This window comes from Lysinibacillus sphaericus, from assembly GCF_015844675.1.
In the GTDB taxonomy this organism is placed as follows: Bacteria; Bacillota; Bacilli; order Bacillales_A; family Planococcaceae; genus Lysinibacillus; species Lysinibacillus sphaericus_E.
The window spans coordinates 57672-102564 of sequence record NZ_LDGC01000065.1 but is presented as its reverse complement, the minus strand read 5'-3'; the positions used below and the strand labels follow the sequence as shown (position 1 = coordinate 102564).

At 35.5% G+C, this 44893-nt stretch carries 37 protein-coding genes, 2 pseudogenes and 1 riboswitch; of the genes and pseudogenes, 4 read left to right on the top strand and 35 right to left on the bottom strand.

The genetic code is table 11. From position 1 onward, the window contains the following. The 5 genes and pseudogenes from ABE34_RS16205 to ABE34_RS16185 form a co-directional block, all read right to left on the bottom strand. On the bottom strand, nt 1-359 hold a 359-nt coding region (locus ABE34_RS16205), incomplete at its 3' end, for a helix-turn-helix domain-containing protein (protein WP_197143525.1). A 10-nt stretch (nt 360-369) separates the two neighbouring features. Further along, nucleotides 370-594: pseudogene (gene tnpA, locus ABE34_RS16200) on the bottom strand (IS200/IS605 family transposase); the annotation flags it as partial. A gap of 251 nt (nt 595-845) precedes the next feature. Next, nucleotides 846-2189: an APC family permease gene (locus ABE34_RS16195; RefSeq protein WP_197143516.1), complete on the bottom strand. Its 1344-nt coding sequence runs from the start codon at nt 2187-2189 to the stop codon at nt 846-848. Nucleotides 2190-2202: 13 nt separating this feature from the next. After that, entirely contained in the window at nt 2203-2919 is a 717-nt protein-coding gene (locus ABE34_RS16190; protein ID WP_197143515.1) for a cysteine hydrolase family protein, read from the bottom strand. A 153-nt stretch (nt 2920-3072) separates the two neighbouring features. Further along, nucleotides 3073-3258, bottom strand: a riboswitch (Lysine riboswitch). Between the two features lie 642 nt (nt 3259-3900). After that, complete coding sequence (locus ABE34_RS16185; RefSeq protein ID WP_197143514.1) at nt 3901-4197, bottom strand: hypothetical protein; 297 nt, start codon at nt 4195-4197, stop codon at nt 3901-3903. 617 nt (nt 4198-4814) lie between these two features. Between ABE34_RS16185 and ABE34_RS16180 the strand changes: the two genes are divergently transcribed. Beyond that, entirely contained in the window at nt 4815-4964 is a 150-nt protein-coding gene (locus ABE34_RS16180) for a hypothetical protein (RefSeq protein ID WP_197143513.1), read from the top strand. 375 nt (nt 4965-5339) lie between these two features. Here ABE34_RS16180 and ABE34_RS16175 read toward each other — a convergent pair whose 3' ends face one another. Next, nucleotides 5340-5606 carry a hypothetical protein gene (locus ABE34_RS16175; protein WP_197143512.1) on the bottom strand — a complete coding sequence of 89 codons (267 nt, stop codon included), beginning with the start codon at nt 5604-5606 and terminating at the stop codon, nt 5340-5342. Nucleotides 5607-5875: 269 nt separating this feature from the next. After that, nucleotides 5876-6106 carry a VanW family protein gene (locus ABE34_RS16170; RefSeq protein ID WP_206700776.1) on the bottom strand — a complete coding sequence of 77 codons (231 nt, stop codon included), beginning with the start codon at nt 6104-6106 and terminating at the stop codon, nt 5876-5878. Between the two features lie 186 nt (nt 6107-6292). Here ABE34_RS16170 and ABE34_RS16165 point away from each other — a divergent pair, with 186 nt between their 5' ends. Next, nucleotides 6293-7189, top strand: coding sequence for a PhzF family phenazine biosynthesis isomerase (locus ABE34_RS16165; protein ID WP_197143511.1), 897 nt, complete (start codon nt 6293-6295; stop codon nt 7187-7189). Nucleotides 7190-7690: 501 nt separating this feature from the next. On the opposite strand, the gene ABE34_RS16160 is transcribed toward ABE34_RS16165, so the two are convergent. From ABE34_RS16160 to ABE34_RS16110, 11 genes and pseudogenes are all read right to left on the bottom strand, one after another. Next, nucleotides 7691-7897: a hypothetical protein gene (locus ABE34_RS16160; protein WP_241747232.1), complete on the bottom strand. Its 207-nt coding sequence runs from the start codon at nt 7895-7897 to the stop codon at nt 7691-7693. A gap of 263 nt (nt 7898-8160) precedes the next feature. Next, nucleotides 8161-8826, bottom strand: coding sequence for a response regulator transcription factor (locus ABE34_RS16155; RefSeq protein WP_197143510.1), 666 nt, complete (start codon nt 8824-8826; stop codon nt 8161-8163). Nucleotides 8827-8912: 86 nt separating this feature from the next. Continuing rightward, complete coding sequence (locus ABE34_RS16150) at nt 8913-9686, bottom strand: IclR family transcriptional regulator (RefSeq protein WP_197143509.1); 774 nt, start codon at nt 9684-9686, stop codon at nt 8913-8915. A gap of 202 nt (nt 9687-9888) precedes the next feature. Next, a complete protein-coding gene (locus tag ABE34_RS16145; protein ID WP_197143508.1) occupies nt 9889-10830 on the bottom strand; it encodes a phosphotriesterase family protein in 942 nt (313 codons plus the stop codon). Between the two features lie 33 nt (nt 10831-10863). Further along, complete coding sequence (locus ABE34_RS16140; RefSeq protein WP_197143507.1) at nt 10864-11865, bottom strand: zinc-dependent alcohol dehydrogenase; 1002 nt, start codon at nt 11863-11865, stop codon at nt 10864-10866. 34 nt (nt 11866-11899) lie between these two features. Beyond that, nucleotides 11900-12700 (bottom strand): SDR family NAD(P)-dependent oxidoreductase, encoded by an 801-nt coding sequence (locus ABE34_RS16135; protein WP_197143506.1) that lies wholly within the window; start codon nt 12698-12700, stop codon nt 11900-11902. A gap of 18 nt (nt 12701-12718) precedes the next feature. Beyond that, nucleotides 12719-14452, bottom strand: coding sequence for an acetolactate synthase catalytic subunit (locus tag ABE34_RS16130; RefSeq protein ID WP_197143505.1), 1734 nt, complete (start codon nt 14450-14452; stop codon nt 12719-12721). A 10-nt stretch (nt 14453-14462) separates the two neighbouring features. After that, nucleotides 14463-15827, bottom strand: a pseudogene (locus tag ABE34_RS16125) (aldehyde dehydrogenase family protein). A gap of 818 nt (nt 15828-16645) precedes the next feature. Beyond that, the gene (locus tag ABE34_RS16120; RefSeq protein WP_197143504.1) at nt 16646-18439 is read right to left on the bottom strand and encodes a DUF262 domain-containing protein; all 1794 of its coding nucleotides are present in this window, start codon (nt 18437-18439) and stop codon (nt 16646-16648) included. Between the two features lie 3 nt (nt 18440-18442). Further along, the gene (locus ABE34_RS16115; protein ID WP_197143503.1) at nt 18443-19741 is read right to left on the bottom strand and encodes a DUF262 domain-containing protein; all 1299 of its coding nucleotides are present in this window, start codon (nt 19739-19741) and stop codon (nt 18443-18445) included. Nucleotides 19742-20832: 1091 nt separating this feature from the next. Beyond that, entirely contained in the window at nt 20833-22053 is a 1221-nt protein-coding gene (locus ABE34_RS16110) for a helix-turn-helix domain-containing protein (protein WP_241747233.1), read from the bottom strand. A gap of 135 nt (nt 22054-22188) precedes the next feature. On the opposite strand from ABE34_RS16110, the gene ABE34_RS16105 reads away from it, so the two are divergent. Then, the gene (locus ABE34_RS16105; RefSeq protein WP_197143501.1) at nt 22189-23484 is read left to right on the top strand and encodes a S8 family peptidase; all 1296 of its coding nucleotides are present in this window, start codon (nt 22189-22191) and stop codon (nt 23482-23484) included. Between the two features lie 520 nt (nt 23485-24004). Here ABE34_RS16105 and ABE34_RS16100 read toward each other — a convergent pair. The 7 genes from ABE34_RS16100 to ABE34_RS16070 all read right to left on the bottom strand — a co-directional run bounded on the left by ABE34_RS16100 (nt 24005) and on the right by ABE34_RS16070 (nt 31656). After that, nucleotides 24005-24403 carry a VOC family protein gene (locus tag ABE34_RS16100; RefSeq protein WP_197143500.1) on the bottom strand — a complete coding sequence of 133 codons (399 nt, stop codon included), beginning with the start codon at nt 24401-24403 and terminating at the stop codon, nt 24005-24007. A 214-nt stretch (nt 24404-24617) separates the two neighbouring features. Then, nucleotides 24618-28340 carry a S8 family serine peptidase gene (locus ABE34_RS16095; protein ID WP_197143499.1) on the bottom strand — a complete coding sequence of 1241 codons (3723 nt, stop codon included), beginning with the start codon at nt 28338-28340 and terminating at the stop codon, nt 24618-24620. A 531-nt stretch (nt 28341-28871) separates the two neighbouring features. Continuing rightward, entirely contained in the window at nt 28872-29324 is a 453-nt protein-coding gene (locus tag ABE34_RS16090) for a VOC family protein (RefSeq protein ID WP_197143498.1), read from the bottom strand. Nucleotides 29325-29489: 165 nt separating this feature from the next. Continuing rightward, nucleotides 29490-29840, bottom strand: a complete 351-nt coding sequence (locus ABE34_RS16085; RefSeq protein ID WP_197143523.1) for an aconitate hydratase — start codon at nt 29838-29840, stop codon at nt 29490-29492. Next, nucleotides 29833-30165 (bottom strand): YolD-like family protein, encoded by a 333-nt coding sequence (locus ABE34_RS16080; protein ID WP_197143497.1) that lies wholly within the window; start codon nt 30163-30165, stop codon nt 29833-29835. Before ABE34_RS16080 ends, ABE34_RS16085 begins: the two co-directional genes overlap by 8 nt. 13 nt (nt 30166-30178) lie before the next feature. Then, nucleotides 30179-31438: a DNA polymerase thumb domain-containing protein gene (locus ABE34_RS16075; protein WP_197143496.1), complete on the bottom strand. Its 1260-nt coding sequence runs from the start codon at nt 31436-31438 to the stop codon at nt 30179-30181. Continuing rightward, nucleotides 31435-31656 (bottom strand): transcriptional regulator, encoded by a 222-nt coding sequence (locus ABE34_RS16070; RefSeq protein ID WP_197143495.1) that lies wholly within the window; start codon nt 31654-31656, stop codon nt 31435-31437. The genes ABE34_RS16075 and ABE34_RS16070 overlap by 4 nt, the downstream gene beginning before the upstream one ends. Before the next feature lie 501 nt (nt 31657-32157). Here ABE34_RS16070 and ABE34_RS16065 point away from each other — a divergent pair. Continuing rightward, nucleotides 32158-32742, top strand: a complete 585-nt coding sequence (locus tag ABE34_RS16065) for a TetR/AcrR family transcriptional regulator (RefSeq protein WP_197143494.1) — start codon at nt 32158-32160, stop codon at nt 32740-32742. 314 nt (nt 32743-33056) lie between these two features. Here the strand turns inward: ABE34_RS16065 and ABE34_RS16060 are convergent, their stop codons facing one another. The 10 genes from ABE34_RS16060 to ABE34_RS16015 form a co-directional block, all read right to left on the bottom strand. After that, on the bottom strand, nt 33057-34439 hold the full coding sequence (locus ABE34_RS16060) for an alpha/beta hydrolase family protein (protein ID WP_197143493.1): 1383 nt from the start codon (nt 34437-34439) through the stop codon (nt 33057-33059). A 51-nt stretch (nt 34440-34490) separates the two neighbouring features. Next, entirely contained in the window at nt 34491-35522 is a 1032-nt protein-coding gene (locus tag ABE34_RS16055; protein WP_197143492.1) for a DUF418 domain-containing protein, read from the bottom strand. 192 nt (nt 35523-35714) lie between these two features. Further along, on the bottom strand, nt 35715-36944 hold the full coding sequence (locus ABE34_RS16050) for an aminopeptidase (protein WP_197143491.1): 1230 nt from the start codon (nt 36942-36944) through the stop codon (nt 35715-35717). Between the two features lie 378 nt (nt 36945-37322). Continuing rightward, nucleotides 37323-37946 carry a GNAT family N-acetyltransferase gene (locus tag ABE34_RS16045; RefSeq protein ID WP_197143490.1) on the bottom strand — a complete coding sequence of 208 codons (624 nt, stop codon included), beginning with the start codon at nt 37944-37946 and terminating at the stop codon, nt 37323-37325. A 37-nt stretch (nt 37947-37983) separates the two neighbouring features. Beyond that, nucleotides 37984-38559 (bottom strand): TetR/AcrR family transcriptional regulator, encoded by a 576-nt coding sequence (locus tag ABE34_RS16040; protein ID WP_197143489.1) that lies wholly within the window; start codon nt 38557-38559, stop codon nt 37984-37986. A gap of 539 nt (nt 38560-39098) precedes the next feature. Further along, a complete protein-coding gene (locus ABE34_RS16035; protein ID WP_197143522.1) occupies nt 39099-40334 on the bottom strand; it encodes a HAMP domain-containing sensor histidine kinase in 1236 nt (411 codons plus the stop codon). A gap of 3 nt (nt 40335-40337) precedes the next feature. Further along, nucleotides 40338-41036: a response regulator transcription factor gene (locus ABE34_RS16030; protein WP_241747234.1), complete on the bottom strand. Its 699-nt coding sequence runs from the start codon at nt 41034-41036 to the stop codon at nt 40338-40340. Nucleotides 41037-41121: 85 nt separating this feature from the next. Next, nucleotides 41122-43098 (bottom strand): ABC transporter permease, encoded by a 1977-nt coding sequence (locus tag ABE34_RS16025; protein ID WP_197143487.1) that lies wholly within the window; start codon nt 43096-43098, stop codon nt 41122-41124. Beyond that, a complete protein-coding gene (locus ABE34_RS16020; RefSeq protein WP_197143486.1) occupies nt 43088-43807 on the bottom strand; it encodes an ABC transporter ATP-binding protein in 720 nt (239 codons plus the stop codon). Before ABE34_RS16020 ends, ABE34_RS16025 begins: the two co-directional genes overlap by 11 nt. A 26-nt stretch (nt 43808-43833) precedes the next feature. After that, nucleotides 43834-44505, bottom strand: a complete 672-nt coding sequence (locus ABE34_RS16015; RefSeq protein ID WP_197143485.1) for a lipoprotein BA_5634 family protein — start codon at nt 44503-44505, stop codon at nt 43834-43836. Nucleotides 44506-44893: the final 388 nt, after the last annotated feature.

Here is a 44893-nt window from a genome sequence, read left to right as displayed (position 1 = left end):
ATATTGCCGTTTGTATACTTAGTCGTATAAGATTGAACGTTGTTTTTCTTAGATTTAAAGCGTGGTTTGTCATTCTGCTTTTTGAAAAAGCGATTATATGCATCTGCGAGGTTTTTAAGTGCTGATTGAATAGCAATGCTGTCAACTTCTTTCAACCACTCTAGCTCCATTTTGAGCTGCGGTAGTCGAGCAGAACAAGAGTTGTAAGTCAGACCTTTACCAGTTTCTTTGTATACGTCATTCCACATACCTAAGAAGTGATTAAAAACAAAACGAGAACAGCCGATTGTTTTCGCAATCAGTATTTCCTGCTCTTTATTTGGGTAGATTCTGAACTTGTAAGCTTTTTTGACTAACAATGCTTTCACCTCACTTCATTCCTTGGTTTTCGATGTATTTTCTAACCACATGAATGGGAGAACCATCAGTAGTTAACAAACAAAAACTACTTGACCAGAACATTTCTTTCCAAAGTTTTTTACGAACTAATGGGAAGTCACGTTTTATCAGTCGGGAACTAGCACTCTTATACGCATTGCTGAACTTGGATAATTCTGTATTAGGTTGTGCTTTAAACAAAATGTGAACATGGTCTTTGGGTATAATCACGCCTTCCTCTGATACGCCTGATTATACAATAAGGCATGATGTGTTTAAATACTTTTGGCTAACGTCAACCACAATTCATCTCCCACCTATCACTGGGTTACGCCCTGCACGTGATTGAGGAAGGAGTCTTCTTGTGGAAAACCGATAAAAATAAATCAGCTACCTAACATCGGTGAAAATTACCAATACTAGATAACTGACTTACTTAGAAATTTCCTCTAAGCTCTTTCGGTAATTTATAAATCCGTAAATGTTGGTGGTTTCTTTTTGAAGCCTTTCGTCGTAATGAAAGCATAGATAAAACCGATTGCAAGCCAGATAAAGCCTACCTTCAATGTCATCGGTGATAAATTAATAAATAAGTAGAAACAAATACCAAATCCTAGCCCTGGAATTAATAAGTATCGAATTATTCTCATTTCTTTTTTACGGAAGAAGTAATACACGATCACTGACAAATTGACAAACATAAACCCTGTCAGGCCTCCAAAGTTCATTAATTCTGCTACAAAATTTGCTGATAAAAACAGCGCTCCTAAAACACTAATCACACACATCAATAAAATATTGTATACCGGTGTTTGATATTTTGGATGTAAATGTGTGAAAAACTTTTTCGAAAGTACCTCATCACGCCCCATACTAAACATTAAACGAGATGCACTTGCTTGTCCTGTTAAACCAGCTGTCACTGTTGATACAATAATCGCAACCGTATAAAGAGTTGCGAGAACTGCACCACCTGCTTTTTCCGCTACATCAAATAAAGCCGTATCAGCTGAACTAAAGTTTGTAACATCAGGCCATACGAGCTGAGCTACATACGCTTGCACAATAAAAATAAGTCCTCCGATTAAACAAGCTAAAATAGCTGCCTTCCAAATATCCTCTTTTGGATTGACTGCCTCTTCTGAAAGTGTTGTAATCGAATCGAACCCTAAAAATGAGAAGCAGGCCATTGCTGCACCAGAAATAATCGCAGACATAACAAATTTTTCATCATTGAAAAACGGTACAACAGTAAAGAGCGACGTATCACTTTCCGCACCGACAATTGTCTTTACACAAAAAATCACAAAAATAACGACTACAATTCCCATAAACATAACGAGGATTTGATTTGTTTTTGCTGCGATGCCAATACCTAGAATATTAACAGTAGTTATAATACCTGCAATTAATAACACCCATACCCAATACGGAACAGATGGTATTAATGCATTCGCATATGAAGCACCTACCATGAATACAATGAGTGGCACTAAGACATAATCCATAAACATTGCCCAACCTGCAAAAAAACCTAAATGCGGATTGATAGCACGCTGGGTATATGTATAAGTTGACCCTCCATTTGGAAAAACAGCAGCCATTCGACCGTAACTATATGCAGAAAACATCATTGCAACCATCGCAATCAAATAGGCTAATGGCAACATCCCACCTGTAGACTCTGCTGCAAAGCCATAAATATAAGCTGGCGCAATCGGTGTCATAAAAGCAATACCATAAATGACTAAATCTTTTAATGTTAAAACACGCTTTAACTGTGGTGTATGGTCATTTGGTGTTTGACTCATAGTCCATTTCCTCTCACAGATTCATTGGTTCTCGTTTTGATAGTTCTTCCATTACTAAATCAATTACTTCATCTGTACTCATCACTTGGCAATAAATTTGATTCATAATCATAATTTCAGCATCATGAAGCTGTTGCGTTGCAGCTGCACATGCATCTTCAACTAAAATAACTTCAAAGCCTGCGTCAGCTAAGCTTCGAACTGTTGAAGCAACACATTGATCTGTTACAACCCCTGTACAAACTACTGTTTCAATGCCCATATTACGCAGTAAAGATTCATAATTCGTACCACTTAATACGCTATCTGTCGTTTTATTTACAACAATTTCGTCATCAAGAGGCTTTAATTCATCCACCATCTCCGCTCCTGGGTCACCGATTGGCAATAAAATATTGTTCCATCCTGTCCGACGTTGTACAGGAGAACGATCTCGTCCATCTTTATGATGGCAAGCAATGCGACCAAATGTTACTTCTAATTTATTAGTACGGAAAAAATCTAAAAGCTTTTTATTATTCGGGATCGTTAAATTGTCGATACGATTAAAAAAGTATTCCCACTGATTAAACATGCCCTTTTCTCTTGCAACCTGCGCGTCTAATCCGTCTCGGCTAATAAACTGATGTTGCATGTCTACTATTAGTAATGCTGTTTTATCTGGGTTCACGTTTATTTTTTGACCGTCAGTCGGTAAAAATTCATAATATAATGTTGATGTATTATCCATAAAATCCCCTCCAAAATACCTATAATTCCAAAATGTATAGACAAATAAAATATAGACTCTTTGAGCAAAAAAATCTGTCTAACACAAAAATGACCTACTCATTTCTAGAAACTTAAAATGAATCGACCATTTAAAATTCACACTGTTTGTCTAAACAGAGATAGCACAACTTCATAAACACGTATGTTTACGAAGACAGTCCTGCAAACTATTCGCTACAGCCCCATTATATGATGGAGAGAACTCATCACATACTTCGGCGACACTTCCTTCTATCTAATTTCCTCATCTTTTCGGACTCCATTAGGTACTGTTAACTGCCGCGCCTCTACCTAATTATCAGAAAAATGAGAATTTTTTAATTATTTGAAATAATTATATTATTACGTTTTTTATATGTCAACTTTAAATTCTACTAGATTTTATAAGATTTATCGCGCACAACCACAAAAAAATGACAATCAAAACACTTTAAACAATAACTATTTCCCAATATACATCAACAATTGTATAAGCATTTAAATTATTCACCTAACGGCATCCACCCCTTTAGGAATATTTTGGGCTACCGTATTTAGCATTACCCAAATCATAGTGGATTCATGATCCCGTGGGCGACTAACGCCGTAAACAATTGTTCGTAGAGGGAGGTATACCCCCCACGCAATTTTTTAAAAAAATTTCATCTAACTCATAGTAAAAAACTTCTCAGAAAACAAGCTTCTAATTAAGTAGTCTATTAATATACAAAAAATGCCCTACTTATATTACCAGCTATAAGTAAGGCACCTCTAAAATTATATTCAGTTTTATTGAGCATATACATTTACATCTCCGCTACTAAAAACATCATGATATTAAACAGTAATAAAAGGTCGCAGCAGCAGCACAACCACCACCTTCTCTAATAGCAATCCCTTTTTGATAAGCGACTCTATAAACTTGAAATTATTTTCCATTATGTATCTAAGCTTGATTACCTCAAGTCTTTCTTTTTTTTTCTTTTCTTCTTTTTGACTCTTTTACATAATTAATATAGTTACCTGTTCCTTCTATTGCTGAAACTGCAATGATGGCCCATTCTAGTGGATTAACATCTCTTAGTGATTCCTTTCCATAGAATAGTGTAACGCTAGCAATAAACCCATAGAGAAGTGCTTTAAAAAAATACTCCCAAATGGGAGAATAATTTTCTAAATTGATTTTTCCGTATATTTTGTCTATTGATATTACCAATCCTAAAATTATAATTACGGTTATAATCATTTCCGTCTTCATAGTCCGCCTCCATAGAAAATTTTAATAAATTTTCCGTTGTATAATTTCTTCGAAAATATCTTCATTCCTTTATGTAACGAAAAAGGACGATTCCACTACTGGAAATCCGTTTTTTTATTGTTTTAACAGGTACGAGGAAACATATCTACTACAATTTTTTCAAAGCCGGAATCTTAGTACCTTTAACATTTACACCTTACCGCTTTCAGTCAGTGAATCCCTCCCTTTCGCACTCTTTATTTCACTCCTAATTAATTATTTTCATACGACCAACTTTACATCATAATTACTATATATGTAAATATTTTCTATAAAAACCAAACACTTTTATTAGGATTTGATCTTCAATTCGCAATGTACAGAGTGTATGAACTCAATGAGATGTTTATGGGCATATCTACTTCTACAACCATCCTTCTATTTGACAAGTTCTCGTTGTAGCTCATTTGCGGTTTACATTTATCCGCTCAATTTAAACTCGTGGTTAGTGTTGTGGAGGTGAAAATGTTACTTTTTTCATACCTTTTGCTTCATCAAATATATTTCATTAATTAATTGTAAGTTATGCGGATAAAAAACCATCTTTCTCTCACACTAATGGTGGAGGTGAGATGATCATGGGTAGTAACAAACATAAAAATAATAAAACACAAGACAACAAAAAACAGCAGAATCAAAATGCTAACAGAGAACGTAAAAATGAAAACAGAGAAGAGTTCGCTGAGGAAGTAGATTTCAGTAGTATTCAAAATGAAAATAAACGTTAGTAGTACTATCAAAATTAATTTTGAACTAACTCCCAATATTCACCTTAGAAAAAGTTGAGTATTGGGATTTTTCTTAGTCTGTAACCATAACCTTGATCCATCTCTTTCAATTTCTAAAAGTATAAAAAACTCGGAAATAATTCCAGGCTGATTACCACTTACTTTTTTCCTTCATGACACACTGTCTCGCTTTCGCATGCGATTATAAGAATAACTCTAAGACAAACGTGCTTTAGCTTTCAGTTGATGGTTATTCAGAGTAAACGATCCATCGTACTCATCGGGTTAACCCTTATCCATTACATTTTCTTTCACAACAAACATTTTCACTACTATTTTTTCTTAAACTTTTCTGCTTGATTAGAAAATCTTCACTTATGATAAGAATTTATCTACTACCAAAGCCGTGGCACAATAAATATCTACTGGTATCCATAAGAGCCATGCTATCATCCAATTTAATTTTATATATACATTAGGTGATATTATTTTCAATGCTATTTTTGTATTTCCTACGCGTTCATTATCATTATTTTTCCTTACACCTTCAGAAATATTCTCAACCTTCAGTTCTGCTTGAGTTAAATTAGGATTATGAAAATCAATCTCTAAAAATGCGTATTGCGGATTTGAAATCGACATTTTTACACTCCTTCGTTTCATCCTAATTCCTTAATAAATCAATTAAAAGCTTAAATTTCTCCTAGCATTTGGTCTATTATATTCACAACATAATAACAACATGCACTATTAAATTACAAAGTTGTGCAATGAGTACATCAATATGTCGATTATTGACTAAAATTTTAAAGAGTGTTTTTTCTTCTTTTATAATTCAATATTCAACCTTTTAATCAAAAGCATGAAATGCGGTGTTAAATCTCACAGTAAAAATTCTCTTTTTTCCGTCTTCACGGCAATTCAGGAGCGAGTGGTATAGGATAATTCACCTCTGGAAAGTTTTTGATTTGCAATTCTCTTTTAGCATTTGTCCCGTTAGCGCCTTTTAAATGTTTATCTGTTACCCAAACCTTTATTTGAAAAGATTTGGATGTCGGATTATAAAATCGTAAATCTATATAATTATAAAAAACACTTGCACCACTCAAATACCGTTCAGGATTAAGCTCCTTATAAAACAAATCCTCCCCTGTATTAGTAGTTTGTTCGATAAAATTAAGCTATAACGTTGATTCAGATTAGAATTCTACACAAATTTAACCCTTTAATAAATTGCATTATATAGTATTCTTACTATATAATAAATTAGAAAATTCAGAAATTTATAGCATGCAGGTAATATTAAAAGTTAGAGAGGAGCTAATAAGGTGAGAGATATTAGAGTTTATCATGTAGATGCGTTTACAACAGAAAGATTTGGCGGTAATACTGCTGGCGTCGTGCTGGATGGTGATAAATTATCCGAAGTTGAGATGCAAAGTATCGCAAAAGAATTAAATTTACCGGAAACCGTATTTTTACTACCTTCTAATAATGAAGATATAGATTATAAAGTAAAATATTTCACTCCCACTGAAGAAGTCAACTTTTGCGGACATGCAACTATTGGATTAACGTGGCTTTTGGCTACTGAACTTAGTCTTTCTGAAAAAAAGGAAGGTATAGTACTAGAAACGAATATCGGTAGAGTACCGGTTGTATGGCATAAGGAAAACGGGAAAGTTATTGATGTGGAAATGACGCAAGTAACGCCAAAAACACAAGATATCAAAATTGATGTGGAAGAGCTTAGTCGACTGATTGGCGTCCATTCCGAAAGCATTGATTTAACTTATCCAATCAAACTAGCGAATACTGGTGTCTGGCATTTACTCGTCCCAATAAAAGATCAAATCGATATCGACAATGCAGTACCTGACTTAACGGCGTTAGGGAAGCATAATAAAGAGCATAATATTAGCACTACACATCTTTTTACTTTTACTAACTTGCAAGAATATGAACTATATACAAGAGATTTTGCACCAGGGATTGGTATACCAGAGGATCCTGTAACTGGTGCAGCAAATGGTGCATTAGCAGGCTTCCTCTATTTAGAGGGCGTTATTCCTCAAGATGAAATTACATTTCTGACAATCGCTCAAGGAAATGCTATAGGAAGACCTGGAACTCTTTATGTGACTGTTATTCCAAAAGAATCAGAACCAGTCATCAAAGTTGCAGGAGCCGCTATTATCACAATCCGAGGTATCTTAACTATCTAAACATATCAGTTTGAATTTGAGATTTATTTTAGATATGATTGTCAAAAATCACTCGTCATGTTTTGGGTGATTTTTTCTGTGCGCCCCATTCTGATAGCATCAGGATATAAGGAATTTGAGCCTGACATAGGATTGTCATCGAGAATAGATGGTTTTGATAATCGGCTATTTAAAGAAGATATTTTCATTGAAATGTGTATGGATTACTTACTCTTTGGGATGTTTTAATTGGATTCTTTAAGTTCCTTCAATTAGTTTACATAATATATTTATCCAATCAACCCTCTATTTAGCAAATTCTCGTGGTAACTCTCTTGCTTCCGCTCCGTAAGAAGTTTAAACTGATCGGGAACATGACTGTTCCCCTCCGTCATCAGCAGCTATACCTCTCAACAAGGTTTTAAACATGAGAATACTCAAGAAATTCTTTTGGTATTGTTTCAAAAACTAAAATTTCAGGTTTCTTATAAGGTTTTCGTTTTAAATATTCCTCTACCGTCATCATACTTTAGCACCAAATGCAATGCTAAAGTCAATCCATTGTTCGGCATTTATAGGTCTGGTGAGGTCTGTCAATTCAGGAAACAATCGGCCACCATTGGAACTAAATCTTGCTACTGTATTTTTACTAAGCCCATTATTTAAAGCAATTTGTGGATCTACATATCTATCATCATCTTGTTCAAACACTATATGGTATAAATACAAAAGCTATTCCTCCCTTTTATAGAACTATATTCAAATTATTGCTAAACTAATATAAGTTTAATATTAAAACCACCAACCTAATATTCACCAGTAAATATTTTTAAACCATTGCATATTTCTCATAGGTTAGATTAATCCTGAGATCCCCCGTTATATCTTAATTTGTCATTTTGTCTGTTGGGAATTTTGGATCAATTCATTATTTGTTGGATACATAAAAGAGTCTGAACATAAGTATTTTTAAAAAGCAAAATTAAAAAATATCACAAAAGAAAAGCGCTAGAAATCAACATTTCTAGCGGGTTCTTTGAATTTTCTTCAATTTTCTCACGTAAATGCCGAATATGTACATTTAGTGTCCCATCCCCTACAAAAGAATCTCCCCATACATTTTGAAACAATTCATCTTTAGTAATGATACGGTTTTTATTATTCGCCAAATAATACAGCAGCTTATATTCCATCGTTTTTAGCTGAATATCAATACCCTTTACTCGAACACGATGTAGTTTTGTATCCATTTGGATATGGCCAAACTCTAAAACCTCTTGTTGGTTTGAACCACTGCCATATCTTTTAAGTACTGCTTTGACTTTTGCTAATAATATGCTTAGTGTATATGGTTTTTGAATGTAATCGTCTCCACCTATGTTAAGTGCGATTAGAACGTCATCATCACTGGAACGAGCACTTATAAATAAAATCGGAATCTGCGTAGTTTTACGAAATTTTTTACATAAATCAAACCCCGATTCACTACCAAGATTGATGTCTAGAAGAATCAATGATGGTTCATGTTCTTCCAAAAACAACTCGCACTCCTCTACACTTGCCACAAAAGCCGTTTTGACTTCGAACATATTAAAATATTCACAAGTTGTTTCAGCTAAAGCGATCTCATCATCAACAATTAAACAATCTAATTTCATCGTAATTCTCCTAGTAAAAGACTTCCGGTATGTATAGCATAAGAACTAAAGGTGTGATTAGAGTACCCGTATAATTCTTTGAGGTCTTATAATATTGAATTACCAATATTTTGCGCATTACTTTTTAATTTTTGTAAATAATAATCTAATTGATTCTCTTTAAAATTCGTTTCTGCCATAAATACACTTAATACCGCTACTGTCGCATCATTGGACGCATTAAAAATCGGAACCGCTATACCAATAGCTCCTTGCACATGCTCACTATTCGTAAAGCAGTAGCCCTTTTCACAAATTCCTTCTAACGACTTTTCAAGTGCTTCTATTGTTGTAATGCTATTTTTTGTATGTGCATCCAGCTCTAGTTCTGCTAAAACTTTTGCTCGCTCTTGTAGATTAAGCTGTTTTATAAAATACGCTAGATGGGTTTTACCAGCTGTTCCTGTCGGTAGTTTATATACATAGCCTAACTTTTCAGCCCATTTCAAAGTAATCGAGCTTTCTTCCTTCTCAACAAATGAATAAGTCATTTGGTCACTATACATCACACTTAAATACACTGATTCTTGAAATTCCTTTGCTAATTTTTGCATATAGGGCTTTGCAATTTTACGAAGATCTTGCTCTACCATATTATACAATTTAAGAATATTCGGTGGATTCAATATATATTTTTTCGATTCTTCTCGTTTAATAAAACCTGTATTATTTAGCGCTTCAACTAATCTATAAGCCGAAGTCAAGCTAATGTTTAACCCATTTGCAACATCCGACACTGTTAAAGAACGTTCACTCGCAAATAGCATCAGAGCACTCAACGCACGTTCAGCTACCAACGAGCTTTTACTTGTATTATTCATCCAAACACCTTCTTTTAATATTCCATTGACCTATATGTAAATTACTTATACAGTATACTTGAAGATTATATGTAGGAACATCCACATTTTTCTAATCCTTATATGTTACCATAAAAATAAAGAATCAAGACCGTTAAAATTGGCGAACTTGATCCTTTATTATTGACACTCCCATTTATTCAATTATAACCAAACTGATTGATTAAATTCCAATAATCCAATTTCGAATATTTTCATGCATCATCGTATGAATTTGTTGATCTGTTACCCCTTCTTTTTGCAATTGTGGAAGGATCTCATCTATTAGGAAACGAATAGACCAACCTGGAATTATTTCATCGATTGATTCTTGCGTATACCAATCAATATTACAGCAATAATCTTGAGATAGAAATATACGCTTCTCTAAACCTTCTTTTAATAATTGCAATAGCACTTCATTTCTTTTTGTAGCTGGAAGAGGCCCTTGTCCATAACGATCCATTCCAATATAAGCACCTTTATCTAAAATCTTATGAATATAATTCAAGTCTGTGCTATCACCTGTGTGACCAATCATAACAGATTTTAAATTCACACCCTCCTCTTCAAATATAGCTAGTTGATTTAAGCCATTTTCCGTTTCAGGGTGAGAATGTGTCATAATAGGCACACCGGTGCTTTTATGAGCTCGTGCAACTGCACGAAATACTTTTTCGAGATCTTGTGTAAGACCAGGTGCATCTGCAGAACATTTAAGAAATCCAGCTTTAATATTTGTATTTTGAATGCCCTTTTCAATATCATGAATGAATGCTTCTGCCATATGATCTATTTCTCTATTTTGGAAATAGTAAGGAATATCTGTAAATGAATAAATACCTGTGGCTGTTACTATTTGCATATCTGTTTCATTTGCGACACGCTCTAAAAATCGCACATCTCTTCCCATTCCTACAACAGTTGGATCACAAATTGTTTTTACACCTTGTGATTTTACTGCATTAGCACCTTCCACAGCTTTTTTATAAATTACATCTTCATCATATAAATGCGGGAATTGAAACGTCACTACTTCAGATCGTAATAATAAATGTTCATGTACAAGTGTACAACCCAAATCATTAATGTTTAGCTTTCCTGTAACTGTATTTATAGATACCATATTCCATTCCCCTTTTCATGATACATAATTTTTTCACATCTCTATCATAGATTTAAGCACTCTTTGTTTTCTAGCATCATCAAATGCTAGAGCACCATTCAATAAAGGATACACAGCGACGATTTCTGCAAATTTCTCTTTATAAGAAGCTAATAAATTAAATGCTTTTTCAAAGTCTTTACTATAATAGCCATAGCTTGGCAATAGGTTGATTTCACCTCTCACCATCACATTTAACGGTAATGTAACATCCTGTTCATATAAAGCAACTACAACAAATGAGCCACCTTTTTTTAGTCGTGAAATTCCTTGTTGCGTAGCCAAGGACGAACCCGAACATTCGAAAACAATATCCGCATCATTTCTTTTTTCTAAATAGTCCTCTACGATTTCAACTGCAATATCAAACTTTTCAATGGCACTTAAACGAACAGAACGATCTCTTCTTAAGCCTAAAACAGTAACAAAAGCTCCTGCATTTTTAGCAGCTATCGCTACAAAGAAACCTATGATGCCACAACCTTGGACTAACACTTTTTTACCAGTAATAGCATTTGATACTTTCTCAACAGCGTGTAACGCAACCGAAAGAGGCTCTGCAAGTGCAGCAATTTTAAAGGGCAAATTTTCAGGTATAAGATGGACTGAAGCAGCGTTTACCTTCACATATTCAGCCATTCCGCCATCAAAATGTAAACCAAGGCATTGAATATTTGAACATATATTTTTCCTCCCTTGTCTGCACTGTTCACATTGAGAGCAAGCCACACCTGGTTCGACAACAACGTGTGCATTTAGCAAATATTCATTACTTGATGCAGGGTGAACCTCTACTACAGTTCCAGATAATTCATGGCCTAATATAATTTCCTTCGGTACAAATTCATAACCTTTAGCATGGTGAGTTGCATGCAAGTCACTTCCACACACACCGTAATAACCGACTTTTATGAGTATTTCATTTTCTTCAAGTATAGGTCTTTGTCTATCTTGGACGTTTAATTGCCCTTTGCCAACTTTCACTAATGCTTTCAAAATGATTTCCCCTTTTGTCAGCTATTCTCAGCTGCTATTTTGTTATACCGCCTGTAACATCAATAACACTTCCTGTTACATAGTCGGATAAATCCGTTGTTAAAAATTCAATGACATTGGCGCAATCTTCCGGTGTCCCGAAACGTTTTAAGGCGGTTTGATTTGTATACGTTTCAGCGCCTTTTTTTTCAAATTGCTCAATTAAGCGACCAGTAGCGATATAACCTGGTGCAATTGCATTAACCATAATATTGTATGGTCCTAAATCTTGTGCCAGATATTTTGTATAAGAAACAATTGCGGCCTTTGTAGAACCGTAGTGTGAGTATGTGCCTCCTTCTGTTGCTTGTAATCCAGTAACAGAGCTTACTGTGACGATTTTGCCGTAATTCTTTTTCTTCATACCTCCTACAACTGCTTTGACACAATTCACTGTTCCAAAAAAGTTACGCTCGTACACTATTTTCAACTGCTCCAAGTCAATTTCAGATGCTTTATTTTCAAGTATAGCCCCTGTCCCCCCACCAGCATTGGCAACTAAAATATCAACTTCACCTAGATGAGCAACAATTTTATTAAAAGCCCCTTGAACAGCAGCTTCATTTGATACATCTGCCTCTACACCAATTACTTTTACATCATGCTCTAACAATTCATCGACAACTGTTTCATACTGCTCACCGATATGCTCTTTTTCAAATTGCTGATACGACTTCAAATCCACGTCAATTATTCCTACATGTGCTCCTAATTGTGCTAGCCTTAATGCATAGGAACGTCCTATTCCTCGTGCTGCACCTGTGACAACCGCTACTTTGCCTTCTAATTTTTTCATTTCCGATTCTCCTTTTCTTTATTCATTTGTTTGTAATGAATCCATTACTCCAATAGGAGGAATGTTATGATCATCTGACATCAAATCAATGACAACGCTTTCATTTGAACTAAAAGCTTTTTCAATGGCCGGGGCAATTTCTTCAATCTTCTCTACTCGAATACCAGAAATACCGCAAGCTTCCGCTATTTTAGTATGATCAACAAATGAAAAATCACATATATTTGTGTATCTACCAAACATCACGCTTTCCGCATATTTTTGATAACCTAAAATACCGTTATTAATTACAGCTACTACTACTTGAATTCCAAGACGTTTACATGTTTCAAGCTCACTCCAAACGTGTCCAAAGCCTCCATCACCAACAAGACAAAATACTTTCTTATGTTGATTTGCTAGTTTTGCCCCCATTGCCATTGGCAAGCCCCAACCTAAACCAGCTAAGCCACGCGGGAAAATAAACTTACGCATTTTTGTTGCCGTTAAGTAGTTGGCATTCCAAACAGATGAAATACTTGCATCCGCTACAACAATATGGTCATCTGTTAAACTCTTTTCTACTTCATATAAAAATCTTTCTACCTTAATTTTGCCTGTCGTTTGTGTAACAATTGATTGCATATCTTGCTGATGCATTTTGCGAGACTCTTGTATCTGTTGTTCAATCTTAGCTCGTTTACTTGCTCTTTTCTCTACAGATCTGTTTTGTAATTGTATTTTCAAGCTTTGTAAAGTTAATTTAGCATCCCCAGCTAGTCTTAATGATTCATAGTTTCTACCTATTTCTACCGGATCAATATCAATATGAATGTATTTAGCGTTTTCAGGAAGCAATGACCAACTATCTGTACCATTTTGATTTGTGCGGTTGCCAACTAGTAAAATGACATCTGCTTGCTGTACCATTGGCTTTAAATATGTGCTAACTCCCCGTTTACCCATATAATAACCAATAGGTCCAATCGTCAATGGATGCCTTTCATCAACTGCACCTTTTCCCATTGTTGTAGTTGCAACAGGAATCGAAAACTCTTCTTGAATAGCACGTAATTCATCCATGGCGTTGGAAGAAATGACGCCACCACCCGCATAAATAAATGGATTTTCTGCTCTGCTTAACCATTCAGCAGCTAGCTCAACTTTAGATGTATCTGCAATTGTACGATCTAATGGGAACGTACCATAGCTTTGCGTTCTTTTTTCATTAATTGGATACTCATTCGGATCTGTAATAATATCCTTTGGTAATAATAATACCGTTGGCCCAGGACGCCCAGATCCTGCTGTTTTAAATGCCATGTCAATATAATCTTCTATTCTAGCTTCAGTTGGAATACGCTTAATCCATTTTGATACTCCTTTAAATAGCTCTAAATGATCTATTTCTTGGAAAGCATTTTTCTCTTCATCGTTTCTTGAAACTTCCTCTACTAAAGCAACGACTGGATAAGATGCTTTTAGTGCCTCTGCTAAGCCTGCTACTAATAATGTTGCAGCTGGTCCGTGCTGTGCTGTAACGACTGGGATCGAATTTGTACACATCGCATATGCTTGCGCCATATATGTCCCTGCATTTTCTTGACGGTAGCCGATTTGCTCAATACCAATATCTTCGCATGCCAATGTTACAGTAGGCGGGTTGCTTTGGCCGAAAAGGTATTTGACCCCGTGTCTTTCTAATGACAATGCAATACGCATAGCATTTGTTGTGTTACCATTATTGTTTCTCTCATATTTAAGTACCATCATATATCCTCCATTAATTTTGATTCCATACGATAAATTTTGATTCTGTCATTTCTTGCATTGCATATTTAATACCTTCTTTAGTGTTTCCGCTTTCTTTTACACCACCATACGGCATTTGGTCTACACGGTATATTGGAATATCATTAATCATCATCCCACCAACTTGTAGATTTTTAGAAGCTTCATAGGCCGTATGAATGTTTTGTGTGAAAATACCAGCTTGTAAGCCATATTTCGAATTATTTACTAGAGCAATTCCTTCTTGAATAGACCCGATTGGTGTTATAGTTACAATCGGTGCAAATACTTCCTGACGACTTACTTTTGACGTTGTGCAACATTTGTTAAAACAGTTGGAACCTAATACATTATTTTCAATATAACCCCCTGCTAGCACGTTGCCCCTTGTTGCTTAGCTTCTTCAACCCAATTCACGCTTCTTGTTAAATCTTCAGCTGAAATAAGTGAAGAAACGTCAGTATTTGCCTTTGAGCGGATCACCACAAACAAGTTTGGCTGCTTCACTACGGAAATGTTCCAAAAATTCATCATATAAGTGCCCCCTCACATAAATTCGCTGTAAGGAGATACAAACTTTTCCCTGATTTGAATAAGCTCCTATTACACACTTTTGGGCAACCTCCTGTAAATTCGATGCATCTTCTATAATGACGCCTGCATTGGATCCTAATTCTAAGCTCACTTTTTTTAGACCTGCTTTGGCAATAATATCTTTCCCTACTTCTGGGCTATCTGTAAATGTAATCATATTTACGTCGTCACTCGTTACAATGCGGTCTCATACAAGGGATCCTCTTCCCGTAACAACATTGAGAACGCCTTTTGGCAAGCCCGCCTCTTCTAAAAGTCTTGCTATAAAGAAAGCAGATAACGGCGTTTGAGTAGCTGGCTTTAAAATAATGCTATTACCTACAGCAATCGCAGGACCTAGTTTATGTGCAACTAAATTCATTGGGAAGTTAAATGGCGTAATAGCCCCAACAACTCCTATAGGCTCTTTTTGTGTATAACCAAATCTGCCCGCGCCTGTTTTCGCAGCATCCATCGGAATGATTTCCCCAACATTTCTTTTTACTTCCTCTACCGAAAACTTATATGTTTCGATCGTATGATCAACCTCACCGTATGCTGTTTTCAAAGGCTTAGCTGATTCAAGAGCAATTAATGTAGCTGCCTCATCCCTTTTTTCAGTAAGCAATAATGCTAATCTCTCTAAAATTCTCGCTCGTTCATAGGTTGTCTTCTCAGCAATCACATGTTGATTTTTCACTGCACTTCGGATAGCATCATCAACCTGCTCTAATGAAGCCTGTGGAATCTCTGCAATTTTCTCGTTTGAAAAAGGTGAATACAAATCTTCATAGACTTTTGCCTCTACCTAACATCCATCAATATAAAGCCTTTCTTTCAAAATCCGCACCCTCCTTATTTCCGATTATCGTAATACATTCCTAATATCGGAATTAAACCAAATTCTAAATGACATCTTTATTTAAGTCAACAAAATTATTGAATATTCTGAATAAAAATATTTTTTATCTACTCTCATTTGATAACTAGAGAAGTCGTAGTAGCTAATTTGATAACTTCTTCAAAATTAAATGATTATATATAATAGGCTGTGCCAAAATTGGTCAAAACCCTAAAAAGCGCGAGAAATCAATTTTAGAAACATTGATTTCTCGCGCTTTTCCAATTGTAAACATTTACCACCAAACTAAAACTTCTGGTCTTGTCTTCAGTATATTTCAAAGTTAGCAATTTTAACTTCTTTTATACGTCATTCTCTTTCAGCTTTGATATTTGTAAAAACTAAACGTAAAGGTCCATTTCAAATTACTTTAACCGTTCCGTTAAACGAAACCAGAACGACTGATTATTGCTTTTATATCCGCTACCTAAATTTAGGATGGACACTGTTCAATAAGTAGCTTTAAAAAGTATTTTGGTCGAGTTGGTCCCAATTAAATAATAATCATTCTCTAATTGGGACCATAGGGATTCATCGTTCTATATTATAATCAAGCTATTTCAGCACTATCAACGCCATGCACTCGAGGGCTTAAATTGACAGGATTTATGTCTTAGTTTTCGGAGACATATCAATAGCCTTTTATGCCTTGTTTATGTTTGGAAAGTTGTCAATAAACCATCTACTTCTATAATTAGCTTTCACTCATAAATACTAGCTCTCAAAATCTTAAACATTTCTTCTTTATGCTTGCTTGCTTTTTCTTCAGTCCATTTTTCTTCATTAAGATCGACTAATTCGTTCATGATTTTTAGTTTCAAACTTTGCTCGATAACGCTTGGGTAAGAGCTTATTTTCCCTGCTGGTGGCAAATTAGAAAACTTGGAGTTTCCTGACACAGTAATTAATGCAAGGTTTCCAAAACCATTAAGGTCATCTTCTTCCCAATGTTCACCTTCAACTGGGCGTTGTGGTTGGAAATGTTCAATGGAACTTCTAAATTGAAATTGCCAGTCATCACGCATCGCCGGGATAATCTCCTTATCCAAGTAAGAGTACCCATCTTTGTATAAAAGATAATCAAGATAAGTAAATACGATTCTTTCAAAACCAAATCCACTTTTATTTCCAAAGTTAGATTTGATAACTTTTGTTTTGCAGTAATCTTCAAGGATTTCAATGATGTCACATGATTCATTCTCTAATAACTTTGTTAAGACTAATGAAATCCAATGCATAGTCTTAGGTGATGTATAGGTTATGCGTAAGCAGGATTGCAGAGTTCTTACTTGTTTATTATTCTGACCATCGTCATCACCAAAAGTGCCTACATACTTAGGTTTATCGCCTCTCGCATCACTATATTTCTCTATACGTTGTAACGACCATTTCCCAGTTTCTTTATAGTCTTTAGCATATTCACGTTTCAAAATATATTTATCAAACAACACTCGACATTTCAGCATATGATATAAAAAGTTCTTTGCTTTATCCGCATCGTCCCAAGCCCATGATAAATTATCCAAGAAGTGTTTATCATCAAGTGTCGAATCTTCTTCTCCTAACTTATCCATAACTGCATTTACTTGAAGTAAAAAATTCGGGAATGAAATAGTCGATTCAAAACGTTCATTTTCAACCTCTTCCCTACTTACTCCATTATTAAGAAGTTTACTTTCTTTTAGAATTTCAATCAGAGGAACTGATTTTTTGTCATCTTCATCATCAGTCGGAACGCACATTCTAATAGAATCAAAATCATCGATGACATCCTTGATGCTAGTCCAATCTTTTGTAAAAAGAGCCTTTCTAACTTTGGGATCAAAATTCATTTGGATATACGAGTCCATATCAGAGCACTTTTCCCAAATCAATGCTGCAGTTTTTTTATCGTGTTCAGTATCCAAAGCTTCTAGAAACTTTGCTTTTGCTATTTCATGAAGTTCAAGTTGTTCCCCACGAGTATTCATAATTTCAAAATAATGATTTAAATCTATATCTTCTGGGACTTGTACACGAACAAGAAATACCTTTTTTAGTTTTCCAATTAACTCATTTTTGTCTATCCCTTTAGTTTTAAAATAGTGATGAATGATTTGATAGCCCTCTAAAATTTCAACAGATACTAATTCCTCCCGTAATTCTGCGTTATTTATATTGTTTATCATGCTAAGTGTACGGTTTGATTTTTCACGAGCCTCAAATTTTAATGCACCTTTCTCAAAATTCATGCCAAGATAATTTTCTAATAGAAATAATGTTGTCAATCGTTGTTGCCCATCTATTACTTCATAGACATTATTATCAGTTTGATTAACAATAAGATTTCCAAGAAAATAGTTTTTTTTAGAGTCGTCAATTGAGCTATCAATATCATCTATCAGTTGTTCAATTTGCATTTCTCTCCAAGCATAGTTACGTTGATATATCGGAATTACATAACTAACATTGGAAAATACGCTTGATACCGGTATGATTTTTAAATTTCCCCCCATCGCCTACCACCTATTCCAATCACAAAGTAAATCATACACTGCTTTGTACTTTTCTTTATTTTTATTATCAAAATCAGGTTGTTCCAAAACAATAAGTTTTAATTCTTCTGCACTGTTCATTTCACTAATTTCTGCAAACATATCCAAACCTTTGTTTACACGTTCATGTCCTCCTCGTGCATACTTATCGATTGTCTGAGGATACACAGCATACATAGTCAGTCGCAAAGAATAGCTCCATGTATATAGTTGCTGCATCACACCGTTAGTTAGGTTTTCAAAACCAAAGCGATCAGCAAAAAACAATAACACACATTCATATAACTGTTTAATGTAAATATCCCCTGAACGCCTACTCGGAGTTTGTTCATCAGTGTGAAACTTGTTTATTTTTTTTCGTATCTGCTCAAGTTGCTTTCCGTAGTGAAGAGCATAATTGAAAAAACGATTTCCAGCCATCAGCGGCTGCGTTAATTGAAATTGATTTAATGCTCTGGAAGCAAGTAGTTCACTGCTTCCATTTTCATTAAACTGTTCTACGAAAAGATTACTTGCTTTATGATAGATAGCATAATTAAACACATTTGTGGTTTTAATCCCTTTGAAGACATCGATTTTACTTGAAGAATAGCCTAAACCATTCTTTCCTTTATACCATTGCGTCAAAGGGTAAAGATAACTTTTAAATAAGTCATTCAAATCATTTTGGTTCACATTTTCCCACTGGTTGATAACTCTTACTTTCTGATGTTCGTCTTTATCATCCATCTCACGTAAATGATAAGACTTCAGTAAATCATGTGGTGCTAACTCTTTACCACGGGAGTTTTGTGAATCAAAGAATTGAAAGGCCTCTTGTTCGCTGTCTGTGACAATTTGAACTGCACTACATTGTTCCAGTAAATATTCTTTGTATTTGCTTCGCTCATCTTCTGTAAGTTCACTTATCCTCTGAGATAAAATTTTAAAATTAGTTACTATTACATCATTTGATAGTTGATTGTATTTTTCGCGCAATAACCCTTGAGCTTCATAGCCTAAGCAGTATAGAAGAATTGAAAGGGTTGTCAGTCGCTGCTGGCCATCCACAACATTGTATTTTTCATTTTCTTTATGTAAAATTACAGAACCAATTCTGTATTCTTGTGTACCTTCTTGATATGCATTATAAGTATCAAGAAATAATGTACTTGTAGACCTCACACTCCAACTATACGGACGTTGATACGATGGTAAGGCTAATTTCATTTCAAATAATCCTTTAACCTTCGTTATTTTTAATTCGTCTTGTAGTAGAGCCATCCTTAAATCCCTCCATAAAAACTTGACATTATTTCAATAATACAACCCGTAACTCTTTTTGCCTAGAGTGCGCATTGGTGAATTCATATTTTTACAATAAGCTATTATTTATTACCCATCTTAATCTGGGGCCCTTATCAGTTATATAGGTTCCCATTAGAATTTGCGCTTTAATGGATTCCCAGTTTTCGAGGATGTGCTGACGTAAGGTTTGTACGGTCATCATGTCTACTCCCTGGCTTCCTTTATTCGCTTCCACTCTTAATGCTTGTATCATATTCGGACGTGCTAGAATTTGATTCAACATCACCATTTCGTTCCTTTCCGTGAATAGCTTGTCTTCTTATGCCCACCTGGACTTCACCATTACTTTCTAAGCGTGAGGTTTCTCTGTTTTCTGTGTTTATTCATTCAAGATGGAATGCCAAGGGCTATTCTCTCTTAGTTGTTCAGTCCTTCCGATTAGTTCTAGACCCAATCGTACTATGACCTCTGCTGACTTCTGATGGTTCAGCTACTTGTCACCAAGTAATTTATGAAGGGTACTTCACGTTTCCATCAGACCTCCCCGGGTAAGCGTATGCACTTTCACACCATCTATCCGCCTCATTTACTCGATATGACCTTCGACAGAAAGGACTTTGTTTTGGTATGCAAACTTATCCAATCATACCTAGCCTTATATGAGGTTCGTGTTCCTCGGACCAGTGTTTTGCCTCCAGCTTCCTTCAGATTCCGCGTCACCACGGACACCCTTGCTCTTGGCTAACCTCTACTTCTGTCTTCGGGGTTCGGGACTTACACCCTATAGTTCATACGCATGCCGGGCGCACATACCAAAAAGAGAAATTGCGCTGTGCAATTTCTCTTTTTGCTTGAACGTTGCGAAGTGCCTTACATTTCGAGTTTGAAATACACTGTTCCTCAATCATAAGATATAGCCACTACCTTCTACCACTCTTGCCTTTTAATTTCATTGTATAAACTTTAAAATAAAACCGGTGGATGAATTGGAACAGATATAATCATTACTGCAGCACTCAGTATTAAGATTGATAATCCAACATTTTTCTTCATATTCACACTCTCCTTTAGATTTCAATAAATTGCATAGCTTTCTCAAACTTCTTTTCTTGTCGATAATACTCTCTCAATAAATTAGAAAATTGTTGGTGCATTTCTTTTAATTCTTCATTATCTGCTGTAAATGGAATTAACCTCCCTTCTAAAAAATCCATTGCTTTCTCTTTTTCTTCTCCTAGCAAATATAAATAAAAAGTAGCAAATAAATTAAAACTTAATTTTCTCTTATTTTTTGCTTCTTCCTTTAGAAAAGTAAAGGTTTTTATACTTTTCTCCGTTTGTTCTAAGCGAAATTGTGTAACACCTAAATTATATAAGCAAAGCAGATAATGATCACAGTTCTTTGACATTAAAGAAGCGCTTTTTTCAAAGTATATTAATGCATTTTCATATTCCCCTCTCATTTGGTACAAATCCCCCAAATTGTGATATATAGCAGGTAATAGCTGCTGTTGCTGTAATAGCTCCACATTTCTCACTAAATGTTCATAGATTTCGATTGCTTCGTGAAACACTTTTCCTCGAGAGTAATTAAGTGCCAGAGACATTAATGTATAAACAATTCTTTTAAAATTAAATTGGTCCTTATAGAATTGAAGAGCTTTTTTCCCATAAATAATTGCTTGGCTTGGTTCTTCTAACCGCCCTTTTATTAAAGCGAAATGGTAGTAAAACTCTCCTTCTAGTGACCCTAGTTCTGGATGTATTTGAAGTATTTGAGTTAGTTCTTTAGCTGCTTCCTCATATTTACTTTTTGTTATTAAAACTAATGCATAATAATATGAATGTAAATACCTTTCATGTTGGGAAAAATTTTGTCGGTGGGCATTTAGCCATCTTAATTGATTGTCTGCTAATTTATGCTCTTTAACAAACACATAATAACGTAACTTATAAAGTTCATATAAATAAATAGATTCTGTAAAACCTATTATTTCTTCATATTCTTTTAATCTGCTCATTGTCTCTTCTACTTTCTCATTCTCTAGGTAATTTATATGTTTTTGTAAATCATTTAATAGCCAAATAATATTTTGTTCGTTATTCTCTACATCGTGAATACTAATATTTAATCGTTCTAGCAGTAGTCGTATTGTTTCGCTATTTGCTTCTTTATTATTATTCTCAATTTTACTTAAATGAGGAATCGAGCAAATCCCCATCGCCACCGAATTCTGTGTCATTCCTAGCTTTGTACGATAGTACTTAATTAATGAACCTATTTTCATTTTCATAACCTCCCGTATCGAATGACTATATTTTACATTTATTATAATCAAAATTTTCCCAATAATCAAAAAACCTAAATTATGGTAGATTCAAATTGTAGTACTATAACTTAATTTGAAAAGGGGTTGGGATGAATGAAAAAAATGAAAAGTACGTTGCTAAGTCTTTTGGTTGCAGGATCAGTAATAAATCCGGTGTACGCAACAGCGATGAATAGCGAAGATAGCTCAGGAAACGACGGTGGTCAGGAGACATTCCGTGTTTATGTTGAGGCAAACAAAAAATCAGAAAAATCAACATTAAAAACTCAATATTCTGCTCGTTGGGAATTAACAGAGAACGGATTTTCAACTGATATGAATGAAAAACAATTCGAAGCATTACAGAAGAATAAAAATTTCACAGTTACAAAAGTTCCTATCGTTACATTAGATACGATAGGTTTGGAAGACGATAGTATGGTAGAAAGTGAACCCCTGGATTCGGTAACTTCTTTAAGAGCTTCTCAACAAATACCTTGGGGAATTAAAGCAATTTATAACAATGATACTTTAACATCTACAACTGGAGGAAGTGACATTAATATTGCCGTACTCGATACGGGTGTAAATACTTCTCATCCTGACCTTGTCAATAACGTAGAGCAATGTAAAGACTTTACAGGTGCGACAACACCCATTAACAACAGCTGTACAGACAAAAACGGACATGGTACACATGTTGCTGGTACGGCCTTAGCTGATGGTGGAAGCGATCAAGCAGGCATTTACGGTGTCGCTCCAGATGCTGATCTTTGGGCTTACAAAGTGTTATCAGATAGCGGCTCTGGATACTCAGATGATATTGCTGCTGCTATTCGACATGCAGCAGATCAAGCATCAGCTACTGGTACCAAAACAATTATTAGTATGTCTCTAGGTTCTTCAGCGAATAATAGCCTCATTTCAAGTGCTGTCAATTACGCATACAGTAAAGGAGTTCTAGTAGTTGCTGCAGCTGGTAATTCAGGCTATGCGCAAGGAACAATTGGTTATCCGGGGGCATTACCAAATGCAGTCGCCGTTGCAGCTTTAGAAAATGTACAACAAAATGGGACTTATCGTGTAGCTGACTACTCTTCACGTGGTTATGCATCTACAACTGGAGATTATGTAATTCAGGAAGGTGATATTGAAATCTCAGCTCCTGGCTCATCAGTTTATTCTACATGGTATAATGGCGGTTATAATACAATTAGCGGCACATCAATGGCTACACCTCATGTCTCTGGTTTAGCAGCAAAAATTTGGGCTGAAAATCCGTCATTGTCTAACACGCAACTACGTTCTAACTTACAAGCGAGAGCAAAATTAGTAGATATTAAAGGTGGTTATGGAGCTGCTATAGGTGATGACTACGCTTCAGGATTTGGATTTGCTCGCGTTCAATAATTGTCAAAAGGTGAAGCATACTAACATTAGTAATACAAACCATAGTTTTGGTTTGTATTACTTTTTTTGGTTCTAAACGTATTCACCAGTAACCCTATTACCTCCAAGTAGTATTATAGCTTCGCTTGTTATACGAGATCTAAGTCCCAATCAGCCTCAAACATATTTCTACAAGTAGGGGTGAACAGGTTGACCAGAAAACATTTTATCAATACCATTTGCAGTATCGTTCCCTTCAAATTCATCTTGTGCAATAATGAGGATAAATCCAGTTACAACTATACATAGTCCGATAATACCTTCTTCATAAAAATCACCTCCAACCTTACCATTACAGCTTCCTCATTTTGTAATATGTTATATTTTAACAATTCACCATTCACTTGAAAACTACCTTCTTTAACTAATCTCCCCCTATAAACATTGATGTATCAACGGTTTCCACCACTTCGTGATGAAGAAAAAATATTTTTTCACTTGATTTATAAACAATTGACGTATAACGACCGTTAATACATACCTAAACTCCTGCTTTTCCCATAATAGCTTTTATCCGTGCTTGTTCTTCAGTCTTATCCATGTATTCAAAAAATCCAAGACGATTTCCCCAAGGGTCCGTAAATGTTCCCCATTTAGCTGAAACTTCTGGTCTTGAGTAAATTTCAAAGTTATCAATGTTAAGTTCTTTTATAAGTCTTTCTCTTTCAACTTCGATATTTGTAACACCTAAACGTAAAGGACCGTTTCCTTCAGTAAGATTCCCCTCTGCTACTTGTAACCAACAACCAGGTATAAGTTCCCACTCTACAAAACCATCGTGTGGTATGAAATCCGGTTTCTTATTTAACAGTGTTTCATACCACTTATGCCCTTCTTCGATATTTGATACTCGTACTTGAGTAGTCATTTCAAAAATCATTTTATCCCCTCCAGATTATGGTATGTATATTCTTTCAATACATTTGATTAAAAACCCTTTAATCAAATCAATTAGACCTCGGCATAATTGCGTACGGAGGCTTTAATGATGTTGATTTTAGTAGGAGATCATCTTTTTAAAGGGATGCTTTATAATATATACCAAAAAGAGAAATTGCGCTGTGCAATTTCTCTTTTTGCTGAACTGAAATTAATTATAACTCTTCCTCGGTAACTTCATTATTATTTTTATTACCATTTCCGTTTCCATTGCCATTTCCGTTTCCATTGCCGTTGCCATTTCCGTTTCCATTTCCGTTGTCATTCCCTGGCTTTACAACCAACACATCAAATGTTAGTGTGTTCTCACCATACGTTACCGTAATCGTTGTATTACCCTGACCTTTTCCTTTTACAGCTCCTTCTTTTACAGTAGCTATTTTATCATTCGCTACTTCGTAGGTTGCAAACTTTGTAACATCTTTTTCTGTTGTTTTACCATCAAAAGTAGTTACTTCAGTAATCTTAACTGGAACTTCTTTACCTATTCTAGTTTCAACCTGAGCTTGATCAATTTCTAGTGTTACTATTGGTTTTTCTATAACAGGTGCTTTAACTGTAACATTTAAAGTAACTTCTTTATCACCGTATGAAATAGTAATTGGAGTCGTGCCCTCACCTACTGCAGTTACTAATCCATTGACTATTGTTGCAACGTTTTCATTTCCAACAACATAAGTAGCTTTTGAAGTTACGTCTTCCTCTGTTGCAGTACCTTCTGCAGGCGTTGTCGTTTCTGTTACCGTAATTTGTGCAGTTTCTCCAGCTGTTAGGTCTAGCTTAGTTGGATTTACAGAAAGTGTTACTACTGGTTCTACTACTTCTTTTTCATATATTTTCGCTTCACCAACATTTCCGGCAGCATCTTTAATTATTACTGATACAGCATTTGTTTCTGCTGTTACTGGGAATGTGAAGCTACCGTCTTGATTTAATTCAAAAGCAACTGGCGCTTGTACTTTGCCATTCACCGTCGAAACATAGGAAGCTTTTAATTTATCATTTAAATTGTAATCTAAACCGTATAAATATAACTCTTCATTGTAGTCGATATACTTATCTGTTACCTGTCCTGTAGCGACACCTTTAGCTACTGAACCAGTAATTTCTGGTTTAGTCGTTTTCACGATAATTGGTCCAACATAATCGGAAACTACTCCTGATGCTGCAAGACCAGTGAAGTCAATTGTATACAGACCATCTGGAATCTTTGTGGCAGGTGCTGTTCCCCATGGTTTGTACTGCCCACCAATATTCAGCGTATAAGAGCCTTTCCCTAGCGCAGTACCTGCATGTAGATAACCAATGTAGCCGTCTCCGTATTCTCCACCTTCAGGATTCATAATATCCCAAAGCTCGATATAGTTAGTTGTTACATCTCCAGTTAATGTGAATGAAAGTACAGCTGAGTCTTTCACTCCATCTCCGTTAAAGGATAGATCTGTTTCTGTAATCTTAAAATCTTTAATTGCAGTTGCTGCCGCGCCGCCAAGGTCAGCTGCGAATGGCAATGAAATTTCTGTATCTCCACCGCTGATGTAAATATACCCTAGTATTTCAGAGCCGTTTGGTGCCGTAGCTTGTGAAGCAGTTAATGTAATATTTAAAACTTGCTCACCATCTAGATTAAATGTCGGCTGATCTACTGTAACAGTTGCATCACCAAATGTTTTTGTTACATCAATTGATACGTTATAATTGCCGCCGTTCCCTTTAATATCTTTTACTAAAACTTGTTTCGTTACAGAAATATCTTGGTCTTTAAGTGATTGTGGACCGAAAGTAACTGTACCTTTCAAGTTTTCTGTAACTACACCAGTTCCATCTAAAATTGCGCTATCAATTGCATAAGCAAGAATTTCCGGATGAGCTGCTGCATAAGGATCTACACGCCCTGCACCCTGAGAAAACACATCGTATTTTGTTTTATCTATAACCTTTGCTGTATTAGAAAGCGCCACTTTTACATCGAACGCGTTCCAATCAGGATTTGCTTGTTTAACTAATGCAGCAATACCTGCAATATGCGGTGTTGCCATAGAAGTTCCTGTTTTACGACCATATGCCTCCCCATAATCTGCATTAGGGAAATCTTTTTTATACTTTGGAATCGTTGACATAATGTTTGTTCCAGGCGCACTTACATCTGGTTTAATATCAAAGTTTGGTGTAGATGGTCCACGTGAACTTGAATCGTTTACATCATCTCCCAGTGTCTTTGTGGAAGCAAATTTACTAAAGCTTACTTTTCCAGCTCCGCCTGCTAATGCAGCGCGAATTGCAGCCCCATCCGTTTGGGACATATCAAATGTTGGCAGGAACTCAAATGAATCACCAAGGAATGTGCCTGAAATGTTCGGTGCATTCGTTCCACCAGCAAAGTTATGAATAATTGTTGCGACTGCCCCTTTTGCCTTTGCATTCGCAATTTTATCAACGAATGCGATACTACCACGAGAAATCAATGCCACTTTACCTTTTACATCAATTCCTTCAAAGTCTTTTACTTCCCCGTTTCCAGGAACTGCAACTAGATCAAATTCGCCTTGAAGCTGTGTTGCTAAATCTTTCCCAAAAGTCGTTCCCATTAATGGAAGTTGTTTTGTTAATTTATAGTTGCCCACTGTAACATTTACTTCCCCGTTATACATTGTTTCAGGATTTGTTGTGTTACCAACAGCAATTCCTAATCGAGCAGTTGCAGGTGTACCCATTGTTCCACGATTTGGACCTTCGTTTCCTGTTGCAACTACCCCGATTGTTCCAGCCATCATTGCATTATTAATAGCAAATGAACCAGCATCCGTTTCAGAGTTAGCTCCCCCGCCAAGTGAAAGGTTGATAACGTCCATTTTTTCTTTTACAGCAGTTTCAATTGCTTTAACAATACCAGATGTAGCTCCACTTCCGTATGCCCCAAGAACACGGTAAGCATAAAGGTCTACTTTTGGAGCAATTCCTTTAATACCGAATTTGTTAGCTCCGATTGCTGCAATTGTTCCAGCAACATGTGTACCGTGAGAAGTATAGAACGCGCTTCCCTTTTCATTAAATTCAGGTGTCCCGGCTGGACGCTCCGAAGGCGATGTTTCCGATGCATCGTCATCTGCTCGAGGCTTCGTGTAAGTTGCTGAATTCGGAATGAAATTTTTCCCACCTTTATAAACTCCAGCAAATTCAGGGTGATCTACATCAATACCAGTATCTAATACCGCTACTTTTATTCCTTGTCCTTCAAGTCCTTCCTTCCAAAGCTGTTCGATACCTAGGAAAGAATTACTTGTATTCATTTGAGCTTCTAATTGATCTTCCTTAATAAGTTCCGATGGTTTCATCGTATTATCTTCTGATGCGGAAACAATTGCATCAGGTTCGATTAATGTAATTCCTTCTACTGTAAGCAGTTTCGGAAGATCATTTGCTTTCACAGTTGCTGCAAAACCGTTTAAAACTGTATCAAATGAGTATCCTTGAGTCATCTGAACATTTTTAGCAGCTAACTCTTCTTTAACTTCTGCTTGTTGTTCTTTTACATTTGAACGAACTTCATTTGCTTGGGCTTTCGAGAATTCTTCGCCCTTGACTTCGCTCATTCCTTGCTCTAGTGCCACAGGCTTTTCAGATAAATGAACGATGACTGCAACTTTTTGATTGCCTGATACATTTTGTAAGCTTTCGTGAAGAGTTGGACCATCTTTGGACAAGCTTAGCTGTTCAGCGATAGCCGCTTTTAGTTGCATTATACTTTCACTTTGACCATCTTGCTTGAATGGTTTCGATTCTTCAGCACTAACACTCGACAATGGAACCAATAGATAAAGCACCATAACGAAAGCTAGAATACTACTTAAGAACTTCGTAAACTTAAACTTTTTCAAATCTTATTTCCCCTTCCACCTTTAATTGTCACACTTTTCAGTTTAGTGTGATATTTCCAATTTATCACAAATAAACTAATACGGATATCGAAATATTTAAACATTTTAAAATATTGATATTTTGCATTAGTTTATCAAATATAAATTAAATCTATATTCCTAGTAATTTAATAAAAAAGCAGACCTCAAATGAGAAATGACCTACAAAATTCATTAATTTTTTCAATTAATCTTATCAAGGCAGCAGTTGTAGGTATAGTCGGTGGTGTAGTTTCTTATAGAAGATTAGGAGAACAGTAAGAGGAGTGATTGGAGGGGGATCGGAATATGCAGCTCTTTTTTTCTTATGTATAGTAGACGGTTACTGGGAGCTTTCGTTGAATAAGTAATGACAATTAATTTTGAAGCTGAGAAACGTATAACACCGTCCACATTTGCGGACGGTGTAAAATAAAGTTGTTTAATTTTTGATACAATTGCCGAATAAGAACTTGTAGATGTGACAATAAGGTCGTATAAAACGCCACTTACTTATTTGTTACCGAGTTGTTCCGCCAAACCGATTAGAATCCCTTCGATTCCACGAATGTAGCAGAGCCGATACGAGTCCTCGTACTGAACCACTTCGCCAACGAGCTGAGCACCATGCTTAGTGAGTCTGGATACCATTTCGTCAATGTCTTCAACGGCGAACATGACGCGTAGATAACCGAGGGCATTTACAGGGGCAGTCCGGTGATCTGATATAGTAGATGGGCTGAGAAATCGCGAAAGTTCAAGTCGACTGTGACCATCTGGAGTAACCATCATAGCAATCTCTACACACTGAGAACCCAATCCAGTTACGCGACCAGCCCATTCCCCTTCGACAGTGGCTCGCCCTTCAAGGCTCAAGCCAATCTCTTCGAAAAAAGAGATTGCATCATCAAGGGATTCTACAACGATGCCGACATTGTCCATTCTTAGTAATTTGTTTTCTGCCATAGTCTTATCTCCTTATGTGTTAAAATTTATTATCTGATCTTCTATTGAAAAATTACAAATGCCTTCCAAACAAAAAACACCTTGTTACAGTATATTTGATCAATCTTTTTTCGAGATGGATTGTTTTTGCGTTTGCTGATAAATAAAGGTTGAAGGAAAAAATCTTTATTCTAAAGCTACTCGTATATGATTAGCCAACAATTTTTCCACCTGTGACTTCAGAGCTTGATTAGCATAACGGAGTACTACATCATTACCTGCATTGGCAACTTGCACGTCACTAAAGTATTCATCTACTGGCTGCCAGCCTACTACTCGTATACGTTGCTGTGCAAGTTCTCGTTTTAGGCTAAAATATTCTTGTCTTAAATCCTTTAGCAATGAATCCATCATTGGAAGAAATACCGTTTTCATTTTAAACTGCTCTAATTTACAATAGTCAACCTGTAATGATTTAACGGCTAACTCTAACAAAAGATACTTATGAAGTAACTGTCTTTCATCGGCTTTAATCATAATAATCAGCATCCAGTTGGGCTGATTGAATACTTTGGATTGGAATACTTTTCGTTTTAAGTAGTGTTTCAAGTATGAGTTCATTAGTATTCATCGATTTAATTATTCCCGTCCATTGTGTAATTTTGTAGTCCTTCCACACTTCTAATTTTATGTCCAATTGCTGATTAAAAGCTTGATCAATTGTTTTCTGTAGTTCTTCCAGCTCCCATTCAGTCAATTCTCTTGGCTGTTCTGTGCACTCTTGTTTATACTCTCTAAGAAGCTCCAAATGCTCCGGCAACATCATCGATGCCCATTTAATACTACCTCTGTCTTGTATCATTAATAAATCACTCCTATGCCAAATGACCACCAACTAAGCGATCTCGATTAATAGCTGTACCAGCTTTCGTGAAAGAAACTGCTCTTAATATTGATGTTGCTCCAAACCGATTGCGTATGGCATCCATAGTAGGTCCTATAATTTGTCGCTGTGGTTTGCGTTCGTCAAATAAATCTAATTGGATACTATGCTCTCTTTCAAGGTTCGTTATTCGGACAGATAATTGACGAGCTGGCTCCCCTGCAAAGTGTTCATCCAGCAATTCAAGACAAGTTTTATACATCACAAGAGTTTCACTTGTCGGCACTGCAATTGTTTTAGACCGATGGAACCCTTTGGTCATGGCGTTTCGACTATAAGAAAGACCAATACTAATTGTACGGCCCACATAACCTGCATCCCGCGTTCGCTTCATTACGTCCTCACACATTTCAAGGAGCACCACAGAGATTTCTTTCCGTGTATGGTAATCCCTCATCAGCATTTGTCCCTTCCCAAAACTTAAAGCTCCGTTTGTTATTAACGGCTCCCCTAATTTGGATAGATCTATTCCCCATGCATGGTAATAGAGTTGATTGCCCATTACACCAAAGCGCTTTTCTAATTCTTTTAGATCTGTATTAGCCAAACCACCAACTGTTTGTATTCCCATAGCATTTAGATTTGCTTCCATTCGTTTTCCTATGCCCCACATTTCCGATAGAGGTCGTACAGGCCATAATTTCTTTGGAATATCCTCATAAGTCCATCTAGCAAAGCCTGTTTTCTTTGCTTCAAGGTCTAAAGCTAATTTGGCTATTAACATATTTGGTCCCATACCTACTGCACTAGGTATATTAAATTGGTCAAAAATAGCCTTTTGTATTTCCTTAGCCGTTTCTTCAGGTGAACCCCAAAGCTTTTCAGTGCCGGTTAAATCAACAAAACTTTCGTCTACACTATACACATGTATAGCATCAACCGGGACGTAATTAGAGATTAATTTTGTAATCGTCATCGACATTTGAATAAAGAAACTCATTTTAGGCTCAAACAATCTAATGTCAGTATGTTGAGGGATTTCATAACGACGACTACCAGTTTTGATACTAAATTTTTCTTTCATCAAGGGGGATGCAGCAAGCACTACGCTACCTGGCTGGTCAAAATTTGCTACTACTGCAACTGGAGTTTTTAAAATATCTAGCCCATGTAACATCGCTACGATACTGGCGTAAAAGCATTTCATATCGATACACATAATAGGTCTATTGGGCATACTCTCATAATTCATACAACTTCACGTCCCCCACTAGCAAAAGGAATAACGGCTAGAACGTTACTGATCAAAAAAGTACGTTTTGCATGTCTTGTAAAACAAAATGCTTGAAATGAATCACCAACAATTTTAATGATTTTTACACGCCTTTTTGTTATGGAACCATCTTTTGCTACATACATCATGTTCACTAATTGTTTGCGCTGCATAGCTTTAATCAGTTGCTCTCTCATCGTAGTTTCCTCCTTACCTCTCGCATTTTTTTTAAAATTGGCTAATCACTATATCTATACTTTCAATTTCTACCGATTTACCTAAATTAAATCGCATCCGGACTTTTAAACCTTTTATATCCAAAAACATCTCCTACTACAGTTATTTATTATTGACACAATGATTTTCCCCTTTACCTATCATACGTAAGAACACTTGTTTGTATACATATTAGAACAAACGTTTGCTTCTTGGCAAGATTAAATTTTTGGAAATAAAAAAAAGGCCAGGTACTCAAATGAGCGCTGGACTTATCCCTGTTAAGTAAATAGCTGTAAAAAATACTAAGCAGCCATCTGGTATCGATATTCTATCTGTGCCAGTGAGAAAACACCTAGCTTATTGCTTAACAATATTCCTGATTTTTATTTTTGTTTTACTCAAATATTTTGTATTATAGTTAGAGGAGTATTTTTATAATAAGTTTTTGCCCAATAAAAAATAAGTTAGAAGTGATATTTATGACAAAAAATAGGATTAAAGAAGTTGCTTATAAACAATTGGCTGAAAAAGGCTACGATCAGGCAACTCTTTCTAGTATTGCTAAAGAGGTTGGCATTAAAACACCATCGATATATGCCTTTTTTAAAAACAAAGAGGACCTGTTTATGGCTGTATATAAAGATCTGCTCGAAGAGTATTACCTTCACATAAAACGGTCAATTGCCAATTTAAAAAATGGATCGGCTAAAGAAAAGCTCTACCAAATAGTGAAAGAACTTTGTACTTACTATTTAAGTCAACCTGAAAAAACAGCAGCATATACAAAATTAGCTTTTTACCTTCCTCCAACTTTAAATGATAAAGTGAAAAACATTTTTAATGAGATGGAAGAAATGCTTTTTGAGGTGCTTGAAACAATCTTTTCTGAAGGAATAGAGCAAGGCATAATAAAGGATCAACCGGTTGATGACTTAATAGCCTCGTTTAATTGTTTGATGGATGGACTCTTTTTGGAATTACTTTTTTATACGGAAGAAAAATTTAGAAGGCGCGCCGAGCAAGTTTGGAACATTTATTGGAATGGGATTTACAAAGAACATTGAAAAGTGTTCTTCTAATCCCATCCTCAAAAAGATAATCGATAGCAAAATTACATAATGGTAGAATTTTACTCAAACTTTGAAATAGATTTTTCAAGGCTACCTTGATTGTTGCACCATCGTACGCTACAACACTTTCTGTTGCCTTTGCAGCCTTAGTCGTTTTTCCATTACACCTGTTGTAATCTCCTCTGAAAATGCGAACATTTCTTCTGAGGTCACAGAAACTATGAGATACTACACCCTAAATGGATTAGGGAATACTTCCAAATGATTTTCCAGCTTCTTCAACAGATGAAGTTAGTTTCTGCATAAAGTTATCGGTTTACTTTAAAATTCACTTCCGGGTATTTGGTCTTCAGCCTTTTAAGCGTTGAGCCGTCGTCCTTCTGTTTTATATACTGGTCAAAAAAGGCTAGGCTGAATTCGTTGATAATGCGATGAACTTCCTTTGGATTTTCACCTGGGCTCCGCAACAGAGGGGAGAACAAATGAAAATCAGTAAAGCTTGTATGATCCGTATGGGGAATGACCATTGACATACCACCGCCAGCTAACCCACGTTCACTGCGAGCCTTGTCTTTATAGGCATCTTCATCAGAATCTTCATTTATGTCTGCACTCATGAGCAGAAATGGTTTTCCAATCCCACTTTCAGGTAATACTTTCCCATACAATGTACCATCCATATCAATAGCTGCTTTGACACGAGAGTCTTCTGCAAGTATTTGCGCTGCGGTAGCCCCGCCGTAAGAGTGCCCAAACATTCCAATACGCGAGGTATCAAGCTTTCCTGTAAAGAAGCCGGTCTCATCGTTTTGATTAAGCTTCTCTAACTGGTCAAGTACAAAAGTGACATCTTCTTTCCATAATTTGATGTGGCGATCGCGTTCGTCAAAATCAGTTAAATTGTCGGACTGTACGTAAGCAGTTCGACCATCTGGGAAGACGGTAGCTGCAGCATCAAATGTATGATCGATACCTAGAACAATATATCCTTGACTAGCCAACTCCTCAACTTCAAACGTGTTTTGATTACGAAAACCACTTAAACCATGGGAGAAAACTAGTATCGGATAATGATTCTCTGAGTCTGATAGTTGTACATCCTTAAACGAATGCGATTTTACCAAGCCCAGGTGGCTGAATGCAAATGCAGGAATGGACAATGCTTTTTCCAGTCCGTTAGCAAGCTCTGTCATGTTCCCAATATAAGGTTCTCGATTCCCATTGCTTTTTTCAGCTGCAGGATACCAAATTTGCACCATCAGTTCACGTCGGTCGGTTGGATTTTTTGAATATGGTTCACTTCTCTGATCATCGACCCAATGATATAGTTTCGTACCGACCATATGTGGGCCAGTTGGTTCTTCAAATGAAAATACTGGCATTAGTAAGGGTAACGTAACTGCTACAGAAATATAGATAAACAACAACAAAGACTTAACAATGAATATACTCCTGTTTCTGAACCCCTTTTTCCGTTCAGCTAATAAATAGCATATAATCAAGATAACTGGGGTTAAATAAGCTGGAATCATCTGCCATCTAAAATCTTCTACCAATAGCTGGATTATAACCATTCCAATAGCAACTAAAGATGCGAATTTAGACCACTTTTTTGTTTCCCTTCCTACTAATAGTATCCAACTTAATAGACTAAAATTTACAACTATCAAAACAACTTCCCAGAAATTCATTGGCCTGTCTCCTTAGAATGCATTTTACTTCTAAATATAGTGATTAAACATTTAAACACTTTCTAAATCGTTTCTAAAAACAGATTTCTTCTTATTCGGAATTTTACTCCAATATGTAAAATATCTTAATATCCATTCAACTGGTCCCATTTTAAAATACCTTAACCAAACAATACTAAAAGTAATTAAAATAGCGTGGATTATGAAGCACACCATTAATGAATTAATAGGTGTAAAACCAATTATGATACTAAACACAATGAGTAAAACACTTTGTGCAAGATAATTTGTTAAAGACATTTGTCCATAGAACTTTAATGGTGTTAATATCACTTTTGCCTTGTCCCATTGTAAAATAATAAGAAGAATGCTAGTCATCATAAAGGTAACACTATAATCTTCTAGCATTTCAATTCCTGAAGGGGGAATGTTAAATAATCCTGATCCCCTTACATAAAATAAAGATACATAAGTACAAATATTAACGATTAAAAAAATCGAAATATACTTTAATTTTCCATAGACATTTTCAAAAAATTTAAATTGCCCCATCGTAAAACCTAGCATCATAAATGAAAGCCACTTACTTATGACGGATAGTAATTCTAGCCATACTATTCTCTCACCATAATACGGTTGAGAAAAAGCTGTAACTATAGATAAGGCTATTAGCGTAATCGTTACTATTAAGTTAGTCCATTTATTTCTTTTGGAAAATATTATAATAAACAAGCCAAGTACAGCATAAAACATTAATACATCATTAATTCCTGGTGGTGCATAAAATGTATGGATAAGCCCTAGTACAAATAAAAAAGAGATTCTGCGTAAAAACGAAAGGTATCTATTGTTTACTTTTTGTTTGGATCGATTCATAAAAAGATAACACCCGAATCCAAATAAAAAGAATAAAATAGGATAAAATTTTCTGTTAAATATATCATATAATACTTGGTGTAACTCATTAGTATTAGACAAATAACCCATTACCTGATAACTATTCACAAGAAGTACCCCCAACAAGGCAAATCCTCGTAAATAATCCATAGTATCTATTCTTGTATAAGAATTTAATTTATTCATTCCAAGACTCCTAATATAAATATATTTTATAGCATTATTAGTAGATAACCTAGAAGCCAAGGAATATCCAATTGACAGGTAATTTTCAGTCTGAGCTAATGCAGATGAAATCTAAATACCTTTGTGAGTATTGCTACTAGTGAAGCTCAGGTATCGTTTCATCTGCCCCACTCCTTTCTTCCTATCAAAAACTTAAAATGCCCAGCTACCTTTACGGAAAATTGGCTCTACAGTTCCATCTGGTAAAATACCGTCAATGTCCATCTCACTGCTGCCAATCATAAAGTCCTCATGTGTTACTGAAATATTTGCACCTAACGCTTCAAGCTGATCGTTTTCTAAATCTCTTCCACCCTCTAAGCAAGTTGGATAAGCTTTACCAATCGCTAAATGGTTCGATGCATTTTCATCAAACAATGTATTAAAATATAAAATCCCCGATGCTGAAATTGGCGATCCATGTGGTACAAGTGCTACCTCACCTAGATAGCAAGAGCCTTCATCCACATTCATAAGCTCCTGTAATAAATCATGTCCTATCTGTGCTTCAGCTTGAACAATTTTTCCCTCTTCGAGTGTCAGTTTAAAGCCATCGATAATATTCCCCTGATAAACTAATGGTTTAGTATTGCTGACATAGCCATTCACACCTTGTTTCATCGGTAACGTATAAACTTCTTCTGTCGGCATATTAGCCATAAAGATCGTATCATCTGGTGTTTTACCACCTCCAGTAATCCATTTATGCTGTGGCGCTAATGCAATTGTTAAATCCGTACCTGGCGCTGTATAGTGAAGCTTCGCATATTTTTTATTATTCAGTAGGGCCGCACGAGATTCTAAATTTGTTACATGTTCACGCCAGTTTTCAACAACATTACCTTCACCGATATGAACAGTTTTAAAAATAGCCTCCCATAATGCTGGTACTTGATCCTCAGCCGCTAAGTTCGGGAACACCTTCGATGCCCACTTTGGTGAAGGAACTGCTATCATCGACCAGGCTATTAAATCCTTCATTACTGCGTTGCGATTGTTGCTCAGAGCAGCTCCTGATACCTTTTGATAGGTAGCTAGACGATCGGCTGAAATACCTGCAAATTTATCAGGGTCTGCAGCATCTATCATTAATAGTGCTCCTTTACGTTCGATCAGCTCATCATTCATTTTGACTATCCATTCTGGGAAACGATTAAATTCTTCATCTGAGGCATGTTCAAAGTAAGCACGATCCATTTCATCATCCGTTAAGTTAACATGAACACGTCCTGCCCCAGCCTTATAAGCTTCTTTCACAACTAAACGGGCGAAATCCAATGCATCCACTGATGTATTGACTAATAAATATTGCCCTGGTTGAATATTGACACCGACTTTTACCGCAAGTTCTGCATACGCTTGTAATTTTTCTTCAAAAGTCATATTATTTACCTCACTTTTGTCTAATTGTTTATTATTACCTTAAAGATAAACATTTTCTATATTTAAATGAATAACTGTTCCCTTACAATTTGAAATATAATCTTACTAAATTGTAACTATAGAAGTTCCTTTAATATTTTTCCTAATCATGAAAAACTAAATCTCGAATTAAACCATGAAATCAATTGCTTATTTGCATCAAGAGTATGATGATGATGATTTTTGGTTTACCTAACTAAATTAGTTAGGTAATTGTAATTATAAATCTCACTCTTGTATCCTTTATAGTAAAGAGTCTCTGATACACTGCTGATACTTGAATATTGTGTTGTTTTTGAATAAAACTCACTTAATTTTTAATCTTACGGTACAACTTTTTTATAAACGGTTGCAAGGTTCTACATTTTTGACCATTCTGTACAACGATAACTTTGGTTTATTGATTTCACCTGTAATCTGGTAGCCTATCCTCTGATACAATTTAATGGCAAGATGGTTCTCTTTCTTTACCGTCAGAGAGCATTTAGAAAAGCCTTGCAGGCAGGCCTGTTCCTCGGCAAACTCAAGCAGCTTAGTACCTATCCCCAGTCCTCGGCTTTCGGGCAATAAGGCGATTGTTCCGATGTGAAACTCGTCATCTTCTCCCTCCTTCATGGTGATCATGGAATAAAACATTTTGATATTCAGAATATTATAAACAATAAGGTCCAGCTTTCGGAATGAAAGCAGCTGTTTGAAAGTGGGCCATGCAAGACGATTTAAAACAGGTATGGGATAGCAAGTAATCATCCCTAAAGTTTTCCCGTCCATTTGAGCTTCGTAAGCGTATTGATGACTAAAGCGATTGTTCTCCTGCTGCCATAGCGTACGAAATGTCCCTTCGATCGTGTTCTTCTCCTCAGATCCTGCAAGTGAAAACGCCATGTATTCCAATGCCATTACATTTAGCTTAGCGCTGACCATGGATTGATGATCAGCCTTTACAATTGAGATTTGATTCATTTCCTAGCACTCCTTTTTTCTTTCTATATTATTGATGTTAATTATCATCCTTAGCTTTGAAACCATAATAAAACGTATTTAAAAAAAGTTCTGCAGCCGATTTTTTAGGAACATTACCTTCATGTACCTGTTCCCAAGTATGGAAAAGCAAGGCATAAAGCGTATTCAAAATCCATTCGCTGCTAACCGTTTGCTGAAAGTAACCTCTTTGTTGTAACAGCTCAATAACGCGTCGTATGGGTTCCCTCAGCTTCTCTTCGGCTTCACCTAATTCTTTGTTGTTAAATACAGACGCATCATGGCCTAGAAAATAAATTTTGTCACCTATGGGAATTAACGCTTCAATGAGTTCTGGGATATAGTTTTCACTTCTTTCCTCATCCAGTGGAATCTGGTTTACGGTATCACTTACCAGTTGTATAGCCCGATGACCCAAGAACAGCATCAATTTCTCTCTGCTTTCGACGTAGCGATGAAGTGTAGCGATGCCAATTCCCGCATATTCCGCAATTTCATTCATCGAAGCAGTAGGATTTTCAACAAGCAATATAGTAGCCGCATCAAGAATTGCATTAAATCTCGCTTCCTTCAACGCTGACAAGCCTTTCCCCATTGTTAATCTCTCCCTTTTTTGTATAAAGTAATTGTTTTTGATAGATAAATGTATCATTTGATATCAATATAAACCATTTTATACAAATTATCAAGCCATTGAATGTAGATTTTTATAAAATTTTACAAAATAATGGCAAACACAGATTTTACTACCCTTTTCTGGAGTATCAGACAAGGTGATATGTATTCAATCAAAGGGGGCGACTCCTCGATATGATGTAAAAAAATAGGTTCATCACCAAAAGTTGTGGATGGCTTTGTTAAAACGTCTATATAAATAAGTGGATTGGCGTGGAGACTGGGCGACTCCTCGGGGATTAGTGATAGAGGAACGAAGGCTAAAAGCATCACATCCTGTGATAACGCCTTCGACCAACATCTCTTCGCTTTCGCGCAGATAAAACCCTTTTGCTGTCGCTGCGCTTTCACACAAAAAACATCTGTTGGCCCGAGACCCTGGAGCGAGCATCGCGAGTGAAGCAGCTCAAATCAACCACGCGTTTTGGTGACGATCCAAAAATAACCATTTTTTTAAAATTAGAATTTTATAAAGGTAATTGTAAACTTTGTATAAACATTTTTCTCACTTTCAACTTTAATCAAGGCCTGATGAGCTTCAATAATCGCTTTTGTTAAAGCCAAGCCAATCCCTGTAGAATCATGTTTTTTAGAAGTGCTTGCTTTATAGAATCGATTAAAGATATGTGGTAAGTCTTCAGCAGCAATCCCTTCTCCAAAATCTTGAATTATGAGCTCTGTATAAATCGGTGTATCATTAACTTGAATTGTGATTGTATCACCAGGTTTAGAATGTTCAATTGCATTTTTTAGCAAGTTCATCAAAGCTTCTTGCATCCATAATTTATCGTGGGTAACCACTACTTCCTCCGTCCCGTCCCAGTCAATTGACAAATTCCTTTCATTGATTATATTTTTCAAACGATTCAAAACTTCATGAATGGTCTCCACCAAGTTTAAAGATTCTTTATCAAATGAAACAGCTTTGGCATCAATTTTCGCTACTTTTAACAAGTTTTGAATCAAGACATTCATTCTGGAGATTTGAATTTCATTATTTTGCAATAATTGAACTTGTTGCTGACGGGGCAAGTCTTCATTCAATAACATTTCATTATAGATTGATATAGTTGAAAGTGGCGTTTTTAATTGATGGGATATGTCTTGCAACATTTGTCCTAAGAATTCCTTCTCACCAAGTAAATCCTTCATATTTTTTCTAATTATGTCTTTCATAGAGCGGAATGAAACAGCTAATTTGGCGATTTCTCCTTCTTTATTTTCATTTATTGTAACTGAGTAATCTCCATCAATTATTTTCTTAGCAGTTGAGGTAAGTTGCTTAATTTTATTGAAAATAATCTTGTATTGTATATAGTTTGCCAGAAACAGTATTAATCCGAAACAAATCATTCCCCATAATATTGTTTGATTAAAGCTAGAAATATGGTTATTTAAAAGTGGAAAAAGTTTCGTCTCCAAATCTTCGTATAATCCATACTGCCTAAAGATTTCTCTCCCTTTCTCCTGATACTCACTTGAATCAGAAGAATTACTTGTTAAAACTTTCATAATTTCTGCTTCATTCTCAGGATTTTGTTCAATCAATTTAGCGGTAATTTCTCCCCAGGCTGTGATAGAATCCGTTTTTAAATGATTGTAAAAAATTTGATGTGAAATTAACTGATAAATTATAAATAGAGAAAATATAACCACCAGTATTATCTTATAACCTTTCAATTCGGTATTTTTCATCATCTATTCTCGGTACACATCCTTATCCCAATGATATCCTACTCCTCTTTTAGTAATGATAAACTGTGGATTTTTGGGGTCATCTTCAATTTTTTCTCTTAAACGCATTACGTAGACAGATAACGTATTTTCACCAAAAAAAACATCATCTTCTTCTGTTATTTTCAGTAGAATTTCATCTCTTTCTAGTATTTTGTGAGCGTTTTTCATAAAAGTTAACAAAAGCTTATATTCTAAGCTTGTTAATGAAACAATTCCTTGATTTTTATATACCTTTACTTGATTCATATCCACTTTTATATTTTCAGATATTAAAATCATTGAAATTTCTTCCACCCTAATTTGTTTGCGTAATTGCACTCTTACTCTCGACATAAGTTCTCTAACTCGAAAAGGTTTTGTTATATAATCATCTCCGCCAATATCTAGCCCCATTACCACATTTGCTTCTTCATCAAGAGCCGTTAAAAAAATAATAGCTGTTTCATTATTTTGGTTTTTGAAGTGTAAGCATAAGTCATAACCATTTCCATCTGGAAGGTTGATATCTAAAATAGCCAAGTCAAAAGTATGATCATTAAATTGGCTTTTCGCTTCTTTTACACTAGTGGCTCTAATCACCTCATACCCTTCATTTCTTAATGAAAATTCAATGGCTAGACCGAGAGCTTCATCATCTTCTACAAGTAGTATTTTAATCAAATATATCTTCTCCTTCCTCTCACTCCATATTAACATTTACCACCCAATCAGAATAACCTGACTATAAATAGCCAGGTCATAGGTATTACTCTTCCCTTATCGTATCTATAATATTATCCTGTTGAATTCTTCTCAGCGGTAGCAGAACAGACAAATAACTGATTAACAATGCTGCAGCAAACGTAATGAGACAAGCATTATAAGGAATCGACCATTCAACATTAAAGAGACCGGATGCGGCCGTGTACAAAATATATGAAAGTATACAACCATAAAAAATACCTTGCAAGCTTCCAGAAAAACCGTAAATCAGCGCTTCATAAATAATCATTTTTTTCAAATCCCTTTGGGACATGCCTATGGATTTTAATGCAGCCAGTTCTTTCCGTCTAATCATGATACTTATAGTAATTGTATTAAGTATATTTACACTGCCAATTAAAGAAATGACCACAATAAAAGCATATACAAGAACTTTGATGATGAGAGCTTCTTCATTTTTGGCTTTATTCTCTTCAAAGTTATTGACCACTGTAATATCGTGTTTTTTTCCAATAGCCTCCTGGATGTCTTCAACAGTCGCGATAGATTGATTTATATCCTTCAATTCAATTTTAATACTTAAGTCTTGTTCGGAAACCTCGGATACATTTTTAATCAACTTTATTTGTTCTAAAACTTCCAGATTCTCAGAAGAAACATTATTTTCTTCTTGTAGATAGATTGTAAGATCCGATTCGTACGGATCGTTCACAAGTTTGGATGAAAATGCGATGTCCATCAAAGATGAAAAAGTAATAAACAATACACTACTTATAATGATTGATAAAATAGTAACGACATAACGATTTTTATTTCTTTTTACATTTTTAATGGCCATACTTAATGGGAATGAAAAAGGTTTTCTTAGCACCTTATTATTTTGTTTTTTGATCCTCTCTTTTTTTATTGACAATCTACTGCTAATTGCCAACAGTGGTGATATTCTTCCTGCGAAAAAGGCAGGGAAATAACTGGATACTAATACAGCTATCAGAGTAAGAATCGAACTAGCCAATAATATCTTCCAATCTATATAGAAAAAAGAAACTTCTGAACCTTTGTCTAATAAAATCACGAAAAAGGCTTGGAGAATAGCAAGCGCCAATAAGCTGCATACAACCCCAATTGGGATGGCTATAAAAGCAAGCACGGCAGCTTCTTTCATGACAATTTGTCGAATTTGTTTTCGTGTAGCACCGATGCTTCTCAATAAGCCAAACTGCTTCATTCGCTCTACGACACTGATTTGAAAAGCGTTGTAAATAACGACAATTGTAGAAATTACAACAATACTGACAACGATAACTAGCATAATCAGAAGCGATTGATTCGTTTCTGGTTTCAAAGCTTGAATCAAATAAGTATTAATAACAATGTTATTATCTTCAGTAATTGAGTTAAGTTCGTCTAATACCTCGTTAAAGTCTGCCTTCTCGTTAATTTCAATTAATATCCTTCCCTCTCCAATAGCAAACTCACTTTTATATGTTAATAATCTCCCCTCTTTATTTTTTTGTGTAAACCCGCTATTATTCAGTAAACCAACCAGTTGATATGTTTTTCCATCCAGTTCAAATGAGTCACCTAATCGAAGATCTTTTTTTATAAATGGAATTAACCAGGAATCGATAGCCGCTTCATGAGCATTGGTCGGTAATTTCCCATCTAGTAGGCTGTAGGTTAGAAAGTTTAAGGCATGATGATCCGCGAAATTCATACGCACAGATATCTCTCCAACCGGAACAGTGTCACCCTGAGACATCAGACCAAACGATTCAATTTGGGGATTAAATCTGATTTTATTTAAAATCACCTCATCGTAGTTTGAAATTCCAACATGAAAAGAAATTCCGTTTATCTTCTTGGCGTTCTCAATTTGAGAGAGTTGTGAACCTTTCATAAACAGACCAATAGTTGAAATTAACGCTACAGAGAGCACGATTCCAACCAAGGTCAAAATTGTTCGTTTCATATTCCCTTTTAAATACTTAGTACCTAGTTGCTTATAACTATTGATCAAAATCAGTCCCTCCGGTCAGTGACTCTTTCGCAGTCAGTCGTTGGTCAGAAATGATTTCACCGTCTTGTATTGTGATAATCCGATCTGAAGCTGATGCTATCGTTAGATCGTGAGTAATCATTACAATGGTTTGATTGTATTTTTTTGCCGTGAATCTTAATAAATCCATAACTTCTTTCGTATTTCGAGTATCCAGATTACCTGTAGGCTCATCAGCAAGTATCAAATGCGGGCGATTAATGAGCGCCCTACCAATTGAAACCCGTTGCTGTTGCCCTCCAGATAGTTCGGAAGGTAAGTGATCCTTACGTTCTTGAAGCCCCAGGATATTAATAATTTCATTTAAATACTCCATATCTATAGATTCACTATCCAATAATGTAGGTAAAGCAATATTTTCTTGGACATTTAACACCGGTATCAAGTTGAAGAATTGGAAAATAAACCCAACCTTTCTTCTTCTGAATACCGAAAGCTCATTGTCTGAATATTCATAAATATCGTTATCCCCAATTAATACCTTCCCAGAACTAGGGCGATCCAACCCACCTAAAATATGTAGCAGTGTACTTTTTCCAGAACCAGAAGCTCCGACGATTGAAACAAATTCGCCTTGCTGAATAGAAAGATCAATTCCTTTTAATGCATCTACCCTGTTATTGCCTTCTCCATAACTTTTCGCTATATTCTCTAAACGTACAACTTCCATATAACTCATCCTCTCATCATTAAAACTCAATCTTGTATGTCTACAAAATTTACTTTGCGTTTGCTATCTGGATAGACGTTCTCAATTGTTTTGAAAACTTGTTCTACTTCTTCTTTATCTTCTTTATAATCAAATTTATAATCCTTTAAGTGAATCAGTGTCATAACGGAATCTGGCTCAGCTAACTCATCATAAGTTTTATCATTTAGAATAACAAAATCCATACCCATATATCCGACCCATATTTGATGCTTAATATAACTTACAGGTATCATTTGTCCATTCAAATCTATCTGGTGATCTACCAAATCATAATCACTTATAGAATAGAACAAATTTTGTGAACCAGGTAATTCTTTAATTTCATGAACAGGTTCTGAAATGATAGATGCACTGCCTGGTTCTTTTCTTGCTCTAATAACTCCTTTCTTAACTAATTGTTCAGCAGTAGTTTTGTTAATAACCATATACTCACTTTCTGATTCACCTTTTTTTGTTACGATGAACTTCGCTTTGTACTCATAAGTTTGTTCGGTTTTATTTTTATATTCCTGCTTAACTTTATTTACATCTTGTTCTGTGCCGATAACTACTATTCCATTGGCCGGTTGTGGTGGACCTTGAATATAACGTTTTACTCCGTATCCTATACCTAAAAAAATGGCGATAACTAAAACAAATCCTATAATTTTTTTCATTTTCTTTCTCCTTTTTTACTTCATGTCTAAATTATAGACTAGATATTCTTTATATTTGAATAACTGTTGTCTTACTATTGATTCTCTATTCTTACTCGTTTGTAAGAATAGAAAAATCCCATGTGTTAAGAAATGTAATTCACTTTCTACAGGAGGAATTACGATTGAAAATGCTTTTGTAGATGTGAACAACCTTAAGTGATTAATAAATATTCCTACTATCCAAACATAAGAGGCATACTTCATATAGTTTTGATTCGCTGAACAGTTTCCTTCCTTTTATTCAAAAACTAAGCAAAAAAAAATCCATTTTGAAAAAATTATAATCAAAATGGATTTTTTATTAGATTTTTGCAAATGGTACGACTTTATTTTCAATTCGATAAAT

Bases quoted from the DNA above. Each gene is read 5' to 3' on its own strand.
- ABE34_RS16195 (WP_197143516.1), bottom strand. From the start codon at position 2,189: ATGAGTCAAACACCAAATGACCATACACCACAGTTAAAGCGTGTTTTA.
- ABE34_RS16190 (WP_197143515.1), bottom strand. From the start codon at position 2,919: ATGGATAATACATCAACATTATATTATGAATTTTTACCGACTGACGGT.
- ABE34_RS16185 (WP_197143514.1), bottom strand. From the start codon at position 4,197: ATGAAGACGGAAATGATTATAACCGTAATTATAATTTTAGGATTGGTA.
- ABE34_RS16180 (WP_197143513.1), top strand. From the start codon at position 4,815: ATGGGTAGTAACAAACATAAAAATAATAAAACACAAGACAACAAAAAA.
- ABE34_RS16175 (WP_197143512.1), bottom strand. From the start codon at position 5,606: ATGTCGATTTCAAATCCGCAATACGCATTTTTAGAGATTGATTTTCAT.
- ABE34_RS16155 (WP_197143510.1), bottom strand. From the start codon at position 8,826: ATGAAATTAGATTGTTTAATTGTTGATGATGAGATCGCTTTAGCTGAA.
- ABE34_RS16150 (WP_197143509.1), bottom strand. From the start codon at position 9,686: ATGAATAATACAAGTAAAAGCTCGTTGGTAGCTGAACGTGCGTTGAGT.
- ABE34_RS16145 (WP_197143508.1), bottom strand. From the start codon at position 10,830: ATGGTATCTATAAATACAGTTACAGGAAAGCTAAACATTAATGATTTG.
- ABE34_RS16135 (WP_197143506.1), bottom strand. From the start codon at position 12,700: ATGAAAAAATTAGAAGGCAAAGTAGCGGTTGTCACAGGTGCAGCACGA.
- ABE34_RS16130 (WP_197143505.1), bottom strand. From the start codon at position 14,452: ATGATGGTACTTAAATATGAGAGAAACAATAATGGTAACACAACAAAT.
- ABE34_RS16120 (WP_197143504.1), bottom strand. From the start codon at position 18,439: ATGGGGGGAAATTTAAAAATCATACCGGTATCAAGCGTATTTTCCAAT.
- ABE34_RS16115 (WP_197143503.1), bottom strand. From the start codon at position 19,741: ATGGCTCTACTACAAGACGAATTAAAAATAACGAAGGTTAAAGGATTA.
- ABE34_RS16110 (WP_241747233.1), bottom strand. From the start codon at position 22,053: ATGAAAATAGGTTCATTAATTAAGTACTATCGTACAAAGCTAGGAATG.
- ABE34_RS16105 (WP_197143501.1), top strand. From the start codon at position 22,189: ATGAAAAAAATGAAAAGTACGTTGCTAAGTCTTTTGGTTGCAGGATCA.
- ABE34_RS16100 (WP_197143500.1), bottom strand. From the start codon at position 24,403: ATGATTTTTGAAATGACTACTCAAGTACGAGTATCAAATATCGAAGAA.
- ABE34_RS16090 (WP_197143498.1), bottom strand. From the start codon at position 29,324: ATGGCAGAAAACAAATTACTAAGAATGGACAATGTCGGCATCGTTGTA.
- ABE34_RS16085 (WP_197143523.1), bottom strand. From the start codon at position 29,840: ATGATTAAAGCCGATGAAAGACAGTTACTTCATAAGTATCTTTTGTTA.
- ABE34_RS16080 (WP_197143497.1), bottom strand. From the start codon at position 30,165: ATGATACAAGACAGAGGTAGTATTAAATGGGCATCGATGATGTTGCCG.
- ABE34_RS16075 (WP_197143496.1), bottom strand. From the start codon at position 31,438: ATGAATTATGAGAGTATGCCCAATAGACCTATTATGTGTATCGATATG.
- ABE34_RS16070 (WP_197143495.1), bottom strand. From the start codon at position 31,656: ATGAGAGAGCAACTGATTAAAGCTATGCAGCGCAAACAATTAGTGAAC.
- ABE34_RS16065 (WP_197143494.1), top strand. From the start codon at position 32,158: ATGACAAAAAATAGGATTAAAGAAGTTGCTTATAAACAATTGGCTGAA.
- ABE34_RS16060 (WP_197143493.1), bottom strand. From the start codon at position 34,439: ATGAATTTCTGGGAAGTTGTTTTGATAGTTGTAAATTTTAGTCTATTA.
- ABE34_RS16055 (WP_197143492.1), bottom strand. From the start codon at position 35,522: ATGAATAAATTAAATTCTTATACAAGAATAGATACTATGGATTATTTA.
- ABE34_RS16050 (WP_197143491.1), bottom strand. From the start codon at position 36,944: ATGACTTTTGAAGAAAAATTACAAGCGTATGCAGAACTTGCGGTAAAA.
- ABE34_RS16045 (WP_197143490.1), bottom strand. From the start codon at position 37,946: ATGAATCAAATCTCAATTGTAAAGGCTGATCATCAATCCATGGTCAGC.
- ABE34_RS16040 (WP_197143489.1), bottom strand. From the start codon at position 38,559: ATGGGGAAAGGCTTGTCAGCGTTGAAGGAAGCGAGATTTAATGCAATT.
- ABE34_RS16035 (WP_197143522.1), bottom strand. From the start codon at position 40,334: ATGAAAAATACCGAATTGAAAGGTTATAAGATAATACTGGTGGTTATA.
- ABE34_RS16020 (WP_197143486.1), bottom strand. From the start codon at position 43,807: ATGGAAGTTGTACGTTTAGAGAATATAGCGAAAAGTTATGGAGAAGGC.
- ABE34_RS16015 (WP_197143485.1), bottom strand. From the start codon at position 44,505: ATGAAAAAAATTATAGGATTTGTTTTAGTTATCGCCATTTTTTTAGGT.